The organism is Streptomyces sp. CB02366 (genome assembly GCF_001905905.1).
GTDB lineage: Bacteria > Actinomycetota > Actinomycetes > Streptomycetales > Streptomycetaceae > Streptomyces.
In genome coordinates this window covers 1-56661 of sequence record NZ_LIVT01000019.1, presented here as the reverse complement: position 1 = coordinate 56661, position 56661 = coordinate 1, and the positions used below count along the sequence as shown (strand labels likewise).

The 56661-nt window shown below is 70.2% G+C and carries 58 protein-coding genes and 5 pseudogenes; 36 read left to right on the top strand and 27 right to left on the bottom strand.

Annotation, left to right across the window (positions count from 1 at the left end; translation table 11 throughout):
* Nucleotides 1-42: 42 nt before the first annotated feature.
* Nucleotides 43-279 carry a hypothetical protein gene (locus AMK24_RS29990; protein ID WP_073772042.1) on the bottom strand — a complete coding sequence of 79 codons (237 nt, stop codon included), beginning with the start codon at nt 277-279 and terminating at the stop codon, nt 43-45.
* A 532-nt stretch (nt 280-811) separates the two neighbouring features.
* Between AMK24_RS29990 and AMK24_RS29980 the strand changes: the two genes are divergently transcribed.
* From AMK24_RS29980 to AMK24_RS34380, 3 genes are all read left to right on the top strand, one after another.
* Entirely contained in the window at nt 812-1852 is a 1041-nt protein-coding gene (locus AMK24_RS29980) for a YihY/virulence factor BrkB family protein (protein ID WP_073772041.1), read from the top strand.
* A 91-nt stretch (nt 1853-1943) separates the two neighbouring features.
* Nucleotides 1944-2261 (top strand): hypothetical protein, encoded by a 318-nt coding sequence (locus tag AMK24_RS34385; protein ID WP_199876536.1) that lies wholly within the window; start codon nt 1944-1946, stop codon nt 2259-2261.
* Nucleotides 2262-2383: 122 nt separating this feature from the next.
* Nucleotides 2384-2884: a hypothetical protein gene (locus AMK24_RS34380; RefSeq protein WP_199876535.1), complete on the top strand. Its 501-nt coding sequence runs from the start codon at nt 2384-2386 to the stop codon at nt 2882-2884.
* A gap of 40 nt (nt 2885-2924) precedes the next feature.
* Here the strand turns inward: AMK24_RS34380 and AMK24_RS32815 are convergent.
* Nucleotides 2925-3805, bottom strand: a protein-coding gene (locus tag AMK24_RS32815) for an IS5 family transposase (protein ID WP_107427495.1) whose coding sequence is annotated in 2 segments (ribosomal slippage) — nt 2925-3445 and nt 3445-3805 — 882 coding nt in all. Because the reading frame shifts where the segments join, the coding sequence is not laid out codon by codon here.
* A gap of 83 nt (nt 3806-3888) precedes the next feature.
* Here AMK24_RS32815 and mscL point away from each other — a divergent pair.
* From mscL to AMK24_RS29935, 8 genes are all read left to right on the top strand, one after another.
* Nucleotides 3889-4332, top strand: a complete 444-nt coding sequence (gene mscL, locus AMK24_RS29955) for a large conductance mechanosensitive channel protein MscL (RefSeq protein WP_073772037.1) — start codon at nt 3889-3891, stop codon at nt 4330-4332.
* A gap of 409 nt (nt 4333-4741) precedes the next feature.
* Nucleotides 4742-4933 (top strand): hypothetical protein, encoded by a 192-nt coding sequence (locus AMK24_RS34985; protein ID WP_242435313.1) that lies wholly within the window; start codon nt 4742-4744, stop codon nt 4931-4933.
* Nucleotides 4930-5136, top strand: a complete 207-nt coding sequence (locus tag AMK24_RS34980; RefSeq protein ID WP_242435312.1) for an Lsr2 family DNA-binding protein — start codon at nt 4930-4932, stop codon at nt 5134-5136. Before AMK24_RS34985 ends, AMK24_RS34980 begins: the two co-directional genes overlap by 4 nt.
* Nucleotides 5137-5140: 4 nt before the next feature.
* Entirely contained in the window at nt 5141-5575 is a 435-nt protein-coding gene (locus AMK24_RS34455; RefSeq protein WP_242435311.1) for a hypothetical protein, read from the top strand.
* Between the two features lie 155 nt (nt 5576-5730).
* Nucleotides 5731-6168, top strand: a complete 438-nt coding sequence (locus tag AMK24_RS29945) for a RapZ C-terminal domain-containing protein (protein ID WP_073772035.1) — start codon at nt 5731-5733, stop codon at nt 6166-6168.
* Nucleotides 6165-6293: a hypothetical protein gene (locus tag AMK24_RS35260; RefSeq protein ID WP_274535087.1), complete on the top strand. Its 129-nt coding sequence runs from the start codon at nt 6165-6167 to the stop codon at nt 6291-6293. The genes AMK24_RS29945 and AMK24_RS35260 overlap by 4 nt, the downstream gene beginning before the upstream one ends.
* Nucleotides 6294-6961: 668 nt before the next feature.
* Nucleotides 6962-8206 carry a ParA family protein gene (locus tag AMK24_RS29940; RefSeq protein ID WP_073772034.1) on the top strand — a complete coding sequence of 415 codons (1245 nt, stop codon included), beginning with the start codon at nt 6962-6964 and terminating at the stop codon, nt 8204-8206.
* Nucleotides 8203-9315, top strand: a complete 1113-nt coding sequence (locus tag AMK24_RS29935) for a ParB/RepB/Spo0J family partition protein (RefSeq protein WP_073772033.1) — start codon at nt 8203-8205, stop codon at nt 9313-9315. Before AMK24_RS29940 ends, AMK24_RS29935 begins: the two co-directional genes overlap by 4 nt.
* A gap of 783 nt (nt 9316-10098) precedes the next feature.
* On the opposite strand, the gene AMK24_RS34045 is transcribed toward AMK24_RS29935, so the two are convergent.
* On the bottom strand, nt 10099-10254 hold the full coding sequence (locus AMK24_RS34045) for a hypothetical protein (protein WP_158072183.1): 156 nt from the start codon (nt 10252-10254) through the stop codon (nt 10099-10101).
* On the opposite strand from AMK24_RS34045, the pseudogene AMK24_RS34375 reads away from it, so the two are divergent.
* Nucleotides 10208-10766: pseudogene (locus AMK24_RS34375) on the top strand (GmrSD restriction endonuclease domain-containing protein). The gene AMK24_RS34045 and the pseudogene AMK24_RS34375 sit on opposite strands and share 47 nt — an antisense overlap.
* 563 nt (nt 10767-11329) lie before the next feature.
* Here the strand turns inward: AMK24_RS34375 and AMK24_RS29920 are convergent.
* Both AMK24_RS29920 and AMK24_RS29915 read right to left on the bottom strand, forming a co-directional pair.
* Nucleotides 11330-11536, bottom strand: a complete 207-nt coding sequence (locus AMK24_RS29920) for a hypothetical protein (RefSeq protein ID WP_073772031.1) — start codon at nt 11534-11536, stop codon at nt 11330-11332.
* A 1138-nt stretch (nt 11537-12674) separates the two neighbouring features.
* Nucleotides 12675-13346, bottom strand: a complete 672-nt coding sequence (locus AMK24_RS29915) for an alpha/beta hydrolase (protein WP_073772030.1) — start codon at nt 13344-13346, stop codon at nt 12675-12677.
* 826 nt (nt 13347-14172) lie between these two features.
* Here AMK24_RS29915 and AMK24_RS29910 point away from each other — a divergent pair.
* The 4 genes from AMK24_RS29910 to AMK24_RS29895 all read left to right on the top strand — a co-directional run bounded on the left by AMK24_RS29910 (nt 14173) and on the right by AMK24_RS29895 (nt 16541).
* Nucleotides 14173-14397: a hypothetical protein gene (locus AMK24_RS29910; RefSeq protein WP_073772029.1), complete on the top strand. Its 225-nt coding sequence runs from the start codon at nt 14173-14175 to the stop codon at nt 14395-14397.
* Nucleotides 14398-14399: 2 nt separating this feature from the next.
* Nucleotides 14400-15299 (top strand): sigma-70 family RNA polymerase sigma factor, encoded by a 900-nt coding sequence (locus AMK24_RS29905; protein ID WP_073772060.1) that lies wholly within the window; start codon nt 14400-14402, stop codon nt 15297-15299.
* The gene (locus AMK24_RS29900) at nt 15296-16123 is read left to right on the top strand and encodes a hypothetical protein (RefSeq protein WP_073772028.1); all 828 of its coding nucleotides are present in this window, start codon (nt 15296-15298) and stop codon (nt 16121-16123) included. The genes AMK24_RS29905 and AMK24_RS29900 overlap by 4 nt, the downstream gene beginning before the upstream one ends.
* A 121-nt stretch (nt 16124-16244) precedes the next feature.
* Complete coding sequence (locus tag AMK24_RS29895) at nt 16245-16541, top strand: hypothetical protein (RefSeq protein WP_073772027.1); 297 nt, start codon at nt 16245-16247, stop codon at nt 16539-16541.
* A gap of 354 nt (nt 16542-16895) precedes the next feature.
* On the opposite strand, the gene AMK24_RS29890 is transcribed toward AMK24_RS29895, so the two are convergent.
* A complete protein-coding gene (locus AMK24_RS29890) occupies nt 16896-17201 on the bottom strand; it encodes a hypothetical protein (RefSeq protein WP_073772026.1) in 306 nt (101 codons plus the stop codon).
* Nucleotides 17202-17419: 218 nt separating this feature from the next.
* Complete coding sequence (locus AMK24_RS29885) at nt 17420-17623, bottom strand: hypothetical protein (protein WP_143203749.1); 204 nt, start codon at nt 17621-17623, stop codon at nt 17420-17422.
* A gap of 219 nt (nt 17624-17842) precedes the next feature.
* Here AMK24_RS29885 and AMK24_RS29880 point away from each other — a divergent pair.
* From AMK24_RS29880 to AMK24_RS29865, 5 genes and pseudogenes are all read left to right on the top strand, one after another.
* Nucleotides 17843-18193 (top strand): annotated as a pseudogene (locus AMK24_RS29880) (relaxase domain-containing protein); the annotation flags it as partial.
* Between the two features lie 499 nt (nt 18194-18692).
* The gene (locus AMK24_RS33795) at nt 18693-18974 is read left to right on the top strand and encodes a hypothetical protein (protein ID WP_143203748.1); all 282 of its coding nucleotides are present in this window, start codon (nt 18693-18695) and stop codon (nt 18972-18974) included.
* Nucleotides 18975-19026: 52 nt separating this feature from the next.
* Nucleotides 19027-19752 (top strand): AbiTii domain-containing protein, encoded by a 726-nt coding sequence (locus tag AMK24_RS29875; RefSeq protein WP_073772024.1) that lies wholly within the window; start codon nt 19027-19029, stop codon nt 19750-19752.
* Nucleotides 19753-19801: 49 nt separating this feature from the next.
* Entirely contained in the window at nt 19802-20515 is a 714-nt protein-coding gene (locus AMK24_RS29870; protein ID WP_073772023.1) for an AbiTii domain-containing protein, read from the top strand.
* A gap of 402 nt (nt 20516-20917) precedes the next feature.
* The gene (locus tag AMK24_RS29865) at nt 20918-21841 is read left to right on the top strand and encodes a transposase family protein (RefSeq protein WP_206780350.1); all 924 of its coding nucleotides are present in this window, start codon (nt 20918-20920) and stop codon (nt 21839-21841) included.
* Nucleotides 21842-22704: 863 nt separating this feature from the next.
* On the opposite strand, the gene AMK24_RS29855 is transcribed toward AMK24_RS29865, so the two are convergent.
* From AMK24_RS29855 to AMK24_RS29780, 16 genes are all read right to left on the bottom strand, one after another.
* Nucleotides 22705-26187, bottom strand: a complete 3483-nt coding sequence (locus tag AMK24_RS29855; RefSeq protein ID WP_073772021.1) for a LysM peptidoglycan-binding domain-containing protein — start codon at nt 26185-26187, stop codon at nt 22705-22707.
* A gap of 3 nt (nt 26188-26190) precedes the next feature.
* Entirely contained in the window at nt 26191-26655 is a 465-nt protein-coding gene (locus AMK24_RS29850; protein ID WP_079190697.1) for a TadE/TadG family type IV pilus assembly protein, read from the bottom strand.
* A complete protein-coding gene (locus AMK24_RS29845) occupies nt 26652-27110 on the bottom strand; it encodes a TadE/TadG family type IV pilus assembly protein (protein ID WP_073772057.1) in 459 nt (152 codons plus the stop codon). Before AMK24_RS29845 ends, AMK24_RS29850 begins: the two co-directional genes overlap by 4 nt.
* Entirely contained in the window at nt 27107-27523 is a 417-nt protein-coding gene (locus AMK24_RS29840) for a TadE/TadG family type IV pilus assembly protein (protein WP_242435310.1), read from the bottom strand. The genes AMK24_RS29845 and AMK24_RS29840 overlap by 4 nt, the downstream gene beginning before the upstream one ends.
* A 42-nt stretch (nt 27524-27565) precedes the next feature.
* Nucleotides 27566-27754, bottom strand: a complete 189-nt coding sequence (locus tag AMK24_RS29835; protein WP_073772019.1) for a hypothetical protein — start codon at nt 27752-27754, stop codon at nt 27566-27568.
* A 13-nt stretch (nt 27755-27767) separates the two neighbouring features.
* Nucleotides 27768-28664 (bottom strand): hypothetical protein, encoded by an 897-nt coding sequence (locus tag AMK24_RS29830; protein WP_079190695.1) that lies wholly within the window; start codon nt 28662-28664, stop codon nt 27768-27770.
* A complete protein-coding gene (locus tag AMK24_RS29825; RefSeq protein ID WP_079190694.1) occupies nt 28661-29626 on the bottom strand; it encodes a type II secretion system F family protein in 966 nt (321 codons plus the stop codon). Before AMK24_RS29825 ends, AMK24_RS29830 begins: the two co-directional genes overlap by 4 nt.
* Entirely contained in the window at nt 29623-31188 is a 1566-nt protein-coding gene (locus AMK24_RS29820; protein WP_073772018.1) for a CpaF family protein, read from the bottom strand. Before AMK24_RS29820 ends, AMK24_RS29825 begins: the two co-directional genes overlap by 4 nt.
* On the bottom strand, nt 31181-32050 hold the full coding sequence (locus AMK24_RS29815) for a hypothetical protein (protein WP_073772017.1): 870 nt from the start codon (nt 32048-32050) through the stop codon (nt 31181-31183). The genes AMK24_RS29820 and AMK24_RS29815 overlap by 8 nt, the downstream gene beginning before the upstream one ends.
* Before the next feature lie 2 nt (nt 32051-32052).
* A complete protein-coding gene (locus tag AMK24_RS29810) occupies nt 32053-32745 on the bottom strand; it encodes an SAF domain-containing protein (protein WP_073772016.1) in 693 nt (230 codons plus the stop codon).
* Nucleotides 32746-32780: 35 nt separating this feature from the next.
* On the bottom strand, nt 32781-33440 hold the full coding sequence (locus AMK24_RS29805; protein WP_073772054.1) for an ATP/GTP-binding protein: 660 nt from the start codon (nt 33438-33440) through the stop codon (nt 32781-32783).
* A 236-nt stretch (nt 33441-33676) separates the two neighbouring features.
* Entirely contained in the window at nt 33677-34042 is a 366-nt protein-coding gene (locus tag AMK24_RS32805; protein WP_079190693.1) for a hypothetical protein, read from the bottom strand.
* Nucleotides 34043-34595: 553 nt separating this feature from the next.
* The gene (locus AMK24_RS29795) at nt 34596-35525 is read right to left on the bottom strand and encodes a replication-relaxation family protein (RefSeq protein ID WP_073772015.1); all 930 of its coding nucleotides are present in this window, start codon (nt 35523-35525) and stop codon (nt 34596-34598) included.
* Nucleotides 35525-37780, bottom strand: a complete 2256-nt coding sequence (locus AMK24_RS29790) for a hypothetical protein (RefSeq protein WP_107427494.1) — start codon at nt 37778-37780, stop codon at nt 35525-35527. Before AMK24_RS29790 ends, AMK24_RS29795 begins: the two co-directional genes overlap by 1 nt.
* Nucleotides 37777-38256, bottom strand: a complete 480-nt coding sequence (locus AMK24_RS29785; protein ID WP_143203747.1) for a hypothetical protein — start codon at nt 38254-38256, stop codon at nt 37777-37779. The genes AMK24_RS29790 and AMK24_RS29785 overlap by 4 nt, the downstream gene beginning before the upstream one ends.
* A gap of 11 nt (nt 38257-38267) precedes the next feature.
* The gene (locus AMK24_RS29780; protein ID WP_073772013.1) at nt 38268-38624 is read right to left on the bottom strand and encodes a hypothetical protein; all 357 of its coding nucleotides are present in this window, start codon (nt 38622-38624) and stop codon (nt 38268-38270) included.
* A 1112-nt stretch (nt 38625-39736) separates the two neighbouring features.
* On the opposite strand from AMK24_RS29780, the gene AMK24_RS29775 reads away from it, so the two are divergent.
* Both AMK24_RS29775 and AMK24_RS29770 read left to right on the top strand, forming a co-directional pair.
* The gene (locus AMK24_RS29775) at nt 39737-40501 is read left to right on the top strand and encodes a hypothetical protein (RefSeq protein ID WP_073772012.1); all 765 of its coding nucleotides are present in this window, start codon (nt 39737-39739) and stop codon (nt 40499-40501) included.
* A 9-nt stretch (nt 40502-40510) separates the two neighbouring features.
* Complete coding sequence (locus tag AMK24_RS29770; protein ID WP_073772011.1) at nt 40511-41173, top strand: class F sortase; 663 nt, start codon at nt 40511-40513, stop codon at nt 41171-41173.
* Between the two features lie 123 nt (nt 41174-41296).
* On the opposite strand, the gene AMK24_RS33485 is transcribed toward AMK24_RS29770, so the two are convergent.
* A protein-coding gene (locus AMK24_RS33485; protein ID WP_107427493.1) for an IS5 family transposase occupies nt 41297-42114 on the bottom strand; the annotation gives its coding sequence in 2 pieces (ribosomal slippage) (nt 41297-41772 and nt 41772-42114; 819 coding nt in all).
* Nucleotides 42115-42375: 261 nt separating this feature from the next.
* Between AMK24_RS33485 and AMK24_RS29755 the strand changes: the two genes are divergently transcribed.
* From AMK24_RS29755 to AMK24_RS29730, 5 genes are all read left to right on the top strand, one after another.
* Nucleotides 42376-42609, top strand: coding sequence for an antitoxin MazE7 (locus tag AMK24_RS29755; RefSeq protein WP_073772008.1), 234 nt, complete (start codon nt 42376-42378; stop codon nt 42607-42609).
* A gap of 4 nt (nt 42610-42613) precedes the next feature.
* Nucleotides 42614-43003, top strand: a complete 390-nt coding sequence (locus AMK24_RS29750) for a toxin Doc (protein ID WP_073772052.1) — start codon at nt 42614-42616, stop codon at nt 43001-43003.
* Between the two features lie 424 nt (nt 43004-43427).
* Nucleotides 43428-45056 carry a hypothetical protein gene (locus AMK24_RS33790; RefSeq protein WP_143203746.1) on the top strand — a complete coding sequence of 543 codons (1629 nt, stop codon included), beginning with the start codon at nt 43428-43430 and terminating at the stop codon, nt 45054-45056.
* Nucleotides 45057-45381: 325 nt separating this feature from the next.
* On the top strand, nt 45382-45591 hold the full coding sequence (locus tag AMK24_RS29735) for a hypothetical protein (protein ID WP_073772005.1): 210 nt from the start codon (nt 45382-45384) through the stop codon (nt 45589-45591).
* Nucleotides 45592-45771: 180 nt separating this feature from the next.
* Nucleotides 45772-46380: a restriction endonuclease gene (locus AMK24_RS29730; RefSeq protein WP_242435308.1), complete on the top strand. Its 609-nt coding sequence runs from the start codon at nt 45772-45774 to the stop codon at nt 46378-46380.
* Nucleotides 46381-46516: 136 nt separating this feature from the next.
* Here the strand turns inward: AMK24_RS29730 and AMK24_RS29725 are convergent.
* Nucleotides 46517-46852 (bottom strand): annotated as a pseudogene (locus AMK24_RS29725) (helix-turn-helix domain-containing protein); the annotation flags it as partial.
* Nucleotides 46853-46950: 98 nt separating this feature from the next.
* Here AMK24_RS29725 and AMK24_RS29720 point away from each other — a divergent pair.
* The 8 genes and pseudogenes from AMK24_RS29720 to AMK24_RS29680 all read left to right on the top strand — a co-directional run bounded on the left by AMK24_RS29720 (nt 46951) and on the right by AMK24_RS29680 (nt 54667).
* Nucleotides 46951-47367, top strand: a complete 417-nt coding sequence (locus AMK24_RS29720; protein WP_073772004.1) for a hypothetical protein — start codon at nt 46951-46953, stop codon at nt 47365-47367.
* A 769-nt stretch (nt 47368-48136) separates the two neighbouring features.
* Entirely contained in the window at nt 48137-48433 is a 297-nt protein-coding gene (locus AMK24_RS35355) for a hypothetical protein (RefSeq protein ID WP_158072181.1), read from the top strand.
* Nucleotides 48434-49138: 705 nt separating this feature from the next.
* Nucleotides 49139-49330 carry a hypothetical protein gene (locus AMK24_RS34970; RefSeq protein ID WP_242435307.1) on the top strand — a complete coding sequence of 64 codons (192 nt, stop codon included), beginning with the start codon at nt 49139-49141 and terminating at the stop codon, nt 49328-49330.
* The gene (locus tag AMK24_RS34965; protein ID WP_338012714.1) at nt 49300-49554 is read left to right on the top strand and encodes an NUDIX domain-containing protein; all 255 of its coding nucleotides are present in this window, start codon (nt 49300-49302) and stop codon (nt 49552-49554) included. Before AMK24_RS34970 ends, AMK24_RS34965 begins: the two co-directional genes overlap by 31 nt.
* Before the next feature lie 872 nt (nt 49555-50426).
* A pseudogene (locus AMK24_RS34030) lies at nt 50427-50881 on the top strand (IS5 family transposase); the annotation flags it as partial.
* A gap of 620 nt (nt 50882-51501) precedes the next feature.
* Nucleotides 51502-52857 (top strand): YVTN family beta-propeller repeat protein, encoded by a 1356-nt coding sequence (locus AMK24_RS29695; protein WP_242435306.1) that lies wholly within the window; start codon nt 51502-51504, stop codon nt 52855-52857.
* Between the two features lie 102 nt (nt 52858-52959).
* Nucleotides 52960-53732, top strand: a pseudogene (locus AMK24_RS29690) (transposase).
* Between the two features lie 126 nt (nt 53733-53858).
* A protein-coding gene (locus AMK24_RS29680; RefSeq protein ID WP_107427496.1) for an IS5 family transposase occupies nt 53859-54667 on the top strand; the annotation gives its coding sequence in 2 pieces (ribosomal slippage) (nt 53859-54198 and nt 54198-54667; 810 coding nt in all).
* Between the two features lie 5 nt (nt 54668-54672).
* On the opposite strand, the gene AMK24_RS29675 is transcribed toward AMK24_RS29680, so the two are convergent.
* Together AMK24_RS29675 and AMK24_RS29670 are read right to left on the bottom strand one after the other, a co-directional pair.
* On the bottom strand, nt 54673-55077 hold the full coding sequence (locus AMK24_RS29675) for a DUF6896 domain-containing protein (RefSeq protein WP_073772000.1): 405 nt from the start codon (nt 55075-55077) through the stop codon (nt 54673-54675).
* A 978-nt stretch (nt 55078-56055) separates the two neighbouring features.
* On the bottom strand, nt 56056-56661 hold a 606-nt coding region (locus tag AMK24_RS29670; protein ID WP_143203745.1), incomplete at its 5' end, for a tetratricopeptide repeat protein.

Here is a 56661-nt window from a genome sequence, read left to right as displayed (position 1 = left end):
GGTCTGATCACCCAGCACGCCACGGCCCTCGCCTCCCTCACCTCAGAACCGCTCGCCGAGACGGGGGCCGACCTCATCGACCAGCTCCGGGAGGCCGAAGAACGTCTCAACCGGGCCCAGATCACCGGTGGCGACCAGCTCGGCGATGCCGCCGGCCTCCTCGACCAGGCCCTCGACGTCGACCTCGACGGCGGCCCCCGATCGCAGACGCAGGCGTTCCTCGACCGCGCCGCCCGGCTGCTGCGCGCCTTGGACGACATGACCACCGAGTACCGCCACGCGACCTGAGCTCCCTACGGCCTGGCGGCCGCAGCTCCCTGACTCGGCCATCGGGCCTCCCTACCGGAAGGCGCCCCGCCCGATGAACGACACCGGCACCTACGACAACCCTGTCCCCACCGCCCCGGACATCTTGCTGTGTGGGTGCTTCTGGTTCACCGACCCCGATGGAACGCTCTGCCTCGTACCGAGCTCGACGGCCCGGCGGTAGGTTCCCCGTCCGGTGCCGTGGAGGGTGCCGCAGGGGACGATGACCGGCACGATGCGGCGTTGGCGGACCTGGTTGCGGTAGATGTCGTGGTCGTACCCGCGGTCGAAAACGGGTCGCGTGAGTACGCCAGCATCATGTGGAAGGAGTGGATCTTCGGGATGCCCATGTGGGCGAGGATCTTGCCCTCGTCGCAGCAGGACGCCGGTGGCAGCGGCAGCGCCCGCCTCGTCTTCGATCGCCGGAGGCGGGCTCGTCCTGGTCCCGGGCCGCCCGGCCTCCCGGTCAGTGCATGGGATGGGTGCGAGCGGAAAGGTGCCAGGTATGACACGTATGCCGAAACCAGAGCCCGGCGAGGACTGCGACCCCGGCGCGGGAGGGACGGGCAGCGTGGGCCCTGATGAGCAGGTTGAGGAGCGGGCGCCGGATCGGCTTTCCCAGCTGCCGACGCGCTCGTGGATGGCGGTGCTGCGCGGCACGCTGAAGGAGTTCAAGGACGACGAGCTGGCCGACCGGGCCGCGGCCTTGACCTATTACGGGGTGTTGGCGCTCTTCCCGGCGCTTCTGGTGCTGGTGTCACTGCTGGGTATCGCGGGTGAATCCGCGACGAAGCAGGTGCTGGACAATCTGCAGAAGCTGACCCCGGGCTCTGCACGTGACGTGATCAGCAACGCGGTGGAGCAGCTCCAGGGCAATAGTGGTGTCGGCTCCATTCTGGCCCTCGTCGGTCTGGCGGCGGCGATCTGGTCCGCCTCGGGGTACGTCGCCGCGTTCATCCGTGCTTCGAACGCCGTCTATGACATGCCCGAGGGCCGTCCGGTCTGGAAGGTGCTGCCCCTACGGCTGGCGCTGACGATCACGTTGATGATCCTCGCGGTGGTCAGTGCCCTCATCGTGGTGTTCACCGGCGGGCTGGCCCGGCAGGCTGGAGCCGCCCTCGGCATCGGTGACACGGCACTCACGGTGTGGTCGATTGCGAAGTGGCCGGTCCTCGTCCTGCTGGTGACGATCATGATCGCGATCCTGTACTGGGCTGCGCCCAATGCCAAGGGCCGCGGGTTCAAGTGGGTCACCCCGGGAAGTTTCCTGGCGCTGGTGATCTGGATGATCGCCTCGGCCGGTTTCGCCTTCTATGTTGCGAACTTCGGCTCGTACAACAAGACGTACGGCGCCCTCGCCGGCGTCATCATCTTCCTGGTCTGGCTGTGGATCACGAACCTGGCGATCCTCCTCGGCCTGGAGTTCGACGCCGAGATGGTCCGACAGCGCGCCATCGCCGGCGGTCACCCCGAAGACGAGGAGCCCTACGTCGAGCCCCGGGACACGCGGAAGTGGAGTGATGAAGACCGCCGTCGCCTCCAGTGAGGACCGTGTGGCGCGGCCGCGAGCGGGCATGCGGCGAGGCATAGAACTCCTGGCATCCCTGCGCAGCGGTGATTATCGGCTAACACGACGGATGGCCGCATGGGACTCCGCCCGGGCCCGCCAGTTGCTACCGCCGGTCGAGAAAGCGGCCGAGCACACCAAGCTCTGGTGGGAGGCTGCCGTGATCATGGCGACGGGTGGGGGCTGGTGGGGCCGTAAGGCCGCGGCAGCCGGGATCCCCTCCATGGCGGTGGCAAAACTGTTGTCCAACGGGGTCTCGAAGCAGGCCGAGCTGCATGCCTCGTTTCAGGACCCGGCCCTGCGGGAAACCGACGTCCACCTCGAGCAGTACGGGAACAAGCTCGCCTCCCTCAATCCGCACCGCGACGGCGAACGCCGGCACAGGTAGAAAGCCGGCATTCGCCGTCGAGTCGCGTCGGCAGTACCTCACCGCAGTCAAGAGACGAGCCGACCAGCAGGACCCGGACATCCGGAGTGGGTATCGCTCCCCGGGTGGGGCACACGGAACTCATGCCCGGACAACATGCGCGTCCCACGACCACCGTGTTCGGCCCGTCCCCCACGACCCAGGCCCCGTCGACCGCCCCAGCCGCTGCCAAGCACTCCCGCCGAGGCCGCCCCACCGGCCGCCTGCGTCGCCGACTCCTCGCATACCGGGCCATCGGCTTCCTCTCCACGCACATCCCCGACCACTCCGGGCCAGGCGAGGAATGTCTGCTCCTCGTCCACATCCGCCAAGTCGTCGGCCGGGTCCACTACCGGATCTGCACCGACTGCGCCCAAGGCGTCATCACCACCATCACCATCGACGAACGCTTCCACAGCACCGGCCTGGGCACCCGGGCTCTTTCGCACCTGCGCTCCCGCCACCCGGGTCTCGCCTGGCGCAGCACGCTGAGCCTGCGCACCACCCGTGATCTCCTGCGCCGGATGTGCATCCCCACGATCACAGCTGACACGCCCTGCCCCCACGCGCCGACGCTGTCTGGCCCCACGCCCGCCAGCGGGTGACAGCGCCGCTGGCTTCCGCCCCTAGGCACTGTCCGGCGGATCATGGGCGGAGCCATAGGCGGACTGCTGCTGCGGTGACGGTGCCGTGGAAGACGTAGGCCCTTTTGTCGTAACGGGTGGCGACCGCGCGGGAGTTCTTGAGCCGGTTGATGGTCCGCTCGACCTCGTTGCGGCGCCGGTAGCGCTCGCGGTCGAAGCCGGCAGGTCTGCCGCCCGCGCTGCCTCTGCGCCGGCGGTTGGCCCGCTGGTCCTTCGGCTCGGGGATCGTGTGTGTGATGCGCCGTCTTCGCAGGTAGCGGCGATTTCGGCGTGAGCTGTAAGCCTTGTCGCCGCTGACATGGTCGGGCCTGGTCCGGGGCCGTCCGCCCAGCGGCCGGGGAACCCGGATCCGGTCCAGGACCTCGATCATCTGCGGGGCGTCACCCCACTGGCCTGGGGTGATCAGTAGAGCCATGGGGCGGCAGCCGCCTTCACCGGCGAGGTGGATCTTGGAGGTCAGACCGCCCCGGGACCGTCCGAGTCCCTCATCGGGGCGGTGGTGCCGGGGCCTCGTCCTTTTTTCGGGATCCGCGGTCCGACCCTGCGGGCGCCGGCCGCGTGCTGATGGGCCCGGCAGGACGTCGAGTCGACGCCCACCATCGACCAGTCGATCCGCCCGGCAAGGTCGGCGTCGGCCTGGACCGCCTGCAGGAGCCGGTCCCAGGTACCATCCGCCGACCAGCGGCGATGCCGTTCATACACGGTCTTCCACGAGCCATAGCGTTCCGGCAGGTCACGCCACGGAACACCGGTGCGGACCCGGAACAGAATCCCGTTGAGCACGGTCCGGTGATCGTTCCACCGGCCGCCCCGGCCACCCGGCGAAGGCAGATGCGGCTCCAGCAGCGACCACTCACGATTCGTCAGATCCTCCCGACCCATGCCCCAACCAACGAGCGACCAGTCAGAAAGTCACATGATCCGCCGGACATGCCCTAGACGTCACATCCCCAAGGAGTGAGAAGGTGAAGGGCTTCCGCAGCTTCATCCTGCGCGGCAACGTGGTCGACTTGGCCGTCGGCATCGTCATCGGGGCCGCGTTCACCGCCGTAGTGAACGGCTTCGTCGGTGCCTTCCTAACACCTCTCGTAGGACTGGCCACCGGTGCCAGCGGGGACATGAGCCGCAGAACCTTCACCGTGGGCGCCACCGAATTCCCCTACGGCACCTTCATCAACGCGACGATCAGTTTCGTCCTCCTGGCCAGCGCCCTGTACTTCTTGGTCGTGCTGCCCATCAACAAGCTGCACGAGCGTCTCGCCCCGCACCAGGATGTCCAGGCCCCGAAGCGGGACTGCCCCGAATGCCTCAGCCCCGTCCCTGCCCAGGCCCGACGCTGCGCGTCCTGCACCGTCCCCCTGCCCGTCGTCCCCGCCCAGGCAGGGGAAGCGACGCAGCGCGCTGGATAACCAGCCTCCACGGATCGGCCCTTGAGGCTCGGACGGCTCTATCACTCAGCTACGCGACCAGGCGTTCAGGAAGTGCATCGGAGAGACGGCCACGAAACGCACACCATTTACGTACGGGCTCGCGCACGCGCGCATCAAACGCTCCTCGACAGGAGAGGATGCCTGCTGTTGCCCGGCGTCCGGGAGCGGCATCTGCTGCGGGTTGCCTTCTGTCTCTTCCTCCGGCCGGCGATTTTGCACGCCAGGGCGGAACAAGCGCACCGGATAGACAAAACACCCTCCAGAGAGGAGGGGTCATGGCCTCACCTGTACTGGATCAAAACCTGTCCCCGTCGCCGAAGCCGCAACGCCGGCCCGGGCAACCGAAGCCATCGACGTCCCCGTCACCCCGCTCCCCGCCTCCCACCCCGTGCAGGAACTCCTGGACTGGGCCACCGCCCACCCGGCCGCCGCCGTCCGCAGCCACGCCGCCCGCATCACCGCCGACCTGGGCGAGCTGACCGAGCGCCGCAACACCGAAGCCGCGCAGGCGAAGCCGAAGAGAAAGTCGCCCGGGCCAAGGCCGAACTGGAACGGGCGCAGGAGGAACTGCGGATCGTGAAGGCCCGCACCCGCACCACGGCCGCCGGGCCCACCGCTGCTCGTACGGGATCGGGCAGCAGCCGCAGCAGGGAAGAACTCGCCGCGATCAGGCCGTGGGCGCGCGCCCACGGCCACCAGGTCGCCGACCAGGGCATGGTGCCCAAGCGAATCCAGGAGGCGTACGACGCCGCCCACCAGGCCACTGCCCGGAAGGCCGGCTGACCCCATGAACACCGGCGCCATAGTCCTGGACGGCTTCCTGGAAAACGCCACCATCCCCGGCGACCTCCACGGGTCGACGGCCCGGTTCCGCCTCACCCTCTCCCCCACCGACGAACGCACCGACGAGACGGTTCTGCCCTGCACCGTCACCGACCCGGCACTCGCCCACGCCGTCCTCCACGACCTGGCCCCCGGCGACAAGCTCCGCGTCACCGGCCACCTCCACATCCCCCGCACACCCGACGAGCCGATGCGGCTGGCCGTTACCACGCTCGCCGTACTGGACACCGCTCCCCCTCCTCACCGACCCGGCCCTCGACGCCACGGTGGTGCTGGAGCGCTACGGCCCCTACCTCGGCTGGTTCGACGCCGGCACCCCCACCGTGGACGTCTTCACCGAGACCGGAACGTGGGTCGGCTCCCTGACCGAACCGGATGAGATCAGCGCGCTTCTCGACGCGTTCGAGCAGTGCCAGGCCGCCAGCGGCGAGTGGCCCCCCGCGACAGCACCACCCACAGAGCGCCGCGTCCCTCGAGGAGCGGCGCTCTGTCCTCTGCCCATACCCACCTCTTCATCCGAGCAGGAGACCTCTGGTGCACCCGATCCGCCTGATCTCGTTCGGCTACCTCCACCTGCCCACCGGCCCGGACGGCTCCCCGGTCCCGCCCGCCGCCGACCGGATCGAAGACGTCCGCGACCGGCTCCGCGACCCCGCCGCAGCCCGCGACATCCTCGACCTCGACGGCCACCACCCCCGCGTCCAGGACGTCGTCCTGAACACCCCCGGTGCCCGCGAACTGCTCGACAACCTCGCCGACTACGCCGACCTCCCCGCCAGCCCCCGCAGCATTGCCATCGGATGTGCGGGAGGCAGGCACCGTGCATGCGGCCTCATCGAAATCCTTGCCCGCGAACTCCGGAAGCGGGGCCGGGAGGTCGAAGTCAAGCACCTCCATGCCCACCTGCCGCGCGTACTCAAGACGCCCACCGGTGCCCCTGCCGCGCCCTCGAAGGAAGGGGCCGCCCGATGAGGCGTCATCTGTTCCGCTGTTGTGGCAACGCGCCCGGCGGCATCACGTCCGAGGACCCGGCCGTTATCAACCGATTCCGCTCGATGTTCACCGCCCTGCGCAACCCCTGCGCCCTGGACGCCTGACGTCGGCTCCCTGGACATCGCTGTGTGCGGGGGCCGTTCGTAGGACGGCCCCGGCCTGATCACCATCGTCCTGGCCCGCCCCACCACACCGCCCACCGCCGCCCATCGGAAGGCCCGCCCCTCGACCACATCGGACACGGTCGGCCCACGGTGATCCTCGGCATCTGACAACCCGGCTACGCGATGCTCACCCACGCCGTCGAGAACTTTCTCCTGCGCGATGTTGTCGGCACGTTCCCGGGTGCACTATGCCCTCTCCACCGAGGCCCGCCAACGCGACGACGATCTCGAGGGCTTCACCCCCCTGTGCGTCGGGCCGCTCACCCCCCCCAGCACATCCAGCAGGACCACGACCGGCTCACTGCCGTGCTGGGCGGAGAGGGTGTTGATTCTGGAACCCGTTTGGAACAAAAGCTACTTCTAGGAAAAATGCGACCTCTGTGAAGGGGGTTCTGGCGGGGGAACCCGATGGTGCCGGTGTGATCGGATGCGTCGTCACCTGCGGGGCCGCCAGGGGGCCTCACAGGCGTTTTTGTGGCTTTGGGTGCTCCGCCTCCGGGTGTGCGGCTGCGGTATTACGCCGTAATACCGCAGCCGTAATGACGTCTTGATGAATAAACTAACGTGGCGGTACGCGAGTCGATCTTCAACGTTAGTAAGGTACGTGCATGACTTCGTCTGACGCAGGCGACCGCGAGAAGGTCGTCTCCAAGCTGCCCCCCGCCCTCCAGCAAGCCCTGAAGGTCCGCGCCGCCCAGCACGGCACCGACATCCAGCACGCTGTCGAAGCAGGCATCACCGCGTGGCGCCGACTCGGAGCGAACCTCCCCGCTGCCGACACGGCAGGCGCGAAACCGTTCGCCACCTTCCTCCCCCCTGGCCAGTGGGACGAGTTCCGCGAAGCTTGTGCCTCCCGCGGAGTCTCAATCATTCAAGGACTCACACAGTCCGTACTGTTCTGGCTCGACACCAACCCCGCCCCCGGGGTCGTCCGCCCGGAGCACCCCAAGCGGATCATCATCTGCAACCAGAAGGGCGGCGTAGGCAAGACCGCGCTCGCCGCCGGCGTCGGTGAAGCCTTCGCGGAGGACAGTGACCAGCTGTACCCCGTGCGCATCTCCAAGCACTTCGCCGCCGCCCTCCTCAACCCCGACGACGAGCCTGCCTCTCCCCTCGACTACGAGGACCTCCCTGGGCTCGGACTCCGCGTTCTCCTCGTCGACTTCGATCCGCAGTGCCACCTCACCAACCAGCTCGGCCACGTCCCACTGCCCCTCGAGGGCGACTCCCTCACCAAGCACATGGCTGGCGAGGCCAAGGGCGACCTCAAGGACCTCATCGTCCCCATCGAGGAACCATGCTTCGGTGACCGGCTACATCTCCTGCCCGCCTGCACCGACGCCTTCCTCCTCGACGTGAAACTCTCCAGCGTCCGCGCTCGCGAAGCAGCCCTCGAACGCGTCCTTGGAGCAGTTGAAGGCGACTACGACGTCATCATCATCGACTGCCCCCCGAGCCTCGGCCTCAGCATGGACGCCGCCGCCTACTACGGGCGCCGCCGCGACGGCGAGGCCCCCGGCAACTCGGGCATCCTCATCATCGTCCAGGCCGAAGACAGCTCCGCCGACGCGTACAAACTCCTCACCGACCAGATCGAGGACCTCCGCGGCGACATGACCGTCACACTCGACTACCTCGGTATCGTCGTTAACCACTACGACGCCCGCCGCGGCTACATCGCCACCTCCTCCCTCCAGTCCTGGATCGACATAAAGGACCCGCGGGTCGTCGGCGTCATCGGAGACCTCAAGGAGCAGAAGGAGACCGTCCGCCTGAAGCGGCCCCTCCTCGCCTACGCGCCCCGCTGCGACCAGGCCGTCGGCATGCGCGCACTCACCAGGGAGATCTCATGAGCAAGGCAGACACCCTGCGGGCAAGCGCGTCCTTCCACCAAGCCAGGGGAGGCATCAGCGCCCGCCGCGCCGCAATCGAAGCCGCCGCCGCCGCCCCCACCGAGGGTGCTCCCCCGCCGCTCAAGCTCCCCGTCGACGTCATCAGCCTCAACCCCGACAACCCTCGGGAAGAACTGGGTGACCTGACCGACCTCGGAGCCAGCCTCCGAGACCACGGGCAGAAGACCGCCATCAGCATCATGAGCCGGTTCGCCTATCTGGAAGGCAATCCCGACCGGAAGAACGACCTGGAAGAGGGAACCAAGTACGTCGTCATCGACGGCAACACCCGCCTCGCCGCCGCCCGCGAAGCCGGCCTCACTGAGATCAAGGTGATGCTGGACGACGACCTCGGAAGCAACCCCGATGAGATCCTCGAATCCGCGTTCGTCGCGAACGTCCACCGCCAGGACCTCGATCCGCTCGACGAAGCGAAGGTCCTTCAGCGGCTCCTGGAGATTCACAAAACCCAGGAAGCTCTCGCCGCCCGCCTCCACCGGTCTCAAGGATGGATCTCGCAGCGTCTGGCGCTCCTTGGCCTGACGCCGGAGCTGAAGCAGAAGCTGCAGTCCGGTGAAGAGTCCGCAGCGCTGCTGCGACGGGTCGGAAAGAAGAAACCTGAGGAGCAGGAAGCGCACCTCCGCCAGCTCAAGGAAAGGGCGAGGAAGGCTCCACGGAAGAGTGCACCTGCGGAGCCTCCGTCTATCCCGGCCCCCACTCCCCCGGCCCAGGATTATTACGCTGTAATGATGCCCGCCTCGAGCCACGATGACGCTCCGGGCGCTGAACCCACAGCAGCCGAATCCACAGACACGAGGCAAGAGACCGGTCGAAAGGAAGACACGTCCTCCCTCGCGCCGTCCCGACAGCAGGGCGAAGCCCTCATGGATGCGGCCTTCGACCAGCTCGACGACGCGCAGCGAAGCGCTTTCATCCTTCGCTACTTCCAGCGCAGCACTGGAGTCGAGGCCGTCACGGTGGACATGAGGGGAGACCTCCCTGCCGACCAGAGATCCTCACTTGCAGAGATCCTTCAGAAGGTGGCGGAAGGTCTGCGCGCCGACGTGTAGTTGCCGCGAGGCTGGAAAACTCCAGCGAATCGCAGAGGGGCGGCCCCACGGGAGTGGGGCCGCCCCTCTGCGCCGAGTAGGGGATTCCGGAAAAGTCGACGCTGATCCGGCGATGCCGGGGTGGTAGCGGGTTACCGCCTGACCGAGAGCGGTCCCCAGACGGCGAAAGTTACCCTCACGACCGTCGAGGGGGAGTCGATGGACGATGCCGTCAGCAGGCCGGAGACGTCTGGCCCGAAGACCGAAGGCTGGGAGGTCAACGTAGGTGGACCAGCCGGCAGGCAGGAAGGGCGACGCGGGAGCTGATGCCGTCGACGACAGCTGGTAGGTGCTCGTACAGGTCGGTGAGGGTCCGGGGGAGTGGATGCGTAGGGTCGCGCGCGGCTGCGGCTTGGGCATGTGGTTCATCCGGTGCGTCCGAGGCGACGGTGTTCGAAGCGGATGAGGTCGGCCGAGCGAATTTCTGCAGGCTGGAGATCGCTCCAGGGACGTAGCCGGGCCCAGACGGCGCCACCGCGGATCATTCGTGTATGTCAGTGGTGCCGATTTCGCGCAACAGACGGTGGTGGTCCTCATCCCGCGCCAGCAGAGCGATGGCGCGTACATCGTCGTCCGTGACCCCGGACTCACCGTCCGGTAGGCCCTGTTCGAGGACGGTACCCGGGAGCTCACTGGGGCGGCACCTGCTGGCAGCCCACGGGCGCGACCAGCAGCCCCTACCACTTCAGCCGCCCCGCCGCCCTCGCCATCGCCCGCCAGCACGGGGCCGCCGACGCCGGGTGATCACCGACGGCCTTGAACGCTCAGCTCTCGTCGTGCGCCAGCAAGGTCGGCGCCGAGGGCGTAGCCGGGGCTGTGGTCGAGGAGTTCCTTGCGGCGGTTGTAGCACTGGGTGGTGCGGGAGTCCTTGTGGTCGGCCCAGCGCTGGATCGGATACACCCGCACAAAGTTCAAGCACTGGAACTCGGGCGAGGACGCGACCGACGGGTGCAACACCTGCGCCGAAGTCCTTCTGGCCGAGGCGATCGTCGCCCCGACGGTGGAAGCCGGCTGCAAGCGCAGCGGGGGCGCCTGGCGGTCCTACTACGACGACCAGGAGGTCACCAGCGCCGGCTCCCTTGGACATCGACCACATGATCCCGCTCGCCGAAGCCTGGGATTCCGGTGCCTCGACCTGGACGGCGGTCCGGCGGGAAATGTACGCGAACGACCAGGGCGCGCACACCTCCCTCGTCGCGGTGACCGCGCGCAGCAACCGGTAGAAGTCGGAGCAGGATACGGCGGACTGGATGCCGCCATCCCCGGACGCGCAGTGCCGGTACGTGGGGGAGTGGGTGGCCACCAAGCTCCGCTGGCAGCTCACAGCGGACGACCGTGAGATCGAAGCGCTGAAGGTTTACGCAGTGGGGCCGTGCGAGGACACCATCGTCTGTTACACGCTGGCCGTCTGACCTGACCGTCTCCCCCGCCGGGAAGGTCGGCAGGGGCGTCGGGCCCTGCCCTGCTTCCAGAGAGGGCTGGGCCGGGAGCGAGGGGCCGGGCCGCCCGGGTGCGGGAGACAGAACCCCGCAGGACCATGTGGACCTGCTGTTCAGCCATCCGCGGCTGGTACCCCAGGAAGTGGAGACTCTCAAGAACTGGACGTCGCACCGCTCATCACCCACGGGGCTGTTGGGTGAGGCATGACGTTATGGTCGGTTACTCAGGCGGCCGGTTACTCATGGGTGGGAATCCGAATGCTATGCCGGCAGGGTTTGAAGTTCACGAGGACCACTGCGCGCCCGCCGAAGGCTTGGGTCTCGGAATTTGACGTGACACTTTCCGGATGTCTTTCGCAGACCGGGCAGGGCATGAGCGAGGGGTAGTCGGGTTGCTGAAGAACTCCGAGGAGTATTTCCTCTTGCCTGTGCAGCAAGGCCAGCCTGAAGCCGGTCGGCCAAGCGGCTGTCATGAGTATGCGGTCCACTTCTTTCCTCCGGGTGCTGCCGTGGTGCCGGGGGAGTGCGAGCGGGGGCTACTGGGGGTCGGCCGGCTGGTCGTCCTGCCATACCCAGCGGCCGTTGATGTCGGGTGCGTAGATGCTTCTTCCGCCCGGGAAGGTGCAGCCGTCGTTGGGAAGCGCAACCCAGGGGTCTTCCTCGGTGAGGGCTATGGAGGCTGTCAGGCCGTCCAGGGGCCCGCCGTGCAGTTCGACTGCGATGGAGATCTTGTTGTCGCTCATGTCGACCTTCTGCCCCGACAGGTACAGACCAATTGTTAGCGGTCTCTCACGGACCGGCCCTCGCCCCGGAGCGGGTGACACCCTTTGACCTCGCGCTGACGAACGCTCTGGCCAGGAGCTTGCTCCGGCCGGGCGTTTCCGGGGGAGGGGCTGTTGGAGGCTGCGAGGTCGGAGCTGTCTGTGGCTCCGATGGGGAGGGTCTGGCCAAGTCGTGCCTGCGCGGCGCGGCGGACGCCCTGCTGTGTTTGCCGGGCACCCCGGTCACGGTGGGCCTGAAGCCCGCGGCCGCAGCCCTGCTGGAGGCGGTGAACGCCCTGGCCGGCCCGCCCTCCCGTTGACTGCTCTGCCCGTCGGGGAGTCTGCCGTCGGCGCCGGGCCGGACGACTTGGTGCCAGCCGGGCGTGCGGCAACCATGGACCGTGCCCCGGCCCGGGCGGCTGATACGGCGCCGGCGCCGTCCGCCGACGAGAGCCTTGAGGCACCCGCCGACGGGGTGGGCGCGGACCCGACCGCTGACGCGGTGCAGCGGGTACGGGAAGTGGCGGAGGTCTTGCGTGGGCATCTGAAGCGGCCGGGTGGCTTTCACTGGCCGCGGGTGGCGGGGATTGCCGTATTGGCTGACGTGGATGGCGTTGGGCGGTGCGCAGGAGCGGGCCCTGGATGTGTAGGGCGAGGTGTACGGGAAGACGTCGGGCATCCTGCACGGCACCGGAGCCGACCGGGCCCGCGCTCCTGCCTTGGACGGGGGAGTCCTGGCGGCGGCTCGGGAGCGGGGCGGCCCCACGCGCTACCGGGTTCTTCTTCCGCTCCGTCCCCGGCGTGGCTGGGCGTGCTGGACGAGCACGCCGGGTACCTGCTGCTCGCCGACGAGGAGAACGCCGTGTGGCTGGCCGCCTCGTTCCTCGAGCACCTGAACACCACCGCCCCAGACACTGCCCACCCCTGGCTGGCCGCTCGCGCCGGACAGGTCGCTGCCGGGGCCCGGGCGCGTTGGACGCGTTGCTGCGCCTGGCCCGGGCCGGAGCCCTCACCCCGGCCAGGGGCCGCTCGTTGCTCCCGCACATCACCGCGTCGGCCCGGCCCGAAGCACCGTCCGGCCGGGGCGGGTTCGCGCGCTGGCTCGCGGGACATCCCGGTTTCACCGGGACGCGCTGCGGGTGGGGAGGAGTTCTCGCAGGAGTTCCACGACGAGGTCAGGCTGCCCCAGGAACGGCGAGTGGCCTGCCTGCCATTCGCGCCCGTCGGTGCAGCGCGCGGCCATGGTCCGTTGGAGGCTGGGGTCGATTGCCCGGTCCAGCGCGCAGATGACGTAGGTAGAGGGAGTCGTTTTCCAGCTGTGGCGCTGGGGAACTCCTCGTCCGCAGCCTGGAGCTTGAGTACGCAGCAGGTCGACCGCCCGCGCGGCGAGGGGTTCAAGGCAGTCGCCGTAGAGGGTGCCGATGGCCAGGCCGGGGTGCAAGCTGGTTGAGCCGTCCGGCTCGGTGACGATGGCGTCCTTGAGTCGTTGGGACGCGCCACCCAGTCTGGCCGCGCTCTCGCCGACATCCAGCACGAACGCTGCCAGGTAGACCAGGTGTGCCGCCCTGCGGATCCTGGTGATCACCGACCCTCCGTAGGAGTGGCCGAGGACGACCGGCGGCTCGAGCAACGCGTCGATGACGGCCTGGACGGCGACGGTGTCAGCAGCCAAAGAACCGCGGTGGAGCTCGGGCACAGCAACCTCGATTCCGCTTGCCCGCAATCCTTCCGCCACCACCGCAAAGTGCTCGGGACGGTGATACAGGCCGTGAACAAGCACCACAACAGCCAACTCGTCCGTCTCCTCAGATCGACACCAGACCGGTGAGCCTAGCCCCGCACCACGGCCCCACCACCACCTTGATCCACTTTCGATACACGGCTCGGTCCTCGTGGCACGGCCAGCGGTGCGGGCTGTGCGGGTTGTGCGCAGAACAGGCCGACGATCGCGTAGAGGCGGAGCGCGCTGCGCGCCGCCAGGCGGAGAAGGCCGAACGCGCGGGGGCCGAAGCGCTGGTGGCGAGGCCTTGCGGCCGGTTCGGCATCGGCCGCCGCCGGTAGCCGAGGGGTCCGGAGTCCCGGCCCCGGCTGCGTGCTGGTCGCGTCCTGGTGCCCAGGGTGGGCTGCGACCGAGGATGAAGACCGCAACAGCGCGGAGTGCTGTCAGCGGGCTGCGCTACGGTCGTCTTCCCCTCCGTGCCAGGGGTCTGCCCTGCCCGGCCTATACGACAGGCCGGGCAGGGCAGGTGGCGCGATCCCCTCTTTCTTCGGCACGGGGGCGCACCGTTCTTCCGGATGGAAGGACCGACACCGAGGTGTCCTCCCCCATGGGACGACGTACGGGATCGGTTTGCAAGGAAAACCGGGAACTTCACCCACAGGACGTGCCCGGTGTGCTGGACGTCCCCCGGAATGGTCTGTTCCGCGCTCGTGACTGATCGTCTGCGATTTCTAATGTTCCGTAATTCCATGATCACGTAGCGTTGCTGATGGGAGCGGGTCCATGCTGAGGGCCCATCAGCAGCGGCACGGCACCCGCTCGTTGATGGAGATCCCTTCATGGCGCGGTGGCACTTCCGGATGCCGCGCCGGCCGACTCCCGATACCGAGGATGGGTGATGAGTAGGAAACAGATAGCGGCGGCAATGATGCTGGCGCTCGTGGTGGTGCTGACGTGGAGCCTGGTGATGGCGGCGATGGGCCACGCGGCCCTGATCGCCGGGCTCGCCCCGGTTCTCGGACTGACCGTCACCCAGGTCCTGGGCGGTTACCGCGCCCGGACCACGCCGGCCTCCGGACGCCGGGTTGCGGCGGTGCCTGACGATGAGGACGGCACCCTGTGACGATGCTCCCCGCACCGGGGCCCGCCTCCGGGCCGGTTCCGGTCCGTCCCGGCCGCAAGCTCGGACCCATCGCCCCCACCGTCGGCTCCACCCACGCCGCGTGGCTGGAGCCGACCCGCGATCGCTACCTCGCCAGCGGCTACACCCTGGCCGACCTCAGCCTCCACGTCGTCCTTGCCAAGTCGAAGCTCTCCGAGCTCCTGCGCGGAGTGGGGCACTATCCGCGCTGGGAGGTCATACACCGCGTCGCTACCGTCCTGGACGTCCCCCGCTGGCCGCTGTACCGGCTGTGGCAGCAGGCCGCTCTGGACGTGGGCAAGAACAGCGACTGGATCGACCGCTCCGGCGAAGGCGGACCCACTGTCACCACTGCCGGTTCCGGCCGTCCGCCCCTTGCCCACGACGCCCTGCGCGCCACCGTCGAAGGCGGCTACGTCCGCTATGCCAGCGTCTTCCTCACCGGCGACGCCCGCGACCAAGCGGTGGAAGACACCTTCGCGATCCTCTGGCTCAGCTTCGACGAGGCCCTCGCCAGCCCCGACATCCGTCGCTATGCCTGGAACCTCCTGCGCGCTACGGTCAAGGCCCGCGCCGCTCACCGCGACGACCGACCGCTGCTCGTGCAGGGCGCCTTCGACACCCTCGCTCTCCTCGAGGAGACCGACTCCGAAGCGCGGACGGACCAGCTGGCGGAGAGCATCGAGCTGTTCCTCGCGATCAGCAGGCTGCCCGACAACCACATGGACGTCATGGTGCTGCGGCACCTGTGCGGCTTCTGCATCCGGGAGACCTCAGATCTCCTCGGAGTGCCGATCGCCGCCGTACGGTCCGACGAACGCCATGCCCGACGCTTCATCACCGAGACCACCGAGCTGCACCTGACCGAAGGACCCACCCCATGACCACACTGGACGCCGTCCTCTCCCGGGCGCTGCTCGCCTTCGACCGCACCGTTCCACGTGACACCGTCCCCACTCGTGACACGACCTGGCGAGGTGCCGTCACTCCGAGGCAGACGACCGAGTCGGCGGCCGACGACCTGCGCGCGCTGTGCGAGACCGTGGTGCGGCACACCCCGGCCACCGCCGTCGGCGAGTTCGTCACCGACCAGATCCCCGCACCCCGCGCCGCCCTGGTCCTGGCCTGCGTGCTCCAGCTCAGCGACACCGACGACGGCGCTCGCTTCTGGTGGCAGTACGCCGCCGGCGCCGGACAACCTGCCGCCGCCTACTGCCTCTACCTCCACCACCTCGCCCTCGGCGAGACCCACGTCGCCAGCTGGTGGCACACCCAGACCAACGAAGCTGGCACCTGCAAACCCGCCTCCCGAGCCCCTGCGGCGCGCACCGAGATTCGCTGCGCCGACGATCCCGGCCTCCCCGCCCTCCTGCAGGCTGGTGACGGCGTCTCGACCACCACCCTGCTGCGCGTCCTGAGGCAGCTTGCCCGACACGTCACCCGTCAACGCTCCTCCGTCGTAATGGAGTTGATGGCCTACATGCCCCTCGCCGTGGCCAGCGGCTACCTTCGCGAACCGGACAGTGAGATCCCGCTGCCGGGACCGAACTTCGCCCGCCAGGTCCGCGACCGGCTGAACACAGCCGACCGCTCTCTTCGCCCCAGCGGCCTTCCGCCCCGCTCACAGTCCCGTCACCGGCCACGGCCGGGCGACGACCGCCACCAATGCCAGCGCGACCGCCACGCCGACGAGGCCGCAACCCGCTGAACCGATCCGCTGCGGCGCCCTCCAGGCCCAGTAGCACCGCATCGTTCCCGCCTCGGGCCCGGCCACACCGGCCGGGCCCGACGCCGTCTCCGCACCCCCGTTGTCGGTGCCGGCTGGTCGGATGAACGGTGACGAGCAGCTGCTGGACGGTCGCGTCTACGGCGCGGACCACGACGACCCGAACGCCGGCCCGCTCCCGCACCGGACCTACGCCGAACTGGTCGGCGGCCCGCTGGACGGCCTGCTGCTCGACATCCACGGCTGGCGCACCGAGGAAGTCGACGACGGCGTCGCCCTGACCCCCGAGCTGGCCCGGTGGCCCGGCGGCCGGGCGCTGTACGACCCGCAGCCCGGCGAGCCCCGCACTTCCGGCCCCGGCGTCAGCTGCCGCTTCTACTACTCCGGCGACACGCCCTGACCCCGGGCCGCCCCCCCGCCCGGCCTGCCCTCGGTCAGCTGGGCGGCGGTGTTCTCGATCTACAGCAAAGTCCACTCGACTCCGGCCCGCCACCCGGGTTCCGCGCTGTTGCACCGGCCTTCGGCGTCGGCGCGGACGTTGGCGGCAAGGGCGCACAGATCCTTCTGCAGTCCCTGCCACCTGGCCGTGTCCATGGCCCGGAACATCTCGTCGGTGATGTCACCCGGTCGCAGTGCGGCTCCGGCACTTCGAGAGCTTCCGCGACCCGACGGGCCATCGACGCCCTTGATCCACCCCCTCGGCACAGGGCCGCAGGCGCTCCGCCTCTCGACTCGGACGCGACCCGGTGAGGCGCTACGGGCCGGTGAGGATGTCGTGGGTGCCGATGCGACGCCAGATGACGTGCGGGGTGCCGGGACGGCATGGGGCTCCGTACTGCCACGTGGCGCGCCCTGCTGGGCCACTGCCCGCGGACCAGGTGAGTTCGTAGACGCCGGGGGAGCAGCGGACGCGCTTCATCCGCAGCCCGGCGCGGAAGCGTCCTCCGGCACGCAGGTCCTCGACGAAGGCCGCCACGGTCTGACGGAACTTGCGGCGTTGTTCCGGGGTGAGGCGGTCCAGGTCGGCAGCGAAGCGGGGCAGGGTCTCGTACGTGGGCACGGCGAACTCCTCCAGGACGCACGAAGCCCCCGGCCGGTCGGCCGGGGGCGGTGGTGGCTGGTCGTGTTGAAGGGCGTTGGTGACGTGGCGCTCAGTCGTGATGGGTTTTCGGGGTAGCGGTGTGCTGGCGTGCGCTCGACGACGGTGGAGTCGCTTGCATGGCGATTTTGGGGCTGGTGGGGCTCGTGTGGTTGCGGCGCAGTATTCGCACGGCGTCGTCAGACGTCCTCGTCGCCGGGGAGCGGCGGCATCTCCTCCCTCCAGCGGTCGGGGTGGAGCAGGTGGCAGTCGGCGGGACACCACCGGTCCCTGACGACCTCTCGCTGGGGAAAGGAGAACTCGGCGCTGAGGACCAGGTACACCAGCTCCCCGGTGATCGCGGGGCAGAGAGGACAGGGGATTCCGGCTCGGATGATTTCCATGCGCAGGAGAGTGCACACACCGGTGGCTTACTGTCTCGGGCTGAACCGACGGACCGCCCGGCGGGCGCCCCGGTAAAGATCTGGTGATGGTCTCCCGTCCGGTGGGAAGGACCCCGGATCACGCTTTTATGCAGGTCAGCGCAGGGGTTCCATGGGCTGATGATCAGCATGTCGCCAGTTCGCCCGGGGGCCGGGGTGCGCTACCTCTTCCGTGGCGTGATGGTCGGCGACGGCCACCGCGCCGTAGGCACGCCGCTGCGCGCCGCCCAGGACGAGGTCGGTGCCCCGCCCGGCGTGTGGAAGGGCCGGGGCCTGGCCGCGCTCGGCCTGACGGCCGGGGACGTGGTGAGCGAGCGGCAGGCCGAGCTCCTCCTGGGGGAAGGCCGGCACCCCGATGCCGACCGGATCGAGCGCGAGCTCCTGGACCAGGGCAAGAGCCCGGCGCAGGCTCGGCGGGCGACCGTGCTGGGCAGGCCCATCGAGCACAACCAGTCGGCGAAGAGCGACAAGGCCAAGGAGCGCACCCCGTGGCTGGCCTTCGACCTCGTGTTCCGGCCTCCGCCGACGGCGACCTCGACGACCGCGCCACGCGGCACCGGCTGGTGGGTGCCTTCCCGCTCGACCCACTGCGTGAGGGCTGCCAGGCCCCGCTGGAACGCCGCCTGCGCGTTGCTCCCGGCCTTGCGCGCGCCCTGGCCGCGTCGGTCGGCGCCGCAGGGAGTTCTGCCGGGGCGGCGGCCGACACGGGAAGCGCGGCACCGCGGATGCCCAGGGCGGTCAGGCGCTCGCGCTGCTCGTTCGACAACTGCGCCCAGGTGTCCGGTTCCTGTTGCTGTCGCCGCCACGTTTCGAGGTCATCGTCCTCGAAGACGACGCCCGGCTCGATATTAGGGCAAGTCGTCGGCGTCGACGAGGTCGGCGAGAGGCAGTTCCAATCCGGAGCGATCTCCGTTTCGGGCTCACCACCCTTGCTGGGGGCGGAGTCACGACCACGGGGCCTGAGGGCAGGTAGCAATGTCGGTGTCGGCTGTTATGGTCCGGCGAACTGATGTTGTTGGAATGAGGCGGTATGACTTCCGATCCTGAACCCGTGGCCGATCCCTCGTCTTCGCCGTCTCGTTCAGGGGCGGGACAGCGCATCGACATCACTGGAGGAGATCATTCTCCAGTCAACGTGTCGGCGCCCTTCTCCTACGCCGAGCAGGGGGGTACTGCCAGCATCAGCGTCAATCCGACGGCGCAACCTGCCCCTGCCCCGCCGTGGTGGCACCGCTCCGCCGTTGTCTGGACGGCCGTCGGCTCGGTTGCTGCTGTGGTTGCTGCGGTCGTCGCCCTCCTCGAGATGTCCTGAACCGTCCTACGTCAGCCCCCACGCGCACTCCTCCGACCAGGAAGCCCTCCTCGTGGACCAATCCCTCAGCATGCTGGCGCGTCTTGAGCGCGACGTCCTGGACGACTCAGTCGCGCTCGCTTCGATCCTGCGCCAAGTTCTGATCATGGGTGCGCACGCCTCCTCCGCCTCTCTGCGCACATGGGCCCAACAGGAGCTGAAGGGATACAGCGACCCTACGGGCGAGGTGCCGGCATACCGGAAGGTCCCGGCGCAACTGAAAGCCGACACGCTCGCGGGAAGGGACCACTTCAAGGGGCAGGACATCAGCCCCCGGGACCTGCCCGAAACAGTGGAGGACGTCGGGAACGAGGTCACGATCGCCTGGGGTGTCCACGAGATCCAGGTGACCGCGGGCTCCAGGGAAGGGGAGCACATCCGACTCGGGGGAACGAACATGGCGCAGGTTGCCCGGCTGATGACCCGTGACCAGCGTCAGCGGCAGGGCAATCCCTTCTTGGTCGTTACGTCGGTGTACTGGTCCGTCAGTACGGCGACCCTGGAAGGCATCCTCGATCAGATACGCACACGGCTCACTGAATTCGTTGCCGAACTGCGCTCTGCCCTGCCGAACGGAGAGGAAGAGCCGACGTCCGAGCAGGTCCAGCGTGCCTTCACCAGCATCCACATCACCGTCGGGGACAACTCCCCGGTGACCGTGAGCGCACCGGTTGCCTACGCGGAACAGGACGCCACCGCCACCGTCCCGGCCGACGCCCCACTGGAGCTCCCCCGGTAACAGGTCTTGGGGTCCTGTCCGTTCCGTAGGCAAGAAGCGAGTAGTCCGCATGAGCAAGCAACCGCCCCTGGACAAGTTCGAGCAGGACGTCTTGGACGAGTCGGTTCCCATCCAGCAACTCTTGCGGCTCGTGATCGTCCTGGGCGGTCGCGCGTTCTCTGAGCCCTTGCGCCTCTGGGCGCGCAACGAACTGCAGGGCTACCCCGGTCCCGGCATGCCGCTGCCCACCTACCGGACGATCACCGCGCCTTTGCAGATGGACTCGCATTCCCGCTTCTCGCAGGGACGCAACGAGACCATCAGTGTCCTCGCCCTCCCCGATGTTGCCCACGACCTGGTATCCGAGCAGCTGCCCGTCACCTTCAGCGTTGGCAAGATCCAGAACCTGATTGCCAATCAGGACCCTCATACACCGTTCAAATTTGGCCTACCCGGCAGTGCGGAACTGGCTCGTCTGATGACCAGCGAGCGCTCCGGGCAGGGGGTGGTGGTGGAGAGAATCTACTGGTCGGTTCACGCCTCGGCCCTCCACGACATCCTCGAACAGGTTCGCAACCGGCTGCTGGAGTTCGTCGCCGAACTGCGCGCCACCATGGAACCGGGAGAGTCAGAGCCCACAGTGGGCCAGGTGCACCAAGCGGCGCAGACGATCAACATCACTGTCGGCGACCACTCACCGGTCCACGTCATCGCTCCCCACCGCCACAGCGCGACGGTCAGCTTTCCCACCCGCCCGCACCACCGTTGGTGGCCTCGACGCTGACCCGCGGTGCCCACTGGTGACTGCATGCTCACCAGCGGCAGGAACTCACGCCGTCCCGCCGAGATTCGGCGCCCCGCCTACCAGCGGCTGAAGGACAGGGCCCCAGACGCTCGCCGAGGTCGTCCTGCGGGAGACAGAAGGCCGGCTGCCCACGACGCAGGAGGGCACCGTGCGCTGTGTCCAGCACCACCCCCTCGCTCCCAGCACGAACGCCCGGATGGCCCTGGAGGCCACCCCGTCCCCGGCTGTCTAAGGGTGCAACGCCGCATCGCGTTTCACCCCTGATCGGCCAGTTCGTGCGCTTCCCGGCTTCCAGGGGCGGTGTCCACTCGATCGGTCGCTAACGAGTTGGTGCGTGGTAGTGGGTGAGGTGCCCTTGCTGGCAGGTGGCATGATCCGGTTGTGGCGATCAAGGTCAATCGAGCGGTCCTGGCGCATCGGCTGTTCACCGGAATCTCGCGGCATCATCTGGCTCGCCTGATCGAGGAGTTGGCCGTGCCATGGCAGGCCGGTGTCGAAGGCCGCCGCCATGCTGCGCGGGGTGGGGGCAGGAAGCGGGCTGCTGGTGCCGGCGCCCGTCACCGACTGGTGTTCGTCGACCGGCTGGTGGCCACGCTGATCCATCTGTGCCATGATCTGCCGCACTCGGTCCTGGGCCTGTTGTTCGGCGTCGATCGCTCCACCATCACCCGGGCCGTCCAGGAGATACGCGCGCTTCTGGCCGAGCGGGGGTGCGCGGTCCCCGACCGCCCCGGCCTGCGTCTGCGGACGCTGACGGACGTGTTCGCCTATGCCCAGGCCGAAGGCATCGAGCTGCGGCTGGACGCCACCGAGATCCAGGTCCGCAGACCACCGGCCAACCGCGGCGGACGACGTGCGTTCGTCTCGGGCAAGAAGAAGCAGAACACCATGAAGGCCACCGTCATTACTGACTGGCGTGGCCGCACACTATGGACCGATACCTTGCGGCCTGGACGTATGCACGATGCCACAGCCGCCCGCAACGAAGGCATCGCCGTCTGCTTCCAACACTTTCCCGACGTCGAGGCCCTCCTGGACGACGGCTACCCCGACCTGAGCCGAGACCACTGCGGGCAAGCGATCACCCCGCCCAGAAAGCCGCGGTCGGGAGCGCTGCCCGGCAGAGTCCAGCAGTGGGAACGCGACCGCCACGGCCACTCTTTTGACCGCATCAGCGTCGAGCACGCCCTCGCCGACCACAAACGATGGAAGCAACTGACGCGCTGGACCCACCGCCGCGACCGCCTCCCCGACACCTACCGCGCCATCGTCGGCCTCGTCTCAGACCGCACCGTCACCACCTGAAGACAGGCCACGCCCAGGCCAAACACACGCCACCCGCTATCACGCACCAACTCGTTAGTGGAGGTCGTCGTTCTTGCTGATCTGGGGCCAGTCGGCCACTTCCAAGATGCGCTCCATGGCCTGGCGGGCGCGGCCGATCGCCTTGTCGAACTCGCCCTCATGCAGCAGCCGACGGGCGTTCTGCAGGTACGTCGCAGCATCGCGGCGTGCTCCGGCGGGGGCCGGAAGAGGATGGAGAAGGCGAAGCCGAAGGCGGCACCCAGACGTTCCAGCTCGTCCTGCCACACGTCGGCTGCTCGCCCCGGGCCCCGCCACCTTTCCTCCTGCCCGCGCCCTCCATTCCCGCAGGTGGTCAGTTCCACTCACCACCCCAGGTCGGGGCACTTTGCGCTCGCACGTCACCATGGCCTGCCGTTCGCGGGGCGCCACGGCCTGGCGCTCGGCGAGTCGGCGGTGAGGTTCAGAGCCGCAGGCGTCGGGGCTGGGCGGTTGCGCTGGCTATCCCCCCCGGGGGCTGGGGTGACGCGGGGAGTGGCGGGAGCACTGTTAACCGTGGGTCGCGCCCGTTTCTCCTGCTCGCAGCGGTCAGCCCGCCCGGCGGCCTCGCCACCGACGCGAGCGGCCGTGACACCGGTGGGTGTCCGCCGGGCCCTTGTACGCGCTGTGAGGCACAGGGGCCAGCGGCGGGATCCTCCGTTTCCTGACTTCTTGAAGCGGGAGAACGATCCGGCCCTGTGAGGAACCCTTGTTCGATGACGGCTTGGGGCAGCGCTTGGGTCAGCGGTGCCAGCAGGGCGGGGATGTGCCCGCTGACCTGCGAGGGTCAGGAATCGGGTCAGCGGCACGCCCTCTCCCCGGCGTTGTCAGCGGCGGGTGGCCTGGAGCGCCTGGAGGATGGCTCCGGTCTCTTCGCTCATGGTGCAGCCGAGGTCGAGGAGGAGCGCTTCGAGCTGGCGGACAGCGGTCTCCAGGCCGTTGTCGTCACCCAGGAGTGCCAGGGCGCGGAACTTGTGCCGCCACAGGCTTTCCACTTCCCGCGCTGCGTCCAGGCCCCGGGCCGCCGCCCACAGGGCGCCGCGGCCATCTTCCTGGTCGAGGTACTGGGCGGCGAGGTCGTCGGCGGCGTCGACGATCGCGGAGATCATGTCCTGCACCAGCGGTTCGGCCCACACGTAGCGGCGGGGCGGGATCCCGGAGAACGGGCGCCCGGCGACCAGGTCGAGCGCCTGGTGCAGAAGACGCCGGCCCGTCTCGGCGTCGGCGGTGGCGTGGCTCTGGGCGACGAGGCGCTGAAAGCGTGTCCAGTCGCAGTCCACATCGGCGGCGAGCCGGTAGAGCTTGTCCGGCTGGGTACTGACGTGGGGGAGGTAGCGGTTCCCGTCCGCGTCCGCTCCCAGCCACCGGCGGACGTCGCCGACCCGGGAGTTGCGGGTGTCGCGGGTGACCCGGCCGCCGGGGGCGAGGACTTCGTCGATCTGGTGGTTGGTGGCCCCGGGGTGCAGGGCCAACCAGACCGTCAGTTCCAGGGCGAGCGTGCGGCGGTTGGAGGCCACGGTGCCGCGCGCGCCCTGTACATCCACCGGTCCCAGCACCCGCACCACAGGGGCGGCGTCCTGTTCCGGCTCGGTGGGCAGGGGGATGCGGGCGCTGACGCGCGGCGCGGAGACAACCGCCGGCAGTACGACGTCCGAGAGGGAGGCCGCCGCGGCGGCGGGGGAGGGCTTCCTCCGCGAAGCCGCCTCCTGCCGCCCCGCCTCGGCACCCGCCCCGCCCTCCTCCTCCTTCTTCTCCTCTCCTTCTTCCTCGTCGGGGGCTTCGTCCTCCAGGTCGGCAAGGTCGGCGAGAGCACTACGCCGATCACCCTTCAGCGGCGCCTCACCGTCGGCCGCCCCCGCCTCGGCGGGCGCGGCGGGCCCCGGCGCCGCCGTGTCGCTCTCGGCTGTGTCGCTCTCCGACCGTTCGTCACCGCGGGGCTGCTGTGCCGGTGCGGGGGCGGGGACGTCGGTGGGGGAGTCCGCGGTGAGCGCCAGCTCCAGGATGTCGGCGTACTCCTCGGCGGAGCACGCCGACAGCATCACGCTGACGTCGGTGCCCGGCACCGTGACGGCCGGCGCGTCCGTGTCGACCGACCATGCGACGTCGTCCGGCGGTGTGCCGGTACTGCTGGTGATGATCGCCATGGCCGTGCGCACCGGTCCGCCGAGCCGCTCCCACAGACCCTCCACCGCCTCCGGGGTGGCGTTGCAGGTGTCGAGGTCCGCGACGACGACGAGCGGCCACAGCTCACCGACGTCCTCGCACGGGCGGGCCTGGCCCAGCGTCCCCTGCTCCCCGAGCGCCTCCAGGACCTGCTGCTGCTCGTCGTGGTGACGGGTCATCGCCTCCACCGCCCCGGCGAGATCGGGGTAGGGGGTGATGCGGTCGCCGTCGAGCATCGACAGCCCCGGGGCGGTGTCCTCACCCGCGACGGCGAGGTCGAGCTGACCCGCGAGCGGGGACAGCGCGAGTGTGACGGCCAGGGTGCGCAGCACGTCGATCCGGGCGGCCCCGGTCAGGTGCAGGGCCCCGAGGTGTTCGAGGTCGACCAGGACGATCGCGCCGTCCTCGTCCTGGCCCAGGGCGACGAGCCCGGGGTAGGGGGCGTCGACTTCGCGGAGTTCGTCCTCGGGCAGCAGCTCCTGGGAGCCGGCCGGGCACCACCACCGGATGCTCTGCTGAGGGCCCGCGGTGAACGGCGGGCAGGGCGGGGCGGGGGCGTCCAGGTGGAGCCGGATTCCTTCTGCCCCGAGCTGGACGGCGGCCAGGTCCGGCAGCGGGCGGCCCTCGTCGGCCAGGTGCAGGGCGGCGGTTCGCAGGGCTGCGCCCAGCAGGGCGAGTTCCACGCCGGCGTCGGCGGAGCGCAGCGCCGTTTCCGTCCGGGCGGCCTGCCCCTGGGGCATCGCGATCCGCCGCCCGGGCCGGCGGCGGCGTTGCTGGAGGATCCGGCGGGCGCCGACAGCGGCGAGGATTCCGGCGGCCAGGGCGCCGGTAGCGGCCAGCCCGAGCACCCCGACGCGGGAGCCCGCCCGCTCCTGGTCTTCGGCGCCGTCCGTGGAGGCGGCGGGGGCGGTGCTGGGCGCGGCGGGCGCCGGGTAGGTGCTGGGAGGGGTCGAGGGCAGGGCCGTGGACGGGGCGGGGGCCGGGGGAGTGGGCTTCGCCGTACGGCTCGGCCCCGGTGCCGGGGCAGCCGAGTCCGGCTCCTGCCGGTCCGGGGTCTCCTCCGCCCCGATGTCCGCCTCCGCCTGCGGGGGCGCCGTCCGGTCGGGCGGCGGGGTGCTCCTCTCCAGGGCGGCGTCCTCGACGCCGGCGGGCCCGGCATGCGGCAGGACGAGTTCCTGGCCGGGGTAGATCAGGTCGGGGTCGGTGAACGTCTGCCCGTTCGGCTGCTTGCTGCCCCGGTTCTCCTCGTACAGATCGGTCCACCGCTCACCGTCGCCGAGCTGGTCCTGCGCGATGCCGAACAGGCTGTCACCGGCCTCGACGGTGTACTGCCGCTGAGCGGCCGGGGCCTCGTCCGCGGCTGTCCGGTCCGGCTGCGCGGCGCCCGCGCCCGCGGCCCCGCTGTACGAGGTGTGGGCGGGCGTGCGGGGGGCCTCGTCGCGATCGGCGGTGGAGTTGGCCACCGGGGCGGTGCTCCTGGCCGGAGCGGCGGGGCGGGCGTCGGCGGGCAGGTGGAGGACGGCGCCCTGGGGAAGGAACTGGTCGCCGGTGGCGAGCTGCGGGATGTGCGGGTTGAGGGCGGCGATGTCCTTCCACCGCTTCCCGTCGCCCAGGTACTCCTCGGCGAGGTCCCAGGGCAGTTCGGTGGCGGACTGGACGGTGTGCTGGGGCCGGTCCGCTTCCTGGGCCGCCGCGGTAGCCCCTGCGCCTGCGGGGGAGTGGGGTCCGGCCTGGGCGACGTGGACGGTGCTGACGGCGACGGCGGGCGTGCTGGTCGCGGCGGAGGCCGCGGTGGGGGCCAGGAGCACGATGCTGCCGATGAGGAACGAGGCGAGTGACTGAATGCCGCCGAGCCCCTTGATCCTGGGGGCGGAGCGGCGGCGGAGCACGGCGACGAACTCGACCAGGGCGGAGAGGGTGAACAGCGCCCACCCGGCCCAGCCCAGGCAGGTGAGGACGACGAGGAACAGGGTTCCGTCGTCCTGCTGCATCAGCAGGTCCAGGCCGCCGGACAGTTCGGTGGGCTGGTGCCCCACGGCCAGGAGCAGGTAGGGGGCACCGGCGATGAGGGCCAACAGGAGGGCCAGGCCGAGCAGGGCCCGCAGCAGGACACCGGCGGTGCGCAGCGGGGCGGGGGTGCGGGGCATGGGTCAGCCTCCAGCTTGGGTCATCAGTTGGGCGGTCGCGGTGCCGGTGACGTGGATGGTGCCCCTGCCCACGAACTGGGCGAACAGGGTGGTGTAGGTGTCGTGGACGGTGACGCGGAGGCCCTGCCCGCCGTCGGTGACCTGTACGTCGCCCTGGACGCCGGCGGCGGCCAGGTAGTCCTGGGCCGCCCCGACGGCGGCGTCCGGGTCGATCGTGATGGCGGTGCCCTCGATCGCCTGAGCGGGGTCGATCTGCTGCCCGGCGGTACGGGCGGCTTCCTGCGCGACGGACGTGGCACGGTTCGCCGCGTTCAGCGCCCCGCCGCCGTCGACGAGGAGCCCCATCACCATCAGGACCGCGATCGTGGCCAGGGCGAAGAACATCGACACCGACCCTTCCTCACGCCGGCCGCCCGCCGACAGCGCATCGAGGCGCGCCCGTGCCCAGCGCCGGGTACGGGTGGTCATCCGCGCCCCCGGTAGGTGTCGATGGGACTGGACCACGAAGCGGTGAGGGTCTTGGTGCCGGGCAGGCCCGGCAGCCCGAGGTCGGACAGGGGCGCCGTGCACGCGACCTTCGCCGTGACCGTCGCGTCCACGCCGAGGTCCAGGGAGAAACCGCCGGTGTCGACGTCGACGCTGGAGACCGTGCACGTGATGCCCTCTCCGTGGAGGCTGCGGTCCGCGGCCGCCCGCGCCGCGCTCTGGGCTGTGCCCGCGTCGCGCTCCAGGGACGCGGCGCGGGCGGCCGCGCGGGCTGCGGAGTCGACGGCCCCGTCGGCGTCGGTGACGCGCCCGAACGCGATCAGCAGCAGCAGCAGGCTGATCATGACGGGGGCGAGGACCGCCGTCTCCAGGGCGTAGGACCCCCGGTCACGGCACAGCCCCGGCCGGGCGGACCGGAGGCGGGCACGGATGCTCATGGGGTGGTCCACCGTTCGACGGGTGCTTCGGCGTGCTGGACGATCTCCAGCGTCAGACCGGGCACGAGCGTGGCGACCTTCCCCCGCACGGTGATGCGGATCTGCTGGGCGCTGCTGCCCGACGAGGACACGCTGGCCCCTTCCACGCTGCCGCCGAACCGGGCCAGGAACGCCTGCGCCTGGGCGACGCCGTCGCCCGGCCCGGAGCCGAACTGGCGCCCGGACTCGACTCCGTGGCGGGCGGCGGACTGCGCCGCCTTGCGCCCGTGGAAGTACAGGCCCGCCTGGAGGGCGGTGAAGGCCAACGCGAGAACGACGAGGGCCAGGACGGCGAGCTCCACGCTGCCGAACCCGCGGTCGCCCCGGGCCCGCAGCCGCCAGCCGCGTACGCCTCTGGGCTTCCCTGCCGTCACTGCGTGTCCCCCTTTCATGTGAGCTGTCTCCTCGACGGCCGTTCAGCCGCCGTTGATGATGCCGATCTTCTCCGCCAGCTTCGTGCGCACCGCGACGACGAGGAGGCCCGCGCCCAGCAGGAGCGCTCCGGTGATGACGGCCAGTTCGGTGGAGGTCGCCCCGGCGTCCTTGCCGGCCTTGAGCGCCGCGTAGCGGCCCTGGATCCACACGGTCAGGGTCTGAATGTCCATGGGTGCTTCCTTTTCAGCTTCCGAGAATGGTCATCGTGACGGGGATCATCACGAAGGTGAGCATGAGGACGACGCCGAGGGTGACCGGCAGGACCATGGCCTCGCTGGCCTCGTTGACCTGGGCCTTCGCGTCCGAGAGCAGAGCGACGCGCAGCTGCCGGGCCTGCGCTTGGAGCGTGGTGTAGACGGCGGCCCCGTCACCGGCGAGGGCGAGGGTGTCGGCCGGGCGGGTCAGTTCGGGGATGTCGAGTTCCTCGCCGAGCTGCTTCAGCGCGTCCCAGACGGTGACGCCCGCGAGGTCGGCCTGGTGGAACACCTGCCGCATCCGGACGAAGATCCACCCGTCGCCGACTTCGGCGGTCTGGGTCAGGGCCTGCGCGGCGCCGGAGTTCGCGATGCGGGCGAGCGCCACCCGCTCCAGGTAGGAGGCGGCGGCGTGCCGCACGATCAGCCGGGCGGCAGCAGCCTCCCGGGCGACCTCCTTCACCGGCCAGAACCAGAACAGGGCGGCGAGAGCGAGCGACACCAGCACCGGCACCGCGTAGGGGAAGGGAGTCCCGGCCGCGGCGAGGAGGGCCTGTAGCAGCTGGGGGAGCAGCAGCCCGTACAGGGCGAACAGGAACCGCTTCCCCAGGTGCGCGGCCGGGCTGATCCTCAGCAGGTTCAGATCGTGGTGGGGCAGGGTGATGCGGCCCCCGAACTCCCTCAGCAGCCGGGCCCCCACCCGGTCCTGGAACCCGCCGGCCGCCGCCGACGCGGCCACCGGGGGCAGCGCCGGGCTGCTCGTGGCGACGTCCAGACGCTCCAGGGCCGAGGTGAGGTCGCGCCGCGCGGGCAGGGCCGCCCGTACGGCGAGACCGATCAGAGCCCCGGCGGCGGCTGCGGGCACAACGGCTTCCATCGGGATCACCGGACATCCTCCAGAGCGGGACGGGCCTGCTGCCCGGGGCCGAACTGGCCCGCCGAGAGCAGACGCAGGCGCCGGTCCTCGGGCAGCGGGTCGATGAGCCGCGGGTCGGGCTGCGTCCGGGCGATCTTCCGCAGCCAGCGCAGCGTGTAGGCGAACAGGGCGCCGAGGGCGGCCAGGACGAGCTGCCCGACCGGCGACTGGTACCACCCCGACCAGGCGTCGTTGAGCATGCAGCCGACCACGACGACGCAGATCACCGTGGAGACCATCCGCGAGCTCTTGCGGACCTTGGCCCGGTCGGCCTCGATGTCGCGGGCGTCTGCGGCCTGCTGATGGATGGTGACGGCCAGCGCCTCCAGAGCATCGGAGAGCCCGAGCCCCTTGTACACGGCGTGGGACTGGAGGAGCAGCACGACGTGGTCGGAGACGCCGTCGGCCAGCTCGTCGGCCAGCAGGGAGAACGCGTCGCCCGCCTCCATGCCCGCGCTCAACCGGCCGGCCAGCGCCCGCACGTTCGGCGCGATCGGGGCGGGGGCCGCCTTCGCGGACGCCCGGATCGTCTGCGTCAGGCTGATACCGGCCTGGTGGACCCCGGCCAGGTGGTTGAGCCACTGCCCCAGCGCCTCCAGGCGCTCGATACGCAGCGTCGCCGCGGTACCCGGGTTCAGCACGTAGGGCAGCCCCACCACGGCGGCGCCGGCCAGGAAGCCGTGCACCGGCCACCCCGTCCACGCCCACACCAGCAGCGCGACGACCCCGGCGGTGACCAGGAGGTGCCGCCACCGCTGCTGCCACCGGGCGGGCAGCTCCGCCTTGGCGCGCGCCAGACGGCCGGCCGCACGGGACGCCGGCTTCGACGGGTCCACGACCCGGCCGCGGAACTCCCGCACGGCCGCGAGAACTCCCAGGAGAGCCACCACGGTGCAGCAGGCGGCGACGAGAGCGAGCTGGGAGGACGTCATCGCGCACCCACCGTCTCCAGCGGCCCCAGCCACGCCCCCAGCGGGTTCTCGGTGAGCCAGTGCCGGTGGAACTGCCCGGTGCGCTCCAGGTCGTCGATGAAGGTGGGCATGTTCTTGTACACGGCGCGCGGCTCCGGCCCCTGGGGGGCGAAGAGTTCGGTGGTGACGGGCCGGCCGCCTTCGCCGACGACGTCGTGGACCTCGTAGATGTGGCTGGCGAAGCGGTGCTTGCGCCCGCCGATCGCGGTTTCGTCCAGGTAGGTGAGGTAGACGACGAGGTCGATGCTGGAGGCGATGAGGTGATGGGCGGCCTCGGTCTGCATCCCGGCCTCGGTGCACAGCTGGACCAGCCGGCTGACGATGGCGTGCGGCCGCCGTACGTGCAGGGTGCACATCGACCCGGACCCGCCGGCGGACATCGCTTGCAGCATCGGCAGGACTTCGGTGGAGCGGACCTCGCCGACGATGACGCGGGTGGCGTTGTACCGCAGAGCGGTGGAGAACATGTCGCTGATGGTGACTTCGCCCGCGTTGGTGCCCACCCGGACCTCGCCGTTGGACTGCCGGGCCTCGAACGCGAAGGTCACCGGGCCGGGCTTGGGGCCCGGCTCGTCCAGGTAGAGCTCCCGGTCGGACTCCAGCGTGATGAGCCGCTCCGCCGCCGGGATCTCCCGCCCCAGCGCACGCAGCAGGGACGTCTTGCCGGCCCCCATGTCCCCGACGACCAAAACGTTCATTTTGGCGTGGACGGCGGCGATCAGGAACCGCTCCAGCAACGGGTTCAGGGTGCCCCACCGCACCAGCTCGACGATGCCGTGCTGGCGGATGCGGTGGCGTCGGATCACGACGGAGGGCCGCGTCGTCAGGAGGGAGGCGGTGACACGGGAGCCGTCGGGCATCCGGAACCCGACCATCGGCGTCGCCTGGGTCAGGGACCGCTCCCCGTGGCCGGAGAGGCGGGCCATCCGGTTGACCCACGTGATCAGCTCTTCGTGGCTGTCGGCGACCTTCTCGATCGTGCGCCGGGGCCGGTCGTGGTACTCCACATGGGCTTTCAGCCCGTCGACCATGACGTCCTCGACGCCCTCCTGGTCCAGGAGCGATTGCAGGCGCCCGCCCCGGTACATGGAGTCGAAGACGGCGCTGCCGATCGCCGTCTCCTGCTCGGCGCTCAGCGGGGTGTTGCCCTGGGCGTACTTGGTGGCCCAGTCCGCGACCGCGGTGCGCACCAGGGACTTGGCCAGGGCCCTGCGGTCGCTCTCCTCCAGGAGCTTGTCCGGGTCGTTGGCGCTGAGGTTCTTGGAGACCTGGGCCTGGAGGTCCTCGATCACGTCCCAGCCCACGGGGATCTCGCCGGGGAGCCCGGCCAGACGCGGGACGGCGGCGGCGTGCGCCTGGGCGGCGGCGAGCGGCACGCTCGGCGCCGCCGCAGCCGCGGGGGCCGCGGGGGCCGGTTCGGGCTGGCGGCGCTGGGCCAGCCTTCCGCTCAGGAGCCCGGCGATGTCGTCGCGGCCCATGGGGGCGGGCTGGCCGCCGCCGGGCCGCTGCTGGGTGTCAGCCATGGGACCTGCCCCTGTCGGTGAGCCGCTTGAGCGCTCCGGCCAGCTGCGGGTTCGCCGCGCGCGGCGGGTACTGGCGCTGGATCTTGCGGCGGGAGACGGCCGCCTCGAACTGCTCGGTCGCGGTGCGGGCGTGCCGCAGCAGCGGGCTGCGGCCGTAGCCGCGCGGCGGCCGGCCCCCGTGGGTGAAGTAGCCCGCGGTGGCGGGATCGTTCGGAAGGGCGGCGAGCACGGGGATTTTGAGGGACTCGGTGATCTGGTGGGCACGGTAGGGGCCGTCCTCGATGAGAAGGAGCCCGAGGGCCTCGGCGCCCGAGCCGCGTTCGGTGAGTTCGGTCCGCAGCGGGTCCACCAGGTGCCGGGCCAGGGTGAGGGACTGCTCGGTGCCGCGCACGACCAGCAGGACGAGGTCGGCGCGGTGGAGCATCGGGGCCGGGGTCAGCATCGGGTGGAGCCGGCCGGATTCCAGGGCGAGGCGGCCTGCGTCGACGAAGACGTCGTAGTCGGCGTCGTCGGCCAGGACGTGCACCACCTCCGACAGGGCGGGCCAGGTCCGGGTGAGCGCCGCGGCTTGCCCCGGGTCGGTCAGGCCGGGCAGCAGCTTGCGGTGCCCGGCTTCGTCCATGGGCCACAGGTGGCTGGCGAAGGCGTTGGCCAGCGCGTCGGGCCCGGTCCGCTCGGCGGTGGCCAGGTGGTACAGGCCGTACCCGGCGCCGACCTCCCCCTGGAGGAACCCGGCGCGGATCGTGCCTCCGGCCGGGTCGCACTCGGCCAGCAGCGTGGGCCTCTTCGAGGCGAGGGTGAGCGCGAGGGCGGAGGTGGTGACCCCGCAGGACTTCGCGGAGACCAGAGCGGTGACGGGCATGGTCACTGCCCTCGCGGTTCGCGGACGAGAGCGATACGGCCCTGGGCGGCCCGGGTGGCCAGCAGCGGGCCCTTGTTCTGGGCGACGGCCAGGTTGACGACCACGTTGCCCGACGCGTCGGGCCGGGAGACCGTCACGACGACCGCGCCGATCGTCGAGGGCGGGGCTTCGGCCGCCCCGGCCTGCTGCTCGCCCTGGGCGGGGGTGGTGACGGCGAGGACCCGGTCGCCCGGAGCGAGCGTGCCGGCCGGGGCCTGACCGCGCTTCACCTGCACGCCCACCTGCTGCTTGTCGTCCCCCAGCCCGGTCCCCGCCGTGAGCTGCGTGGCGGTGAGCAGTCCGCCCTTGCGCAGATCGACCGCGGTGCGCTTGCCGAGCATCGACGTCTTCTGCCCGGCGGGAACCGGGCCCAGGGCGGCGTCGGAGCTGACCTCGGCGACGGCCAGGTCCGCTTCGGTCAGCGCCTGGCCGGCCGGGACGTCGCGGGCGACCGCCAGCACTTTCGTACGGTCGCCCGCCGAGGTGACGGCGGCCGCCGCCCCAAGTCCGGCGACGGCTGCGAGAACGACGCAGAGGGCGGCGACCGACCAGCGCCGCTCCCGCTTGACCGGCACAGCGGCGGTGATGGGAAGTTCGGGCCGGGCGGCCGACGGGGCGGCCGGGCGCGGCACCGTCGGCGCGGCAGGGGATTCCATGGGCTTCGTGTCCTTCTACGTGGTGCTGGAGATGGCTAGTTGAGGACCTGGACCTCGGCGACCGTGATGTCCACGGCGCTGTCGCGTACCTCGGTGAGCTGGCCGCTCTGCCCGCTGGTGGCCTCCCACCCGATCGTCCAGGTCGACGTCGCGGTCACGTGGTACGTGCCGGAGCCGGTGGTCGAGGAGGGGGCCTCGTAGCGGTGCCCGCAGTCCGGGGAGGGCTTCTTGCCGTACGCGGCCTTGTAGGGGGTGCCGGCGGTGGTGCAGGTGACCGTCTTCCCGTCGCCCATCTGCCACACGATCCGGCTGACCTTCGCGGTCGCCGTCACGGTGATGCCGCCGGCCGACGCGCTCGCGGTGTTCGGCCCGTACGTCTCCGGGCCCTTCTCGGTCCACAGGTACACCGGCATGCCGACCACCCCCCTGCCGCCGGGCTTCGGCGTGATCCCGATCGCGGGGCCCTTGAGGAGCATCTGGTCGACGGCGCGCTGGGCCAGGACCTCCGGGGGCACGCCGGGCGGCGGCTGGTCGGCGGCCCAGAAGGCGAGCCCCACCGCCCCGTCCGTGCCCTCGCCCATCCCCGAACTCGCGCAGGTGTTGACGTAGATGGCCCCGTCGCCGGGCTTGTGGCCCTCCCACAGGTCGCTGCCGGGCCCCGGCTGCGGGTCGAGCTTGCGGATCTCGCACGGCATGAAGTTGGGAGGCTTGCTGCTTCCGGCGCCTGAGGGCTTCCCGCCGGCGCTGCTTCCCGCCCCGCTTCCCCCACCGCTTCCCGAGGGGCGCCCGCCGGGCTTGCCGCCCGTGCCGACTTCGGCGCAGATCCACTCCGTGCTGCACCCCCCGACGTCGATGTCGGGTTCATCAACCACCGCGGCAGGCGCCGCGCACAGGAGGGACACGGCGGCCAGGGCCGTGATGGCCTTGCGGGTCAGCACGGCTGGTCCGCGTGAGGCTGAGCCGTGAGGACCCTCCAGCCGTCCGTCCAGCGCTCCATGGTCGCCGTGGCCACGTACTTGGTCACCCGCGTGGAGGGCAGGGCGACGGGCTTGCCCTCCTTGTCCAGCGAGATCCACTTCGTGACGTCCAGGCAGCTGGACAGCTCCGCCTTGAGCAGCTTCTTGCTGTCGTCGAGCCGGGTGACGGTGGCGTTGGTGATCGTGACCCCGCCGGACAGGGTGCTGCCCTTCTTCTTCATGCGCTCGGTGTCCACCTGGGCCTTCACCAGGGCAACGCCGTTCGCATAGTCCTTGAGCTTGGAGGCGTCGACGTCCGCTGCGGCGTAGGCGCGCTCCATCTCCCGCCAGTAACCGGAATAGGCTTTTACCGCCTCTGCTTCCGCCGCCTCGGACGGGTCCAGGGACTTTGTCGCGGAGGGGGACGCGGAAGGCGACACGGTCGCTTTCGCGTCGTTGGAAGGGGACTTATTCGAGGAGCACGCCGGAAGTGCGATGAGCACACAGGCGGCCATGAGCAGACCGGCCGGTCGCGTTCGGTTGCGGCCGGGCCGTGTTCCCTGATTCGCATGCGCTGAACTGATCACTGCACCTCCAGTGCATATGCCAAGCCGTCATCTGACCTCGGGCGACTCTGCGGGATCGGATCTTGAGGGAACCGAAACCAACCGCGCGGTCTGGTTCCGTAGCTTACGCACCGGTCAGCGGCGACCATCTCGCCCTCTAGATCAATTATCGTGACATAAAGGGCCATTGCGGACAAAGGTTCTTCCGATTTGGAAATTGACTGCACGTCACTTGCCGCAGAGCACACAAAACCCTCCCTCTGAATGTCGACTCATCGGCACGATGGCCGGTGCTTTTTGAAAGCGCGCCCTCAATTCGATTCCTCATTCACCCCGCGGCGGGGACCTCGGACATCGCCGTGAGCCGCACGTCGGTCGGTTTCGGATCGCCGAGAACGGAAGTGACCACCGGGGCGAACGGCCCGCGCTCGGACAGGAGCTGAATCGTCGTCACCCCGGCCCGCAGATACCCGCCCGCCGTGACCCGGGAGTCCGCGGCGGCAAGAGCCCGAAGGTCATCGATCCGACGCTCCAGAACGGCTTCCTTCGCCCCGGACAGGACGATCAGCAGCCGGGGGAAAGCCGGGTAGCGCTCCCGCCACGCCTCCCGGATCGCCGCCCGGGCCCGGCGCCCGGGGGAGTGGGGGAAGTAGGTGCTGTAGCGGGCATAGGTGCTCAGCTTCCTGCCCAGCCGGGCGACTTCCATGGTGGAGCGGTCGATCTCCAGGAAGAACGTCATCATCTGCCGGCGGCCGTCCTGGTCGCGGGTGTAGCGCAGGACCGCGTCGGGGATGAGGAAGGCGTCGTCCCCGAGCCGGCTGTCGCCGTCGCGGACCCGGTGGGCCAACTCCGGCTCCCAGTCCAGCGGCCCGCAGTCGTCGCCGTAGCGGCGGGCCCACTCGCAGAACACGATCCCGGTCTCCCCGACGGCCAAGGTGTGCTCCTGGAGCGGCGAGGCGGCGGCCTTCGGCGTGATGCGGTACGAGCGGGGCTGCACCTCCCCGCCGGCCTCGACGACCTCACAGCCCAGCGGAGTGATGTACCAGAGCTGCTCGCACCGGCCCATCCGGCTGGTACGCCGGTCGGTGGACTCCGCCAGGCCCATCGCCCGCAGCTCCCCGAGCTGCCGCAGCAAGTAGACGGGGCGCGCGGTGTGCGGGCTCAGGAGCCGGTGGAGCTGCCCGGTGGCGAGCAGCCGGTGCTGGTAGAGGACGGGCAGCAGCATCTGCCCGAACCGGGACAGGCCCGACCGCGGCATCAGGAGACCTCGCTTCGTGTGGTGGTGTCGTACGCCCCGGCGGGCACGGATACGGGCCGGGCGCCGGAGCCGGTGCAAAGGCGGGAGAGGAGTTCGTCGTCCAGGCCCGGCTCCCCCTCGCCCCCGTCGAGGCGGCGCAGGATCTCGCCGATCGTCCGGCGCCCCATGGTGGCGTCGATCGTGGCGAAGAGCTCCGGCAGCAGATCGGGCCGGCAGTAGTCGGCCAGGACCTGATGGACCGCCACGCCCCGAACCCGGAAGGGGGTGGTGCGGCGGCCGTTCAGCATCGTGGACATCACGTACTCGTATTTCGACAGCTGCTCGATCGTGGCCGGCGCGATGCCGGGGAACCGCTTGGCGACGAAGGACGCCTCGTCGCTGTCCGCGGCCGTCGCCGAAAGGAGCGACTGGTTCTGCATGAGGGCCTGGCGGGTCTCCTCCGACAGCCGCATGACCATCTGCGTCATCCCGGTCAGGCGGACCTCGTACTTGCGCAGCTGCTCCAGGATCGCAGCCACGTAGCCGCGCGACGCCCCGTCGATCGCCGTCAACTCGTCCGCGTACGCGAACATCGTCTCCAGGTCCTCGGGCGGCACCCCCTCCCGGGAGAGCCCGGCCAGGAACAGGTCGAACAGCAGCAGGCTGGTGATGATCTGGTCCCCGCCGCCGGTGCCCGAGCACCGCAGCAGCACCACCTTGTTCTCGTCCATCGCCCGCCGCACGTCGTAGCTGGAGCGGGGCTGGCCGAGGAACGCGCGCAGCGAGTCGGAGGTCTCCAGCTGCTCCAGCGTCTGCGTCACCACCGGAACCGCCCCGCTCTCGTACTTCGGGAACGTCGTCCTCCAGAACCGGGCCATGCGCGGGGGGACGTGCCGCAGCACCCCCTCCCGCCAGTCCTCGTCGGTGAGCAGCCGAGGGATGGAGAAGATCGTGGGCTGGAGGTCCGGCCGCCCCGCCTCGCACATCCGCAGCGCGAGGTAGGCGAGGATCTGCACGGCGTGGGAGAGGATCGACCGGGCCCGCGGCGCCCGGTCTCCCCACCCCTGGGCGGAGGCGAGCCCGCCGACGACCGCGCCGACCACGTCCTGGATCTGGGAGGCGTCCCGCCCCTCCATCGACAGCGGGTTCCACGCCGCGATCCGCGCCGCCGGGTCCTTCGCGCTCAGGTCGATCAGCACGACCCGGTCCGCGACGGCAGGATGGGTCAGGTAGGGCAGCGCCCGCTGGACGGCGGCCCCGTGCGGGTCCAGGAACCACCCCCCGAGCCCGCCGTAGGCCAGGGCGAGGAGCTGGAGCAGCGCCAACTCCGACTTCCCGAACCCCGACTTCCCGAACGAGGCGGCGAACAGCACGTTCTTCTGCGGCACCGCCGCCAGGTACCGCTTCCCGGCCGTCCCGGTCACCAGCCCGAGCGGCACCATGCCCGCCTGCCCGGTCCACTCCGGCAAGTCGGCCGGCGCCGGGGGCACCACCCCGCCCGTCCGAAGCACGTTCGGGGCCGCGCAGTGCGCCGACGGCGGCTTGAGCAACGCCGCGATCTCCTGCCCGGTGACCCACTGCCGGCGCGCCGGGGCGAACTCGCCCGACGCGAACCGCCGGTCAAAGGAACGCCGCCGCCACCACACACTGCTGTAGGGCCGCCAGCCGGCCAGGCGCGGGCCCACGGGGCGGAACCAGTTCTCGCCCGACCAGGCGTCCATCACCGACATCACCTGATGCAGCCGGGCCTGCGCACGGGCCGGGTGGGCAGCGCTCACCCGGATCAGCACCTGCACCGCGAAGACCTGCATGTCCGCCGCCGGCAGGAACTTCCCCACCCCCTCGGCCAGATCGGTCTTACGAGGCAAGGACCTCCGGCTCGCCCCCGCACCGCTGGAGCCGCCGCTCAACCCCGCGGACACCACCGACCACCACCCGCCCCCGCCGCTCCCACCGAGCTGCTTCCCGTACGCGGACGGCCCCCGCGTCTGCGCACGCCGTATCAGCCGCCGCCGCCACCGGGCCACCCTCCACCCGGACACCGGGACCAGGTCGAGAACCAGCTCGGCCTCCTCGCCGCGCCCGCTGTCCACCTGCGCGCAGGCAGCGGCCATCATCTGCAACGGGTCCGGGTCAAGGCCCGGCGCCGCCAACTGCTGATGGTCGGGCCGGGCCAGCACCAACTCCGCCCGAGCCACATACCGCTGTCCGCCGCCGCCCGAACCGCCCTCGCCCCTCGGGCCGTGCTTCTTCCTCAACGACACCATCCCGCTCACGCCCCCTCGCCCTGGTCCTCGTCCCCGGGCAGCGGCGGGACGCCGTCGAACCGGATCCGCGGCACGGCAACGCTCCTCCCGCTGTCCTCATCGGCCACATCGACATCGGTGAACGACGGCATCCGCAGCAGCGCCGCCCCCGCAGCCGGCCCTTCCAGCCGGTACGCGAGCTGCCCCTCCACACTCACCAGACGGACCCGCACCCCGGCCGCCCGCCGGGGCCCCCACCCCGCCGAAGCGGGAATCCGCGCCAGGCGCACCGCATGGCGCCCGATCTCCTCCCGCGTCGGGTCGAACCCGGCCGCCGGCACCAACGCCACGACGCACCGCTCCCGCAACGCCTCCCGCGCCCGCCACACCCACCAGGCCCTGACCCCCGCCCCGCCGGCCCCCGCGACGACGAGCAACAGGAGCAACCACCCCCACACCGCCCACACCGCGGAGACGACCACGTCCACGCCGTCGAGCAACGTCACCCCGGCCCCCATCACCCGCGCCCCGCACCACTACGCCGCCGAATACGGGGCCTTGTCCCGAGCACCATGTCCGCGGCCGCCAGCCAGCACCGCCGCGCCCCCACCGCACCCAGCACCGCAGACAGCACCGGAACCATCGGCCACCCACGCCGCTCCTCGACCGCCTCGGCCGCCGGATCACCCAGCCCCCACAGCAGGTTCCGCAGATCCCCGCCCCACCACCAGCCGCGCAGCAGCCCGACCACGAACACCACCGCGCACAGCCACCCGCACCACCCCACCAGCACCTCGGCACCGGCCTCCCGACGGCTGCGACCGCCCTGGCCGCCTTCGCCCCACCGCGCCCCGCCCTCAACGATGCAACCCACCGCCGCCCCGCCTTCCGCGCCGGGCGGCCGAGCGCCGCCCCTCACCCACCCCAAGGAGCAGGAAGGCCGGGAGCGTGACATCGACAGACGAAGAAGTTGCAGAGACTGGAGCTGGGGCGAGTGGTGGGTAAGACCAGCGGACGTGCGAACCGTGACAGCTCCAGGCCGAAGCTGCGCTGACGGTAGGTTGACGTGCGTTGATCAACGCCTAGAAGCCGGGGGAAGATTCGCGTGAACGAAGACGAGATCAGGCGCGCGGTGGCTCGGGAACTCAGGGAACATCAGAGGTCACAGCCAAAGCCAAGGGGCGTCATCGACGAAGTATCCAGTGCCGCGTGCGGCTGCATTGCGATGTTCGTGGTGGCCCTGGTCATCCTAGGAATGGTCGCGGCGTACAACAGTTAAGGGCTGTCCCGCAATTCTCGGCGGGCGCGCGACGACGGCTACGGCACCTCGCCGCGTTGTCGGAACATCCCCGTACATCCCGTATGCGGATGCCCCTCCGCCTTGCGATGCACCGCATCTAACGCTCCACGCTGACCCACCGGGAATTGCGGGACAGCCCTTAGTAGCTGTTTTCGATCCTCGGTTCTGTGGAGATTTGCGCCCTAGGCTGGGCTGGTGTTCAGGGGCAGTAGAGGGGGCGAGGAGAGGCACTGTCGGGCCTGTGGTGAACGGCTGAGGCCGAACACCCGGCCCGGTGCTGTGTTTCTGTTCGTTGGTGTGTCGTTCCAGGCAGTGGCGGAAGGAACAGCGGCTCCGTCGGCGTTTGGCGGCCGTCCGGGACGAGGTCGGCGTGGTCGAGTGCCCGGAGTGCGGGGCCCGATGGGTCGCGGGTGTCGATCGCCGCTCGGACGCTCGTTACTGCTCGCGGCGGTGTGTCGTGAGGGCCTGGCGGCGGCGGAAGCATCCGTTCGTGGATCGTTCACAGTGACCACTGAACGAACGCATCCTGGGGCTGACCAGCGGCCTTCCACCCGTCCCCCGAATGCCCGCCTGAGATGGCTACCTCACCACGGGGAACCCAGCATGTCGCGTAAGCACCGGTATGCGCTCATCCGATGAGTGCCCCGTCTCTGGGTAGCCGGTCCCGACTCTCAGCTGGAGTACGCATGAAGAAGACGACGGCCACCTCTGTCGTTGCCCTGGCGGCGATAGCTTCCGGGATGGTCCTGGCTCCTGTGGCGTTCGCGGACGGTGCCTCGCACGACGGCGAACTGCACGCGGCACTCTCACCGATCCCCACGAGCAAGGTGACCGGCTCGGGCACGGCGATGGTGCACCTCAAGGGGAACCAGGCCACCGTGACGATCAAGACGCAGGGCCTGCTCGCGGACGCGCCGCACGCCCAGCACTTCCACATCGGGGCCAAGGGCCAGTGCCCGCCGGCTTCCGCGGCCAAGCGGCACAACGGCCAGCTGAGTCTCAACACCACGGACGGTCTGCCGTTCTACGGCAAGATCGGTGCCTCGCTCACCACCACCGGCGACACCGGAGCCGACCACTCGGCCCTCGCGGTCGACCGCTTCCCCAAGGGTGCCTCGTACACCTACCACCGCACCATCACCGTCGACGACGAAACCGCCAAGAGCCTGCGCAACGAGAACGCCGTCGTGGTCGTCCACGGCATCGACTTCAACGGCAACGGCAAGTACGACGACGTCCTCGGCGCCAGCGACCTCGACCCCAAGCTGCCCTCCGAGGCCACCAACCCCGCCCTGTGCGGCCCGCTCAAGATGGCCCCCGCAGGAGCGGTCGCCGGTGGCATGGGCGGAGCGCAGAGCAGTGACACGGTGGCACTGACCGCCGCCGGCGGCCTGCTGACCGCCGCCGCGGGCACGCTGTACCTGCGCCGCCGCAGCAGCCGCCAGAGCTGACCGGCACGCATGACCGGCTTCCGGCCCGTTGGCCGCCGCGGTGTCTACACCGCGGCGGCCACCGCCTTCACCACCAGCGCGCTGGTCCTCCTGGCCACAGCCGTCACGGGGCCGCAGCCGCCGCCGGCCCTGCCGGACACCGCCCGCGCCAAACCCCTCGGCGAGCCCAAAGCCCCCGAACCGGGCAGCTCACCCCTGCCCCGCTCGGAACCGAGAGACATCCGCATCCCCAAGATCGGCGTGCGGACGCAGATCGACAAGGTCACCAGGGCCACCGACGGGTCCGTGGACATGCCACCGGACCCGGACCACGCCGGCTGGTACACCGGCTCAGCCACCCCGGGCGAGAACGGCAACACCATCATCGTCGGCCACGTCGACTCCCGTTCCGGACCCGCGGCCTTCTACGGCCTGGGCGCCCTGCGCAAGGGGTCCCGGATCATGGTCACCCGCCGCGACGGGAGCACCGCGCACTTCACCGTCAGCGCGATGGAAGTCTGGGCCAAGGACGACTTCCCCTCCCGGCGCGTCTACGGCCCGGCCATGACCCCCACCCTCACATTGATCACCTGCGCCGACTGGGACAACGAACGCCACACCTACCGCTCCAACCTCGTGCTGACCGCAGAACCCACCACACCATCTCCTGACGGAGCTGACCGCGGCTCTTGAGCGTCCCGTACCCGCCCTCGCACAGTGACGGCTTCGAGAGTCGCCCAGATCCAGTCGCCTAGCACCCGGGTGCTAGAGCAGATCTCACGGTCAGAGTTCAAAAACACCTACTTAGACCGTGTCCTATGTGGTGAGGCGGACGAGTCGTTTGTAGCAGCAGATGGCTGCGGCGAGGCCGAGAAAGGCCAGGTAGTTGCGGGGATGGCGTTCGTAGCGATGGTTGAGCCGGCGGTAGCCGGTCAGCCAGGACATGGTCCGCTCGATCACCCACCTGCGGCGCCCGAGTCGTTCACTGGACTCGATGCCCTTGCGCGCGATGCGGACGCCGATGCGTTTCCCGCAGAGCCATTTCCGCATCTCAGGGACGTCATAGGCCTTGTCGGCGTGCAGGCGCTGGGGCTTGAAATAGCGGCCGCGGTGGGGGTCGTGTCTCGTTTGGTGGCCGAGAACCATGGGCTTCAAGGCCTGGCTGTCGTGGGTGTTGGCGGCCGAGAGGCCGACGAGGAGGGGCAGGCCGTTCGCGTCCGACAGGACGTGCATCTTGGAACCCGCTTTGCCCCGGTCCACGGGGCTCGGGCCGGTGAGTTCACCCCCTTTTTCGCCCTCACATGGGCCGAGTCGAGGACCGCTCTGGACAGGTCGAGCAGGCCGGCGTCGTCGAGGCGGTGCAGGATCTCCTCGTGCAGCCGCGCCCACACTCCGGCACGCGACCAGATCAGGAACCGGCGATGGGCCGTCGACTTCGATATCCCGAAGCAGGGCGGCAAGGCCCGCCAGGCGCAGCCGCTGACCAGCACGTAGATGATCGCGGCGAACAGCGTCTCATCAGGCGTGTCCTGCGTCCCGCCGCCCTGCGGCCGCACCCTGGACGGCGGGATCAGCGGCTTCGCGATCTCCCACAGCCCATCCGGAACAATCCAACTCCACGTACTCCGCCCCATGACCAGCCCAACGACCGCCTCACCACATAGGACACGGTCTTAGGCGCTGTCCGGCGGACCGCGGACGGAGCCATGATCGGACTGCCGTTGCGGGGCTGTGCTGTGGGAGACGCGGGTCCTCTTATCGTCACGGGCAGGGACCACGCGGGAGTTCTTTAGTCGGTTGGTGGTCCGCTCGACCTCGTTGCGGCATCTCGGTCGGTGCCACGCCTTTCCCTCTGGGCGGCAGCCAAGGAGTATCCCTCTGGGTATGCTGAGGTTATGGCTGATACCACTGTCAAGATCGACACGGAAACGCGGGACCGTTTCGCCGCCGTCGCCGCCGCCCGCGGACAGACCGTCAAGGGCTACCTCGCCGACCTGGCGATAGAAGAGCTGAACCAGGTCGCACTGGGGCACGCGACGAACTCCTTCCGGGCCGCCGTGACGCGTCCCGGAGTCGCGGAAGCCTTCGACCGTGATTTCGGCGGCCTCCCCCAGCACCGGGTGGCCTGACGCCTTGGACCTTCACGTCGACATCCGCTGGCTCCTCGACCGCCAGGAGGAGCTGCTCGGCAAAGAGCTGACCGTGCGGGACTACTCCGCCCTGGTCGCCGCCGTCGCCCGCCACCGGGTCAACACGCCCAGCCTGGAAGAGGGTGCGCCTGACGCTTTCTGGCGGGCGGCGGCCCTGCTGGAGCAGATCGTGCTGCTGCGCCCGCTCCCGGTCCGGAGCGAGCTGTTCGGGTACGGCGTCGCTATGGCCTACATCGAGGCATCCGGCGAGTCGGTAGACGCGGCCTACGAATCCTGGCGCGACCTGATCAGGGACATTCAGGCCCTGCGCCTGAGCGTCTACGACGTAGCCGACCGCCTGCGCTCGTGGCGTACACCAGGGGGAACGGACTGACGTGCCGCCCTAGAAACGCCGAAGCGGGCCCCGTCGCCACAACGGAACCCGCTCCCTAGCAATCGACTCGCCGCGTTCCAAGCAATCCGAGTCGTGTCCGGTGAGGTGACCTCGCCGGGGTGATTCCCGTGGCCCCGTGAGGGGGCCGCGTGGTCACCTCTACCCAGAATACGGGGCCCGCCACGCGGGACGCCACCATCCGCAGGTCACATCCCCCCGGCCGCGATTCCCCGATCCGGGGAGATCCGCCCATGCACCACCCGCACCGCTCCCGCCGGCCCCGAGCAGCCGCGCGGGAAAATTCCTCCACAAGCTGCGTCACGATCGGTCCCGGATCGGCCCTTGGGCTGGATATGCCGATCGATTCCAGCCCCAGCCCGCCCTTCCGTACGATGCCCGCCCGTCCGGCCCCGAGGGCGACGCGATGAGCATGTACCCGGTCCTGTGGGCCATCGACCACGCTCCGGTCTGCGACGCCGAGGAGCGCGCCGTCCTGGTCGCCCTGGTCGTCAAGGGCGACTTCGACGGCATGAACTGCTTCCGCTCCTACCCCACCCTGGCCGCCGCCGCGCGGGTCGACGCCAAGACCGCCGGACGCAAGTGCCGCGCGATGGAGGCCCGGGGGCTTCTGCGCCGCCAGGACAAGCACCGCTCCCGCGTCTGGCTCTCCATCCCCAAGGAGCAGCGGCCGGTGATCTGGGAGGTGATGATCCCGGCTGAATGGTGGAGCCCGGCCCAGCTGGAGAGCATCAACGAGCAGCGGGCGGGCCTCGGCCGCCCTGCGATCACTCCACAGAACCGCCCGCCTCTCGCGCCGGCTCCGCCGAAAAAGGCCCGGGCGGACAAGGGGGTCAAGCGCCCGAAGAAGCCGCAGGAGGCTGCGACGACCACTGCCCCGGGGACTACAAGTCCCCGGGGCAAACCGGACGCAGACGACAGGGGGGTAGGGACTACAAGTCCGGGGGGTGGGGACTACAAGTCCCTACCCCAGGGACTTGTAGTCCCCCAACCTTCTGAGTCACCTTCTGAGTCACCTTCCGAGACACCATCCGAGACAGAACCAGCGCCTGCGGCGCGTAGCGCCGGTGACGTCCGCAGGACTGGTGCAGGTAGTAGGGCGCGCGGGAGCGTGAGCAGCGGCTGCGCCGCGTCGGAGGAGGAGGAGTCGTTGCCGGAAGTGCGGAAGAAGCCCGCCCCGGCCGAGGCGGTCCCGGGGCCGCGGATCCAGGCGCCGGGGGAGCTGTCCGGTGAGCAGGTCGCGGTAGTGAAACAGGTGGTGTCCTCGATGCCGGCCGAACTGGTGGCGTTGCTGCCCCACGGAACTTTGCCCAAGCGGAACCGGGCGAAGGCGCTGGAGGCTATGGCGGGGCGTACCGCGGAGCAGGTGATCGAGCGTGTGGCCCGCCGATGGGTCCAGCACGGATATGCCGACGCTCACCACTCGGCCGACGGCAAGGGCATCGGCCGCCCGGTGGGCGTGGCCCTCGCGCTGCTCAAGTCGGGCCCGTGCGAGTACGTCCGCTGCGAGGACGGCACGGACATCGACACCGGGCGGGAGTGCCGGGCGTGCGAGGAACGCCGCGCGGAGCGCCGAGCCGCACGAAAGGCCGCTACCGAAGCGGGACGACGCGTCCCCGCCCCCCGGCCGGCGGCCCTCCGGCCGGGCTGGTGGGTCTGCACGGTCTGCGACGACCCGGGCAAGGGCGCGCCCCCCGTGAACGGCGAGTGCGCCAGATGCCGGAAGGAGGCCGAAGACGCGGGCCGGCGCCTTGCCGAGCAACTGGACCAGGAGGCCGCGCAATGCCAGGCCGACCGGGCCAGGGCCGCAGCTCTGGCCCTCGACCTCGACGAGGAGGCCGCCTACCAAGAGGCCGCAGAGCGTGCCGAACTGCGCCACCAGGACCAGGAGCGCGCCGCCCATCAGCAGGCCGAGAACGAGGAGACCGCCCGCCTGCGGGCCGAGCTGGCCGCACAGTATCCGGACCTCGCGGCGGTTTCCGGATCAGTCCGTGAAGCCCAAGAGGCCCGGCAACCCCTTCCCGCGCCGTTTTGAAATGGAGGTGACGTCCCACCCGCACTTCTCCGCGGCGGGCACCCCAGCTGGTTGAACCGGTGAGCGAACCAACAGGCAGGGCTATGAGCGATGTGCCAACTGGAGGACCATCAGCCCTGGCGGATCAGCAAAGACGTCATGCCCGACCAAGACGTGCTGGAAGCCCTCCGCTGGAGGCCCCGCCCCCTGCCGCCTGCGGTGATGTGCGCGATCCGGCCAACCAGTCACTTTGCGTCATCATCCGGTGACTTGAAGGTGTAGCTGCGGGGTTGCAGCTACACAGGAGGGTCGGACCAGGCCGAGAAGATCAAGGGGCGGAGCCAGAGTGTTGACGATCAACGTGGGAGTGCTGCTCGCCATCATCGTCCTGCTGCGGCTGCGCCGCCGGACCGAGGCCCGGAGCCGGAACGACGAGAAGCTCACTGTCGTCATCGTGCTCGCGCTCGGTGTCGTCATCGCGCCCACCCCGGTCGGGGAAGGCATCGGCGACTTCCTGGGCCAGCTCGCCTCCGGCATCACCGATTCTTCCCGCTGACCCCCACCGCCCGGAGCCCCGATGGCCACCCGCCCCTACCCCCGCCGCCGGCCCGCCCGAGGGCGCCCCGCCCGCCGGCGTCCCGTCCGACGAAGCGCACCGCCCCGCCGAACCCCTTACCGTCCCGGCCCGCGGCGCTGGTCGCGTCGGCGCGGCCGGCAGTTCGACCTCCAGGTCCTGGTGTTCGCCGGGGCGGTCCTGGCCGCGGCCGCCGCGTGGGCGGTGGTCTCCTGGCTCGTGAAGAACTGGTGGGTACTGGTCGTCCTCGGGGCGGTGGCCGCAGTCGTCGCGGCCGGGTGGATCCACCGGCGCCAGCAACGTCGGGCCTGGGACCGCGTACGCCAGCAGGCCCTGCGCTACGGGCTGCCCGAACTGGACGCCCTGCACCACCGCGACTTCGAGTACGCGGTCCGCGACCTGATGCTCCGCGACGGGTGCACCGATGCCCGGCAGATCGGCGGGGCCGGCGACAACGGCGCCGACGTCCTGGCCACCGACCCCCTCGGCCGCACCTGGGTCATCCAGTGCAAACACCGCCGCGACGGCGACCGCGGCTCGGCCGTGGGCACCCCCGACCTCCAACGCGTCAACGGCACCGCCCGCCAGCTCTACGGCGCCGACGTCGTCCTCGTCGTCACCAACGGCCGCTTCTCCACCCGCTGCGCCCCGCTGGCCCAGCAACTGCACATGCACCTCGCCGACCGGCGGGTCCTCGCGACGTGGGCGAGCGGCGGCCGTCCACTGTGGGAGCTCCTGCCCAGGATCCCAGCACCCCGCAACAGCCGGTAGCCCCTGCGGCGGGCGGCAGTTCTCCCTCTCCGTCCTAACGACCTCGTGCATGGTTGGCGGTAGCGCGTCGAGAGCCGAGGGCCGGGGGATGTGTTCACGTTCGCGTACCGCTCGCCGTGGCGACTTGCTGGTGCGAGAGCAGCCCGGCAACGGATTGGATGATGTCGCTCATGTGCTCGCGGCGGCCGTGGTGGCGGGCGAGCAACGGCCCGAGATGGGCGATGATCCGGTCCGCGGCGGACTTGGAAACCCCGAACAGCGGAGCGAGCTGCCGCAAGGTGAGGTTCGTCTGCCAGTACGCAGCCACCAGCAAGACTCTGTCTTCCAGCGGCAGGCCCCAGGGGCGACCTCTGCGCACCGGGTCAGTGCCCTCCCGCCGCAACGCGGTCACGAGCTTCCCGAACTGTCGCGGGCTCAGCCCGGTAAACGGGGCTATCCAGGAGAGTTCCGACGCCGTGATCACACCAGCCACGGCGGGATCGTCTCACCTTGATCACGCTCCGAGCCCGCAGCCTCTGGCGGGACGTATGTCGGTCGCCCGGACGGATTCAGCGTGAGAGCCTCACGCCCGTGGCTACTGAAACCGAGGTGGGAGAGCTGTTGCACCAGCGCGGCTGGCGGACGGCATTCACAGTCGCTGAAAGGGTGAACGCGTGGGCCGCCCTGGTGAGCGTCATCGAGCGTGGCTACGACGACGACGTCTACGAGTACACCAACGACCTCTATTGCCGAAACTGGCTGCACGAGGCGTGGCTCCTGCTGGACGAACACATCGTCCAGCTCTGGACTCCGCAGATCAAAGAGCTAGACGATCGGTACAAGGCCGCGACCGTCGACGACGACGGCCAAGCACTCGACCAATTCCACAGGCTGCCTGGCCCCGACCTGTGGTGGTGGCGGCGACACCCCCGCATCCTCACCGGAGAGCTCGGGCGTTCGCTTCGCTCGGCCGGTCACCAACACGTCGAACCGCCCGCTGTGACCTGAGCTGTTCGTCGCCGCCTTCCGCGCCCGACCGACCGGCTGTCGGCCTCGCCCCGGAACTGGAGGCGAAGCTGCTGGCGCTGTGAGTTCCGAAGGTCGCACCGAGCGGTGCTTTCCGCGCGTGTCGCGCCGAAGAAGACTCCCATAGATCTACAAAGCAATATAAAAGCGGCGTGTCATACAAAACGACAAAGTGATGACCATGCATATTGCGCGGCATGGAACAGAGGGCGCGCAGGCGCGGTAACACGATCCGGGCAGCAGTAACAGTGGCGACGGCCGCGGCGATGGTGGGCGTGCTGGCCCCGATCGTCGGCGCGGATCCGTTGCCGGCCGAGACGGACGGCAAGACCGCCGCTGTCGGCCGGTTCGACGTGGCCAAGAGGGGCATGGACGAGAGGGGAGGGGCCGCACAGACGGCCTCGCAGCCGGCTCCTCGGGCCGACAACGCCGGCGCCCCCGGCAGCGGCTCGCGGGGGACGCCGCCGGACACCGCCGATCCCGCCCCGGCCGGTCCGGCGCGGTCCGAGGGGAGCGGTCCGGCGGAGCAGCCGGCGAGTAGCACCACGAGCGGCGACAACGACAGCCTCCCCGCCGCGGATTCGCTCCCCCACACCCCGGGCGGTCACGCGGGCGGCGAGGAGGGCGACGCCTACCCCCCGGGCGGTCACGCGGGCGGCGAGGATCACGACGCGTACTCCCCAGGTGGCGAGGAAGACGCGTACTCCTCCGGCGGGGGGGAGGACGACGCGTACGGCGGCGAAGAGCCGTCGTGTCCCCCCGAGCCGACCCCCACACCGCCGAGTCCGACGCCGACGCCGTCCGAGCCGACCCCGACCCCCACGGCCCCGACGCCCCGCCCCAGCGAGCCGACGCCCAGGCCGACGCATCCCACGCCGCACCCCACGGCCCCGACGCCCACACCGACGCCCACGCCGCACCCGACGCCCACGCCGCACCCGACGCCGACGCGGTCCGAGCCGACCCCGACCCCCACGGCCCCGACGCCCGGCCCCACCGAGCCGACGCCCACGCCGCACCCCACGCCCTCGCCCAGCCACCCGGGTGAGCTGCCCGGGACCGGGGCCAAGGGCGGCGAATGGATCCTCGGGTCCATCGCGGCAGCGCTGGTGGCCGCCGGCGGATCGGTCCTCGTCGCCACCCGCCGGGCCAGACGCCGCCACTGACCGCACTCCGGGAGCGTCCGGCCAGGAGCGTTAGCGTGGTCCGATGACCGAACCGCTGCTGCGGTGAGCTTCCCGCGTACGCGGGACGGTCCTGCGGCGTGCGCCGGAAGGCGGCAACGTCACTCCTGTCATGCGGTGTTGGGGTTGCGGTCCAACGAGAACGGGCGCAGTTCGAGCACACGACTTTCAGCCGAACCTCGAACCCCTGTTCTCCGGGGCTGGCGGGCGGAGAGTGATTCGCGTGCCAGCCCTCCGGCCGGGAGCGGCGGCAGAGAGCTTTCGCGGCAGGGCTTAGTTGGACGCGACGAAATAGGGGGGGGCGGCGGGCCGGCGCACCTGTTTGTACGGAGCTGGCATCTGCTCGACGTGATCGTGAGCGGCACCGAGAAGTCGTGCGCCCCGGCGGGCAACGGAGCCCGACGGGTGAGGACTTGCGGTGTGATCCGATACTCCGGACTCGCCTCGAAGCACCGACGCGCCACCCCGCCCGGCTGGTAGAGGGCGACCTTCCCCGTACGCCAGGAACACCTGCTGGAGCTCACTGTGCACCTGCTCGCTTACCCGCGCCGCCGCAAGGGAGGTGGCCAGTGGGGATCGCTGACGCCGACATCTCGCAGGCCCTGGCCGCCTACCTGGAGCGCTACCCGGAGGAGACCGCGGCACTGTCCGCGCCCCTGCGGACGATCGCGGGCACCGGTGGCTTCGCCTCGCGGCGCAGCTTCCCGATGCATGTGCCGGTGGCGCGCTCCTGGTCCGCGGCGGCCGCGAGATCCTGCTGATCGAGCATCGGGCCTATGAGATCACCCTGCAGCCGGGAGGCCATCTCGAGCCAACAGACGCCACGCTGGTCGACGCGGCCGTGCGCGAACTCGCCGAGGAGACCGGCCTCGACCCGGCGGGAGTGACGCTGGCGGATCCGGTGCCCGCGTATGTCGAGTACGGACGTGTCCCGGCGCGCCCCGAGAAGGGGGAGCCGGATCACTTCCACCTCGGCCTGGGGTAGGCGTTCACGACGGAATGGGCGGACGTGGGGCAGATTCAGGAAGCGGAGGTGACCGGCGCTGCCGGGGTTCCGCTCGCGGATGCCGAACGGCTGGTCGGTCCCCGCATCGCCCGTGCGGTGAGCCAGGCCACCCGCTTCGGCTGACGCCGCACCCCAGGGCCCCGGCCCGGCCATGCCGAGGATGCGGCTGCGGTCCGGCCGCAGTCCGGTACGTCCACGCCATGAGTCGCTGTTCACGCCGGCCCCCGCCCCGTTGGGCGACGACGACGAGCCGACTGGTGACCGTCACATCTTCCGGCAGGGTCTGGACGTACGCCTTCTCCAGAATCTTCATCTGCTGGCGGTAGGAGAGCCCGGTGTCGGGCCGGGCGAAGACCGGGATGGACAGCCAGGCTCTGAGCTCGGCCATCGTGGTGTGCTGGGCGGTCACCTTCGCCTCCACCAGGGTCAGGTCGGCCCCGGCCAGGTGCCGAGTGACCGCCGGAAGCGGAAGCTGCGGTCCTTCGCCGGCGGCAGGCGACGGCAGGCGGTAGTCGCGGGCGGTGGTCTGCTTGATCAGGGAGCCGAGCGAGGGGCGGGTGGGCAGGTGCCAGGACGGGGAAAGAGGAGGCGGCGGCAGGAGGACGCGCGGCAGCGGCTTGCTGTTCGCGCCGCGCCAGACGCGGGACAGTGGGAAGTGGTCGTTGAGACCCTGGACCAGGCGGAGATACGGACGAGGTTGCGCTGTCTTCGGGAAGCAGGAGTCGACGGGTCGATGATCCGGATCGACACGCTCTGCGGGCGCCTGGAGCTGCCGACCACCTACCGGCTGAGCCGTTTCGTGACGGATCCCACGCGAGAGTCCGAGCACGAGCACTCTGATCATTGATCTTGTGGCAGGTCGAGGTGAGTCGACGGATGCGGCGTGGAAGCGAATAGAGCCCCTGTCGCCGTGGGTGGATGGGCGTGGCCGTCCGTGGCGTGATCACCGCCAGGCGATCAACGGAGTGCTGTGGCGGCTGCGGGCCAGGGCCCCGTGGCGCGATATGCCCGCGCGGTACAGACCCTGGCAGACCGCCTACGAGCGGTCCGCCCGCTGGCAAGCGGACGGACCTGGGCGAAGCTGCTGGAACACATTCAGGCCCGCGCCGACGCGGTGGGCCGGGGAAGTGGACCGTCTCCATCGACTCCACGATCAACCGGGCCCACCAGCACACGGCCGGCGCCCGCAAAAAGGGGCCGCAGACGGGACGAACTGGAAGATCCGGGCCGCTCGCAAGCACGCCAGGCCCTCGGCCGGTCCCGGGGCGGGCTGACCACCAAGGCATCTCATGTCACTGGGGGTCAACTCGATGGGTGGCAGGTCGACCAGCAGGCTGCGTGCGATGAACCGACAGACCACGAATGAGGCGGCCGACGCCTTCTGCTCGTGCGTGTTCGGCTTGCCGAGCGCCCCGGCGATCCTGTCCGTTGCTACCCGCAGACGCACCTTTGGTGTCGGCCGCGACGGGTGCGTCGACCGGAGATCTTGGTGTGGAACGGGCTGGTGGGGTGTCAAGGTTTTCTGTCGTCATCTTTCCGAATGGAATACAGACAACTCTGGATGTTCTGCAATGTTCCTGGTGTGGGGTCGGGATGATTCTGGTGACTTCGCGGGGGAGCGGCCTGGCTGCTGTCCGGTCGGAGGAGGCTGCCGCTGCTCCGGTTCCTGCCTTGGTGGTGGGCGACGTGTATGCCGCGCCCATAAGGAGTCGAGACCGTGGGGGTGCGGTGCGCGATGTACGGAGTACTGCCAGAGCTCCGCCGACCTCGGCTCAGCGGCCTTCGGCGGTGGAGTCGCACGGCCGCGCGACCGCCGGTTGCCGGGTCCTTCGGACCCGCCGTCGGCGCGCGGTACTGATGAAGGGGAGTCCTTTGCCTTCTGCACCTGCCCGTATACGCCGGCCCTTCTCCGTCTGGAGACGCCGCTTGAGCTCCTTGACCATGGGCGGCGCCCTGGCGCTCACGGGGGTGGTGGCGCTGAGCGCGCCCGCGCACGCTGCCACCGGCCCGCTCGCCTACATCGCCAACATCGGAGGCAACACCGTCTCGGTGATCGACACGAGTACCAACGCCGTCACCGCCAGTGTCACGGTCGGCAGCAGTCCTGCCAATGTGGCCGTCTCTCCCGTCGGCACCCAGGCATACGTCACCAATCTAGGAAGCAACACCGTCTCGGTGTTCGACACGGCGACCAACGCGGTGACCGCGACCGTCCCCGTCGGCAGCAACCCGCTCACGGTGGCACTGACCCCGTCCGGAGCACTCGCGTACGTCACGAACAACGGTACGAACACCGTCTCGGTCATCGACACCGCGACCACGGCCGTCAGCGCCACCGTCACGGTCGGAAGCGGCCCGAACGGGGTAGCGGTCGACCCGTCGGGCACCACCGCGTACGTCACGAACAACTACGCCGACACGGTCTCGGCCATCGACACCGCCACCAACACGGTCACCGCGACCATTCCGGTTGGCAGCGCCCCCTCGGGCGTGACCGTCAGCCCTACCGGAACCTTCGCGTACGTCACGAACAACGGAGGCTCCACCGTCTCCGTCATCGACACCGCCACCAACACGGTCAGCGCCACCGTCCCGGTCGGCATCGCTCCCAACGGCGTATCGTTCAACGCGGCCGGCACGCGGGCCTACGTAGCCGACTACGGCAGCTCCACGGTGTCCGTCGTCGACACCGCGACCAGCACCGTCACCGCGACCGTCCCGGTCGGCAACAACCCGGCGCAGGCCAGGGTCAACCCGTCCGGCACGGCCGTCTACGCCACCAACCAGTCCGGCAACACCGTCTCGGTGATCGACACCGCCACCAACACGGTCACCACGACGATCGCCGGGTTCACCGGCCCCTACGGCCTGGCCTTCAGGCCCGCGCCGCCCACCTCGGACATCGACGTCGATCTCACCGCCCAACCGCACCTGGGCATCCTGACGCCCTATCTCAGCTACACCCTCACCGCCCGCAACACCGGCCCCGGCGCCCTCACCTCGGCCACCCTCACCGCCACACTTCCCGCCGGCGCCTCGGCCACCAACCTCGCCCCCGGATGCACCTCCGCGACCAACACAGTTACCTGCACCTACGGCCCCATCGCCGCCGGCGCGAGCGCGAGCAAGACCTTCCGCATCCCCTTGAGCCTGCTGAAAATCGGCCCGGTCGCCGTCACCGGCGTGCGCACCGCCTCCGCACCCGTCGACCCCAACCCGGCCAACGACAGCGCGGCCATCACCTGCACCGCCCTCTCCATCGTCCTCGTCAGCTGCCCCTGACACGTTCCACACCCAGTAGCCCATTCCTCCCGCCACCCGCTGCCTTTCACCGGCCCTAGAGGTTGTCCCGTAACTGCTGGTCAGAGGTGAGATGATCTTGCCGTGGCTGGTGTGATCACGGCGTCGAAGCCCTCGTGGACAGGCCCGTTCACCGGGCTGAGCCCCCGCCAGTTCAACAAGCTGATCACCGCGCTGCGGCGTGAGGGGCCGATCCGGTCCGCAAGGGCCGACCGTGGTCGCTGCCTCTCGAGGGCCGGGTACTGCTGGTGGCCGCGTACTGGCGCACCAACCTCACCCCGCGTCACCTCGCCCCGCTGTTCGGCGTCTCGAAATCGGCGGCCGACCGGATCGTCGCCCACCTCGGACCCGCTCTCGCCCTTCAGCCCCGGCGGCGGTTCCGCAAGACCACCGTGCTGATCGTGGACGGCACCCTGGTCCCCACCCGCGACCGGACCGTGGCCGCCTCCAGCAAGAACTACCGCTACTCCACCAACCACCAGGTCGTCATCGACGCCGACACCCGCCCCATCGTCGCCGTCGGCAAGCCGCTGCCCGGCAACCTCAACGACTGCCGGGCCCGGCAGGACTCCGGAGCGAAGGCCGCCGTCGGCACCACCCCCACGGCGATCGCCGACGGCGGCTACCGGAGCACCGGGCTGACCATCCCGCACTACCGCCGCCACAAGAACGAGGAACTGCCGGCCTGGAAGGAGAAACACAACACCTCCCACCGCAAAATGCGGGCCCGCGTCGAGCACACCTTCGCCCACATGAAGAACTGGAAGATCCTCCGCGACCGCCGCCTCAAGGACGACGGCGTCCACCACGCCATGCTCGGCATCGCCCGCCCGCACGACCCCACCCTCACCGGATGACAGGCAAACAAGCAGGTCAGCCTGCACGCCTCAGATCATTTACGGGACAACCTCTAACTGATCGTTTCAGAATGAGTTGAGCCGTGGGTCTTGCGCTCGACGATCTTGGTCGGCAGGGTGTCCGGCGTGCGTGCTGATCTTGTTCCGGATGACCTGTGGGAGCGGGTGGCCCCGCTATTGCCGCCTGCCCCCGAACGGCGCCACCGCCACCCGGGGCGGCTGCGTGTCCCCGATCGAGTAGCGCTCGCTGGCGTCATGTACGTACTGCGGACCGGTGTCGCGTGGCGTGACGTCCCCGCGGAGGCAGTGGGCTGTTCAGGTGTGACGGCCTGGCGCCGACTGCGGGACTGGACCGAGGCCGGCGTCTGGCCGCGCCTGCACGCCGCCCTGTTGACCGAGCTTCGTCGCGCCAGCCTGCTGGACCTGGACGACTGCTCCGTGGACGGATCACACGTCCGGGCGCTGAAAGGGGGGACCACGTCGGACCCTCGCCCGTCGATCGGGCCCGCTCTGGCTCGAAGCACCACCTGATCGTCGACCGTCACGGAACCCCGCTCGCCGTCACGCTCACCGGTGGCAACCGGCACGACGTCACCCAGCTCCTGCCCCTGCTCGACGCCGTTCCGTCGATTCGGGGTCTGCGGGGGCGTCCCCGCCGCAAGCCCCGGCGCCTGTATGCCGACCGGGGCTACGACTTCGACAAGTACCGCCGCATGCTGTGGAAACGCGGCATCAAGCCGATGATCGCCCGACGCGGCGTCGCTCACGGCTCTGGACTGGGCAAGGTGCGCTGGGTCGTCGAGCGTGCCTTCGCCTGGCTGCACCAATTCAAACGGCTCCGCACCCGCTACGAACGACGCGCCGATCTCCACCAGGGCCTGCTCGAACTTGCCTGCAGCCTCATATGCCTGCGCCGCCTGCGCACCTCATCCTGAAGCGATCAGCTAGCGACACTGAACCACCCCGGTCGCACCTCGGTCAGAAGCGGTTGAAGAGACCGCACGGCGGTCCGCAGGTCCTGATCCGTGACGTCAAGAGGCTCAGGCAGGCTCAGCCCGTACCAGCGCAGCCGCCAGAGGTCGAAGATCTCGCTTCCGTCGGATGCGAAGTCGACATCGACCTCGATGCCGTCGTCACTGACGAAGCGGCACCCGGCCCCATGAACCGAGTAGGAGTAGGTGCCGACCCGCCCACTCCGGTTGATGATTCGGTGCGAACGTACCAGGCCGAGGACCTCTGCGAGTCGCTCAAGCGAAGGGATCGCAGCCCTCATGGCCGCGTCAACTGCCTTCAGAGCGTCGACGTAACCAAGGACGAGCCCTCGTGCATCCCCAACCCGTTCCATACGGCGTCATCCCCCTGAGCCCGTGGTTGAAGGGGATTGTTCCATGGGCAGCCAGCGTCTCCGCAGGGCGGCATTCTGAAACGATCAGTAAGGCCGCCCGGTCGTTCGTGGTCTGGGGGGTGGTTGACGCCCCTACGATGCTCCCGTGACCACTCCCCGCGCCCTTGGCGCGGGCCCCGAAGCTTCCGGGCCCAGCAGTATCCGCGCAGCCGAAGCCGACATCAGCGGCGCCCTGCCCGGCATAAGCCTGCCGGACCTTGTTGAACTACGGGCGCGTGGGGTGGTCGGGGCCCGTCCCCCTGGGGCCGCGGGCACGCGTCGGGCCCTCGGCGTCGGTGCCGTGAACGATGAGGTCCCGCAGACCTAGAACGCGGCTGTTGAAGGGCGGGCTCTAGCCCCGCTGGAGGCATCGTGATCGTTCACTTCGTGGGCGCCCCGCTCGCCGGTCTCATGCTCGTGACTACCGGTGGCTCCTGGCTCGGGGAGTGGTTCACGGCCAAGGACCGGGCCGAGTGGGCGCTGCACGTCCCCGTCTACCGTGACGCGGCGACCGGCGCCGTCGTGGCGGAGGTACGGGAGACCGGGATGCTGCCGGTAGCTGACCGGTCAGGCCGGTGCTGGGTAGGGTGCGGGGCAGACCGCGCCGTATGGGTGTGCGGGACAGGTCCAGGTCCCCGGAGTACGGCCCGGACCCCTGGTGCCGGCGGCAGTTTGGCCGCCGGCACTGGGCCCCCGGCGCAGCAGCTCGGGCCCTGGGCACGGACGTGGCCGGCACCCTCGGTCCGCTCTCAGCGCCGTTCTGAGCGACGATCTCCCGCCCCGCCCCCCTTGCACTGCGCCGGGGCAAACCGCGTAACCCCTTCTCTCCAAGGGGGGCGAGTCGAATGCCGTCGGGGCGGTGCGGTCCGCCTCCGGGCGCCTGGGCCGGGGAGGACGAGGGCATGATGCGTCCAATGCTGCCGAAGACCGGCTGATGGTTCAGCCGGACTGCGAGCCCACCTCTTCTTCGGACCGCACCGCATCTGCGGGCAGCTGAGCTTCCACCGTCTCCGTGCTGGTGGCGTGCTCCCGGGAAGCGTCTGCTTCCTCATCCGCACCAGCCCGGGTATACGCATGGGCGGACTGCTCCCAGGCCTCACGCACCTGAACCGCATCCGCACCGGCGGCGGTCAACGTGGTGGCCACCTCGCCCCACGCCTCACCCGTACGGAACCAGTCCCTTGCCGCCGCCAGCATGGCAACAGCCTGCTTCCCCGCCACGACAGCCTCATCAAAGCGGCCCAGGCCCCGGTACGCGGTGCCGAGGTTGTTCCAGGCAATGGCTTCGCCGTGGGTGTCGCCGCTCTGTTGGTAGAGGTTGCGGGCGGTTTCGAGAGCGTGGAGAGCGTCGTCGAAGCGGCGCAGTTCCTTGAGTGCGGTGCCGAGGTTGTTCCAGGCGTTGGCTTCGCCGTGGGTGTCGCCGGTCTGTTGGTGGAGGTCGCGGGCGGTTTCGAGAGCGTGGTGGGCCTCGTCGAAGCGGCGCAGCGATTTCAGAGCGTTGCCGAGATTGTTCCAAGCGGTGGCTTTGAACCGTTCCGGGTTCGG

Excerpts from the sequence above, each read along its gene's own strand:
- AMK24_RS29755 (WP_073772008.1), top strand. The coding sequence starts at position 42,376 with ATGGCTGATACCACTGTCAAGATCGACACGGAAACGCGGGACCGTTTC.
- AMK24_RS29835 (WP_073772019.1), bottom strand. The coding sequence starts at position 27,754 with ATGGACATTCAGACCCTGACCGTGTGGATCCAGGGCCGCTACGCGGCG.
- AMK24_RS29795 (WP_073772015.1), bottom strand. The coding sequence starts at position 35,525 with ATGCCGCGGTCGGGCCTGTCCCGGTTCGGGCAGATGCTGCTGCCCGTC.
- AMK24_RS34385 (WP_199876536.1), top strand. The coding sequence starts at position 1,944 with ATGGCCGCATGGGACTCCGCCCGGGCCCGCCAGTTGCTACCGCCGGTC.
- AMK24_RS29815 (WP_073772017.1), bottom strand. The coding sequence starts at position 32,050 with ATGCCCGTCACCGCTCTGGTCTCCGCGAAGTCCTGCGGGGTCACCACC.
- AMK24_RS29940 (WP_073772034.1), top strand. The coding sequence starts at position 6,962 with ATGACTTCGTCTGACGCAGGCGACCGCGAGAAGGTCGTCTCCAAGCTG.
- AMK24_RS29820 (WP_073772018.1), bottom strand. The coding sequence starts at position 31,188 with ATGGCTGACACCCAGCAGCGGCCCGGCGGCGGCCAGCCCGCCCCCATG.
- AMK24_RS34380 (WP_199876535.1), top strand. The coding sequence starts at position 2,384 with ATGCCCGGACAACATGCGCGTCCCACGACCACCGTGTTCGGCCCGTCC.
- AMK24_RS29775 (WP_073772012.1), top strand. The coding sequence starts at position 39,737 with ATGAAGAAGACGACGGCCACCTCTGTCGTTGCCCTGGCGGCGATAGCT.
- AMK24_RS34455 (WP_242435311.1), top strand. The coding sequence starts at position 5,141 with ATGAACACCGGCGCCATAGTCCTGGACGGCTTCCTGGAAAACGCCACC.
- AMK24_RS32805 (WP_079190693.1), bottom strand. The coding sequence starts at position 34,042 with ATGGAGCGCGCCTACGCCGCAGCGGACGTCGACGCCTCCAAGCTCAAG.
- AMK24_RS29910 (WP_073772029.1), top strand. The coding sequence starts at position 14,173 with ATGAGTAGGAAACAGATAGCGGCGGCAATGATGCTGGCGCTCGTGGTG.
- AMK24_RS29850 (WP_079190697.1), bottom strand. The coding sequence starts at position 26,655 with ATGACCACCCGTACCCGGCGCTGGGCACGGGCGCGCCTCGATGCGCTG.
- AMK24_RS29825 (WP_079190694.1), bottom strand. The coding sequence starts at position 29,626 with ATGACGTCCTCCCAGCTCGCTCTCGTCGCCGCCTGCTGCACCGTGGTG.
- AMK24_RS29870 (WP_073772023.1), top strand. The coding sequence starts at position 19,802 with ATGAGCAAGCAACCGCCCCTGGACAAGTTCGAGCAGGACGTCTTGGAC.
- AMK24_RS29935 (WP_073772033.1), top strand. The coding sequence starts at position 8,203 with ATGAGCAAGGCAGACACCCTGCGGGCAAGCGCGTCCTTCCACCAAGCC.
- AMK24_RS33790 (WP_143203746.1), top strand. The coding sequence starts at position 43,428 with ATGAGCATGTACCCGGTCCTGTGGGCCATCGACCACGCTCCGGTCTGC.
- AMK24_RS29810 (WP_073772016.1), bottom strand. The coding sequence starts at position 32,745 with ATGGAATCCCCTGCCGCGCCGACGGTGCCGCGCCCGGCCGCCCCGTCG.
- AMK24_RS29845 (WP_073772057.1), bottom strand. The coding sequence starts at position 27,110 with ATGAGCATCCGTGCCCGCCTCCGGTCCGCCCGGCCGGGGCTGTGCCGT.
- AMK24_RS29805 (WP_073772054.1), bottom strand. The coding sequence starts at position 33,440 with ATGCCGTGCGAGATCCGCAAGCTCGACCCGCAGCCGGGGCCCGGCAGC.
- AMK24_RS29675 (WP_073772000.1), bottom strand. The coding sequence starts at position 55,077 with ATGGAACGGGTTGGGGATGCACGAGGGCTCGTCCTTGGTTACGTCGAC.
- AMK24_RS29905 (WP_073772060.1), top strand. The coding sequence starts at position 14,400 with ATGCTCCCCGCACCGGGGCCCGCCTCCGGGCCGGTTCCGGTCCGTCCC.
- AMK24_RS29980 (WP_073772041.1), top strand. The coding sequence starts at position 812 with ATGACACGTATGCCGAAACCAGAGCCCGGCGAGGACTGCGACCCCGGC.
- AMK24_RS29770 (WP_073772011.1), top strand. The coding sequence starts at position 40,511 with ATGACCGGCTTCCGGCCCGTTGGCCGCCGCGGTGTCTACACCGCGGCG.
- AMK24_RS29895 (WP_073772027.1), top strand. The coding sequence starts at position 16,245 with ATGAACGGTGACGAGCAGCTGCTGGACGGTCGCGTCTACGGCGCGGAC.
- AMK24_RS29885 (WP_143203749.1), bottom strand. The coding sequence starts at position 17,623 with ATGGAAATCATCCGAGCCGGAATCCCCTGTCCTCTCTGCCCCGCGATC.
- AMK24_RS35260 (WP_274535087.1), top strand. The coding sequence starts at position 6,165 with ATGAGGCGTCATCTGTTCCGCTGTTGTGGCAACGCGCCCGGCGGCATC.
- AMK24_RS29920 (WP_073772031.1), bottom strand. The coding sequence starts at position 11,536 with ATGAGCGACAACAAGATCTCCATCGCAGTCGAACTGCACGGCGGGCCC.
- AMK24_RS33795 (WP_143203748.1), top strand. The coding sequence starts at position 18,693 with ATGACTTCCGATCCTGAACCCGTGGCCGATCCCTCGTCTTCGCCGTCT.
- AMK24_RS29855 (WP_073772021.1), bottom strand. The coding sequence starts at position 26,187 with ATGCCCCGCACCCCCGCCCCGCTGCGCACCGCCGGTGTCCTGCTGCGG.
- AMK24_RS29900 (WP_073772028.1), top strand. The coding sequence starts at position 15,296 with ATGACCACACTGGACGCCGTCCTCTCCCGGGCGCTGCTCGCCTTCGAC.